The organism is Arthrospira sp. PCC 8006, from assembly GCF_046480465.1.
Taxonomy (GTDB): Bacteria; Cyanobacteriota; Cyanobacteriia; order Cyanobacteriales; family Microcoleaceae; genus Limnospira; species Limnospira platensis.
Genome location: NZ_PKGG01000018.1, coordinates 1 through 43,004 on the forward strand (window position 1 = coordinate 1; position 43,004 = coordinate 43,004).

Genomic DNA, 43,004 nt, shown 5'->3' on the forward strand with positions numbered 1-43,004 from the left:
AGGGTKKTAAAAAAAGCGGTKTCTCCGATACCTATACCGATAATGCCACTGAGGGGAAGCAAGCCGAATACCCAGGGGGAAAATTCGGGCAATTCACCCCCCGACTGGAGGGTGATGGTGAGCAATAATAGACCGATCGCAATTCCGCCTTWAATCAGATTCAAACCCAAGGGAGGAATTTGGGTGCCGACATTAGCATAAATCACTGATGCGATCGCCCAAAATAACGCCGCCACTAGAGCCGAAATTTCCCCCGGAAATTGGGTAAATATCATCCTTCCCCGGTAATCGATAATCCTTCCACCCAAACCCGAGGAGAAACGCCGCCATCTGTGAGTTTAACTTCTGATTCCACACAGACAATAGACTTGAGTAGTTGTTTAATATCTCCAGCCACCGTAGCGGACTCAATACTAATGCGATCGCCTCCTTTAATCATCCAACCATCAAAGGGTAAAGAAAACGAGCCTTGTAGAGACTGTACTCCCGAATGGAGGGCGTGCAACTCATCAATCCAGATCACATTATCAGCCGTATCAATGTTGTAAGATCCGCCATTTTCAGCACTTCCCGGAGCCACACAAAAGAAATTCGGACTCACCGACACTTTCGCCCCCATATTACCATTCCCAGTAGGTTGAGCATTCAGGCGGCGGGCGGTAATCGAACTATGGAGAAAGTTAGTCAATACACCCTCCTTAATTAGCGGCACTTCTCCCGTCGGTGTTCCCTCACTATCAAAGGTAGTCGCTGCGATATTTTTATGATGCAATTCGTAATCACTAACCGATAACATCGGAGAAGCGATCGCCGTCCCAATTGATTCCACAGTAGACAAACTCTGGCGGTCTAACACACTCTGGGCATTAAAAATATTAGAAAACGCCGCCAACATACTCAGAAAAGCCTCTGGGGAAAACATCACTAGATAGCGCCCCGATGTCATCTTTTCATAATTCAGATGACTGATAGTTTTCGCCGTGGTTTCCTGTAAGCATCCCTCAATATCCAACTGTTCCAAACTGCGACCCAAACGGTAAGCACCCGCACTGCGAGGCTTTTTACCATCTTCTTCTGTTTTGCTATATAGATAAATCGAGGCATAAGAAAGATGTTCTTGTCGTAAAGCCCCCTCACTGTTCACATAAAACCGGACTAAATCCCGTTGTGACAACCCATTATAGGGAACTCCCACAATTGCCGGATGGCTATTTAATAACTTTTGTTCCGCCTCCAGTAAAGTTTCTAACAGGGTATCCATAGGGGCAGCTTCCGCAGTGCGATCGCCCATTTCTTGTATCGGAGAAGTAGCCAAAGGACTAAAATCGGGGATATGTTCTTTCGCCCCAAAGTTACTAGCTTCCGATGCCGTTTGCAAAGCCAACTCCAAACCCTTGGGAGTCGTGTCATTAGTAGAAGTCACCCCCAAAGAGCGATCGCCATTCCACACCCTCACCATAATACTAGAACGATGGGAGGCTTTCACCTGTTTAGGAACCCCTTGATTAACTTGAGCGCTACTCGATTCTACCGTCGCACCAAACACATCAAATTTTTTGATTCCCAATTTACTCGCCGAATCTTTAACTTGGCTAATCAAACTGTCAGTATTCATCATCTATCTAATTAATCGCTGCTTTGTTGTAATTACTGTTTCACCAAAGAACTCAGAGTTAAATTCCCAGAACCTTATCAAGGCGGGTTAACGGAAGATCGAAAAATTGATCACACCCGAAAACCCGACCCCGCCATTTATCTTCCTCCCACAGTAATACCATCAACCTTAATATGAGGTTGTCCGACCGTCACATAGACGCTACCGCTGACCGAACCGCAGAACCCCGCCGCCAGTCCGATATCCTGGGAAGACATAGAAATATTGTTCATAATTTCCGTAGCGTAACCGATTAAAGTTGCACCTTTGAGAGGCTTAGTAAGTTTACCATTTTCGATGAGATAAGCCTCCTCCACCGCAAAGTTAAACTTTCCGGTATCGCCGACACTACCGCCACCCATTTTTTTACAGTACAAACCGCGATCGACTGATGCAAATAGGTCATCAACAGAATACTCACCCGGCGCAATATAAGTATTACGCATCCGGCTGGCTGGTGAATATGTGTAGTTTTGGCGGCGACCGCTTCCGGTTCTAGGATTTCCTGTGCGTCTTTCCCCAGCGCGATCGCACAGAAAATTTTTCAGGATACCATTTTCAATTAATAGAGTACGCTGGGCAGGCATTCCCTCATCATCCATATCGATAGTGCCAAATGCCTGCTCCGACAGACCCTCATCCCAAGCCGTCAGATTTTCGTGGGCAATTTTCTCACCCTTCTTATCAGCAAAAGGAGTTGTTTTTGTTTCAATAGCGGTAGTTTCCAGTAAATGCCCACAGGCTTCGTGGAAAATCACCCCACCGAAGCGGTTAGCCATCACCACCGGATAATAGCCAGACTCCACATAATCCGCATAAAGCATTTTACCCGCAGATTCTGCCATATCTTCCGCATCAGTTTCATAGTCCCAACTTCGCAACCCATCCGGGCGACTGGTACTACCGCCACGTTTACTGATCGAACAGCGATGTTCGCCATCTGCACATAGGATAAACGAAACCTGAGATTGAGTCAATCGCACATCCCGGGCAAAAGTGCCATCACTAGCGGCCACCAGAACCTCTTGCCAATCTCGGAAATAGGACGCGCGCCGAGATTGAACATGGTTAGCCTTTTTGAGTAGTTGGGCGTTAGCTGCCAACAGGATATCCCCCATCTCTTGCATGGAACTACATTCAGCCAGCCAGCCTTCTTTGCCCTTAGAGGTCGCGTAATCCCGCAATAGTTCCAAATTGACCGAAGGAACGAATCCCACCGCTCCAGGAAGCTGTAAACCCATGATAGACAAGGCTTTTTCTAGGGCTGTACGCAAGCCGCTAAAGGATAAATCATTGGTACTCACATAACAATCTGCATTCCCCTTAAAGACCCGAATACCCGCCCCTAAAGATAGACTGGGGGAAACCCCCGTAATGCCGTCATCTTCAGCCAAGCAACTGATCACATTATTGCGCTCTAGGAAAAATTCTACCAGGTCAGCCCCAGCAGCGCGTCCCAAGCCTAGGAGGGTAGACAGGGGTGCTTCCCAACTGTCATCAAAGCGGTCTAATAGGGGGGAGTAGGTCAGGTTAGGGAGTTCTTTGGTTAGGAGTAATGTACTGTTCTGCATGAATGATGGTTTTGAGTTATCTATCTGTCTTATTATTAACCATTCTAGTTGTGACTGGTGAGTTGTGGCTTCTGGGTTGCACTTAATGGGAGGGGCTTGTTAAGCTATTGGTTAGCAGCGCCTCGCTAAGTTATTGTCAACTTGATCAGGAATTGGGCTGAGTCTAGCCAGCCTTCAATAGCCTGATGGTCTGATTATGGCTTTGGCCTGCTTTGGTATCCATAAATTCCCCTATCACTGTACCTTTGTAAACGGAGGAGATGGTTCTGTGTCAACCCAAACCGTAGAAAAGACTTCTACAAATCGAAAGTTAGCGCCACGCTATCGGGTTCTGCTCCATAATGATGACCATAACCCCATGGAGTATGTGGTGCAGGTACTTATGAGTACCGTTCCCGGCCTGACTCAACCCCAAGCTGTTAGTATTATGATGGAGGCTCACACTAATGGGTTGGCTTTGGTGATTACCTGCGCCCTCGAACACGCTGAGTTTTATTGTGAAACTTTAAAAAATCATGGCTTGACCAGTACCATAGAGCCTGACGAATAGTGGTAGACTGCTCTGATGGAGCATGATTTCAACTGCAACGCGCGATCGCTTGTTTAATTGTTTAATCTATCTAACCTAGTCCGCCGCCCTGTCCCGGTTCGGTTGGGGCTGTTTGTGATTCTATTGCTGCTAATTTGGCTTCCCCTGGCTATTCCCATTTATTGGCTAGGGGGCGACCCCAATTGGGTGAGTATCATTACCTTAGTTTTGCTATATTGCCAGTTTTTGATTTTACTGCAATGGTGGGGAAAATCCGTTTATGGTCAGCCTCGTTATTTGCGGGTTTGTGGTCTGGAAATTAGTCGCCGCAGCGGTGAGGGTTTGTTAATTGGTTTAGGCTGGGGTTGGGTTGGGGTTCTGGGAATATTTGCGATCGCCACTTGGTTGGGCTGGCTAAGGTGGGAACCTTTCCCCGCTAATTTCCCGCTCATTCTCATGGAGAGTTTATTGGTATCTTTGGGGATAGGCTTTGCTGAGGAATTGTTGTTTAGAGGTTGGTTACTAGAGGAACTACGGCGGGATTATTCCCCGGTAAAATCTCTGTGGGTGAGTAGTGTTATATTCGCCCTACTCCACTTTATCAAACCTTGGGAAGAAATTGTGCGAACCTGGTTACAATTTCCCGGTTTATTGCTATTAGGGATAATTTTAGTTTGGGCAAAAGATGCCACTCGCACCCCTAATAATCCTCACGGTTCTTTGGGATTAGCTATCGGCTTACACGGCGGTTTAGTTGGTGCTTATTATATCATAAATGTGGGGGAATTAACCACTAATTTAGGAACAGTTCCCCCCTGGTTAACTGGCATTGATGGCAACCCCTTAGCCGGCTTATTAGGGTTACTGGGTTTAGGGGCGATCGCCATCATTATCCGACAGCTTAACTCACCTTCTACCAAGCCGGATCACAATAGAGATTAATAGTCATTTTTTCCTTTCCCGCTGGTACCGAACTAATACAAGAGCAGATAATTTCTCCATCATCTAATTCCACCTCGCAGGCGTGACACGAACCCATTAAACACCCCGTCGGGATTGAAACTCCCGCCCGATTAGCCACTTCTAATATAGGTTCTCCTGGTTCAGCTTCCACAGTCACCTTATCAGGCAAAAATTCAATTTTCATAGTCGCTCTCCATTATGATTTAACAGTTGTTAATTAATCAGATATTGACTAATTTCCCGTAATATGAACCACCAGTTCTCGATAGGAGCCACGGCGGCGATGTTCCCACAGATATAGCCCTTGCCAAGTTCCTAATACTAGCCGTCCTTGGGAGATGGGGATTTGTTCAGATGTATTAGTTAAAACACTACGAATATGGGCAGGCATATCGTCGGGTCCTTCCGCGCTGTGGATGTAGTAATCTCCTTCTGGCACTAATTTAGATAGGAAATTTTCCAGGTCTTCTAACACATCAGGATCTGCATTTTCCTGGATAATGAGACTAGCAGAAGTATGGCGGATAAAAACCGTACAAAGACCCGTTTGGATCTGAGATTTTTCCACAGCTTCCTGAATATAACGGGTAATTTTAGCCAGAGATTTCCCCTGGGTCTTAATTTTCAGAAAGTGTTGATACTGATTCATCAAATCCTCTCCATATTGACATCCTCCCCAGTCTAAAGGGGCGGGGATTCCTAGTAAGTAAGGGTTCCTACGGGCGACTATTTCCAGCAGGTTATTTGTGAACCCGTCCCTACAATTCACGGACGGACCAATGGAGCTTTCCGCCCCAAAACCCGCAACACAAACAGCAAGTTTAGCCAAATGTCCCCCGGTGGAAAACTTGAATTTTCCGCCTTAATTTTCGCCTTGTGGCTGGGGAGACGATCTAGTGTCCCAGTTTAACCTCGACTATGTTAATCTTGAACTTATGTTACAGCCTATAGCTAGATTATATCGTGGCATCACTATCAATCAAGCCGAAAAGGTCGCTCAGAGGGGAATTATCAGGTTATTCTTGGCATTTACCGCCTCTGACCCACCCTACAGGGCTACCTACTATGGATCAACCCTAACCGCTAAAGAGTGCGTCAGTCAATGTTTCTTCCAACTCCACCCAACCCCCGATCCGTTAGTCCTTACCCTTAGTGTTAGCGCCATGATTAGTATGGTCGCCAGTTTAACCTTAGTGAAATGGCGAAAACCCGAAAGCCCCGAAAGAAGAGACACTATCAAGCGATCGCCGTCTTTCCTACAGCAGATGGGTTGTATTGTAATTGTACTATCTTTAGAGGGCAAGATTGTCGAGTGGAATCATGCCGCCGAGGAAATTTCCGGCTATCGACGCGAAGAAGTCATAGATCGCAATTATTGGATGCTATGTTTACCAGAATCAGTGCGTGATGGGATTAAATTCCGCTATCTCGAAGCGATCGCCACGCAACAGCCAGTTCATGTGCATCATATCCTATTGGGTAGTGACCGACGACAACAGCAAGTTCATTTCAAAATAGTTCCTTGGCGTAATTATTGCGGGGATATTTTAGGTGCGATCGTCACCGGGGAAGCCGTAGCCTGTAGTCCAGATGGTTCATGTCAGGAAGAATTAGAATGTGAACGACTACAAAAATTGATATCCTACCTTCCCCTACCCATCGCCATGTTTGATCCAGAAATGCGATACCTGGCTTATTCAGAGGGATGGATTCAGCATTTAAAGCCCCAGATGTACTCATTAATTGGTTTAAGTCATTATGATGTATTTCCTGACTGCAAAAATGACTGGAAGTTAGCCCATCAAAAAGCCTTGCGCGGCGAAAAAGTGTCGGCTTTAGAGGATTCCTGGATTCGTGAGGATGGTTCTCTGATTTATCATGGTTGGACTGTGGGACCTTGGTATCGTAATTCTGGAGAAGTTGGCGGAATCATTTTAGTGATTATCCCCTTAAATAATCTAGTCGAAACTCGCAACGCTGCTTTAGATGCCGTTCAATTCAAGTCTCGATTTTTAGCGCAAATGAGTCATGAAATTCGCACCCCCATGAGTGGAGTTTTGGGGATGGTTGAATTATTAATGCAAACTCATCTCACACCCCAACAAAAAGATTACACCCCAACCATTTATCGTCGTGCCAAACATCTATTAACCGTCATTAACGAAATTCTGGATTTATCCAAACTAGAAGCCGGAGAAACTCACCTAGAATCCCATGACTTTGATTTACAAGATTGCCTAGAAACCGTTGTGGATCTTTTGTCGGTGAAAGCTGAGGATAAACAACTAGAACTAATTATTTTGTTGGAACCGAATATTCCCAGATATTTAAAAGGTGATGGGATGCGTTTACAACAGGTTCTCATTAACTTGGTAAATAATGCGATTAAATTTACCCAATCCGGTCATATTATTATCAGACTTACTCCCCGATTAATTAATCAAGATCAGATTAATATTTACTTTTCCATAGAAGATACAGGTCTGGGGATTTCTGATGAACTTCAACCCCAATTATTTCAGCCTTTTTCGCCCGCTAGTTCCGCCACCAATCGTCAATATAGTGGCACGGGATTAGGTTTATCAATCTGTCAGCACTTGGTGAATTTAATGGGGGGTGAAATCGGGGTTAATAGTCAAGAAGGAGACGGTTCTATTTTCTGGTTTACTGCCAATTTTTTGCCATCGGAATTGTCAGAAATTACCGCGCCAAAAGAATTAGAAAATCTGAAGTTATTGGTAGTTGATAAAAGTAGTTTAGTTAGGCAGTCAGTTAGCTGCATAACTCAGCCATGGGGTATACAAGTCGATGCAGCAGAGACCGCTAAAATCGCCTTAGATAAATGGCATCATCAACAGGCTGAAGGTTCCCCATATCATCTGATTCTCATGGATTTGGAGTTGCTAGACCGCGATGGTGCTAAATTACTAGGACAGCTTTATAAAACCTCTAGTGATTCCCAAACTCGGTTAATCTTAATGAGTGGTATTAGTCAGCGTAATCGCGCCGAACAGGTTTTAAATTTAGGGAATTTTGTATATCTAGTCAAGCCGATCGCCCCCCTACGATTGCTGCGAAGTTTCGCCAATTCCCTCCAACTTGATATCCCTAATTTAGACGATCGCCTTGAACAATCTTGGGATGATATATTGATGCGATCGTCCTTTCCCAAAACTCCCACACCACCATCTTGTCATCTCCCCACCTTTGAGGATAAGCTGAAGGCTTTTATACCTCTAAAAATTCTCCTAGCTGAGGATGACTTAGTTAATCAGGAAGTGGTTTTGACTCAACTGCAACAATTAGGTTATACCGCTGATGCTGTGTGCGACGGAGAAGCAGTTTTACAACATTTGGAAACACAGCATTATGATTTAATTTTAATGGATTGTCAGATGCCGATTTTAGATGGTTATGAAACTACCGCCAGAATTCGCCGTCGCCAAAACTCCCAACGACCTCCTATTATTATCGCTTTAACTGCTAGTGTAATGCCTTCCGATCGCGATCGCTGTATAGAAGCGGGAATGGATGACTACATCACTAAACCTATTGATTTACAGGCTTTAGTAAACTTGATTAATCGTTGGGTTCCCGTTTGTCTGGAAATCCGAAATCAAACACCCACCAAAGCCCATGATCACCGACTTTTAGATAGTCCGGTTGATTGTCCCGTTGATAGCGATCGCCTCAATAAGTTATTTAAGGGAAAAACCGAGTATAAATATCGTCTCTTAACAACCTTTATTAATCAAGCACAACAACGAATTGACACCATCAATAAAGCGATTAATACCTCAAATTTTGCCGACATTAAACAGCAAGCACACGCCCTCAAAGGGTCTAGCGCCAATTCTGGTGTCTTCCACATTCCCGCCATATCTCAGGAGTTAGAAAACCTCGCCACCCAACAAAACCTCGAAGCCATCCCACCCCTAGTCAAACAGCTTCAGCATCATCTCAACTCGGTGGAAGACTTTGTGGAAACCATGAAAAATCCATAAGCGATCGTCTTCTGCGTCCCACCTGATAATTGATAATTGTAGGGTGCGTCAGACCGATAAAAATAAATAAGAACCGGATAATTCTGAACTGACGCACCTGTGTTAATTAGGTTTTCCTAATCTCAGAATTAAATTTTCACCCCCTGTAGGGTGCGTCAGACCGATAAAAATAAATAAGAACCGGATAATTCTGAACTGACGCACCTGTGTTAATTAGGTTTTCCTAATCTCAGAATTAAATTTTCACCCCTCGAATCGAATCATCTAACAACTCCATAGGATGCTTGAGAGTAACCTGCTTTCCTTGTAATTCCAGATGCTTCTTAATTTGCAAAGAACACCCTGGGTTAGCCGAAGCAATTACAGTCGCCCCAGTATTCAGCAGATTTTGTACCTTTTGCTGTCCTAACTCATCCGCCACTTCTGGCTGTAACATATTATAAACCCCCGCGCTACCGCAACACAAAGCCGCATCGACAGGTTCTCGCAATTTTACCCCAGGAATTTGGGTTAATAACTCCCTCGGTTGAATGCTAATTTTTTGTCCGTGTAACAGGTGACAAGCATCCTGATATACAATAGTTAAATCTTCCCCTTCCACCAAAGGAGATAAATGCGCCGTTAACCCCACTTCCGCTAAAAACTCCTGTACATCGCGGACTTTACCTGCAAATTCTTTCGCCTTGTCTCGATATTCGGGATCATCCCTCATAATGTGACCATATTCTTTTAAAGTATGACCACAACCGGCGGCATTAATAATAATAGCATCAACCCCAGTGTCAGCAAAACTATCAATCATTTGTTTAATCAAAACATGGGATTGTTCAGTTTGTCCTTGGTGTTCAGGAAGTGCGGCACAACAGCCTTGGGATTTAGGGATAATCACCTCGCAACCATTAGCTGTTAATACCCTAGCGGTGGCTTCATTTACCGGGGAGAAAAATAGCCTTTGTACACAACCTAAAATCATCCCGACTCGATAGCGTTTTTCCCCTTGTGCGGGAATGACTGTGGGTAAATTGTCCTGAAAAGCACTAGAGTTAATTTCCGGCAAAATTGATTCCATCGCCGCCAGTCGGGGGGAGATTTTCGGTAATAATCCCGTAGACCGCACGAGGTTTTTAATCCCTAATTTTTGATATAAATACAGGGGAACTAACAGGGGACGCAGACGGTCGGGATAGGGAAATAAGCTGAAAATCAATGTGCGAATTAAGCGATCGCCTAAATTTCGGGGAACATTTCTTTCCACCTGGGGACGGGTGGCGGCGATGAGTCGGTCATATTGAACCCCAGAAGGACAGGTGGTGACGCAGGCTAAACAACCCAAGCAGCTATCAAAATGTTCGCTGGTGGCTTTAGCAAGGGGTGCTTCTCCCTTATTAATAGCATCCATCAGGTAAATTCTACCCCTGGGGGAGTCCATTTCTTTACCTATTACCCGATAACTAGGACAGGTGGCTAAACAAAACCCACAATGAACACAGGTATTAATTAAGTCTGGCGGCGGCGGATTATTCTGGTCAAATCCCGGAAAATTTGCCGAGGGTTCTAGGTGGGGGTTTTGGTCTAAAAAGTTGCTTTCTTTGGCGGGAATTTGATTTAAATTGGTCTCGGAGGACTGATCAAAAGTTTGCATCTTAATGGTATTTATGATTAAACTACGGAGTTAATTCGCCGAACAATCGAGCATTTAAAGACCAGCAATAAATCGCTGATAATTCAGAATATTTTGGGGGTCAAATTGCTGCTTAATCTTAGCCATGAGGTCTAAGGCATTTCCCCTGTATCCCCAAACTTCTATTTGTTGTTTAATGGCTAATGGTGCTTCTAAAACCGACAGGAAACCACCTTGATTATTACACCACTGCCGCAGATTTTGCAACCTATCTGGTTGAGTCTGATCAAATCGGATGAATCCCAACCCACTGCTACCATGAATGACGGCGGGAGTTTGACATTTCGCCAAAGTTGTCGCCGCCTCGGTGGGAGTGATGCCGACTTTACAGATGATGCGATCGCTATGGGAACCTTGCCAAATGTGCTGTTTTAATTGCTGCCAAAAATCCCCGTCATTTTCTCTGATAATAGTTGAGTTTAAATGAAGTTGATTGGCTAATTCTACCAAGCGATCGCTTTGTAGTTCGACACTTTCCCGGATACTTTGAAATCTGACAGCCAAACCCATCGATTCTACCCCAGACAGGCGATCGACTAATTGCGGCGACATTAAATCCATAGCCACCGGAGTCAAAGCCGAGGCTAAGATAGTTTTAAAACCAGTAGCGATCGCATCTGAATCTCCTGTTAACACGACAGTATTTGATGCTTCTAAACAGGGATATAAACGCAGGGTAACTTGAGTAATAATGCCCAAAGTTCCGACGGAACCCGTTAGCAACTTCATCAAGTCATAACCCGCCACATTTTTAACTACCCGACCCCCAGCTTTAGCAATTTTACCATCAGACCGGACAAAAGAAATTCCCAGCAGCAGATCGCGGATACCCCGATATCGATGACGCAGAGAACCACTATCTCCAGTAGCAATAATTCCGCCAATAGTAGCATCATCCTGATAGCAGGGGTCAAAAGCTAGGAATTGTCCCTGTTTAGCCAGAATTTGCTGAAGTTCCCCATATCCCATTCCCGCTTCTACCGTTACCGTTAGGTCTCCCACTGCGTGTTCAACTAAGCGATTCATGTTCTGGGTACTAATAGCAATAGAGGGGTTTTTGACCGGGTTTCCCCAGGTAATTTTGCTACCTTTCCCAAAGGGTAAAATTCCTAACTGGTGCTGTGCCGCATAGGCGGTTATTGCAGCTAATTCCTCCTGAGTGGGGGGATACAGAACGCATTGAATAGCTGAACCGGGGGCGATCGCAGCTTCGAGGTTAGCACGGACAGATTGATCTAGGTCGTCCCAAGTACATAGGTTACTGTTGGCGGCGACGGTGGCTATTTCCTCTAAGTTCAGAGGTTTTGATGTCTGGGATAATTCCTGACTAGCTATAGACATCGCACAGATTTAGTGATTTTACACTTCACTATAGCAGTTTTAGGAAAATCTGCCCCTCTCCCCTCTCCCCTCTCCCTACCCCTCGACTACAGAGAGAGGTGGGCTTTTTTTGATATGATAATTGTCAAATCATCCTAAGACTGCGGAGGGACTGGGGAGCGATCGCCCTTACATGATATATAGCAGATTTCCGCTCTGTCCAGCACAGTCTAAAACCCCTCTTCCTTTTTGGGTGAGGGGTTTGGGGTGAGTGGCTGTAGCCTAGGTTAATCCGAAAGGCTATATGAATAAATATTAAGCACTGTTAAATTTTTATTAAATTTTAGCCCCAGCCAAAGCATCAACTAGGCTTTAGGGAGTCCATTTGCTGGAAATTCTAACTGTTATCAAAATAAGATAAGATGGAAATGAATGCTATGTCAGGTCTACTGATTTGGAAGCAGTATCTGGCCATTGACCAGATATATATTGTCTTGGGGTAGATAGGGATCACTGATTATTCAAGCCAAACTTAGGACAATCAGTATTACTGCTAGGGCTTAATAAGTATATATCGGGAGGGATTTTATGATTAAAAATTCTGGATTTTAGGAAGGATTGGAGATGGGATAAAATTAGCTTTAAGTATGAACTTATGAAAACATCAATTCCTCAGCACGGACGTTATGCGATCGCTTCAGGACAATTAGGAGCGAGTTTAGTGGAACCCCTACACAGACTGATTGTTAGCCACCAAGAATGGATGGTAATGCAGTTACTCCAGTGTTTGGGTCAGACGACTAAACCATCAATTATAACTCATTTACGCTCCGTGCAGGGTTTAACTTCCCGCATTTCCCTACTATTAATTGAGATGACTGCAGGTCTCACCCCAGAATATTTAGTTTCTGATATGGAAGAACATTTACAGGCGCTGGGGGGAATAAGTGCGATCGCTCTGTCACCGGAAGCCAATACGGATATCTCCGCCGCCGAAATGGTGGAAACTCTCCAACAATATAGACAATGCTATTTAAATCTGATTAAGTTAGGAGAATTTAGAGTCGAACAGGAACAGCTATTTGCCCAAGTAGTCGGGGATTTCTTTACAGCCTTTGACCGGCAAATTTTCGCCCAAGAAAAACAGCGTAAATATCAGACTATTATTGACCAATATTTTGATGGGAGTCTCCACGAAAATATTAATCATATTAAAGCCAGCGAAATCCAGAGAATTTTTAATGCTATTAATATCCCCATCCTCGTACTTAATCAAGAACATCAAGTTATTTTTGGCAATAGGAAAGCCCATGAAACCTTAGTGGTCAATTCGGAAATACCCTCAGAAATTGACACCTGGCTGAGAAAGCGATCGCCTCAAGCTGCTACTAATCAATCAGAAATAGTCGAAGAAATTGCGATCGCCAAAGATGATATCACCCAATGGTTTTGCCTGAAACTCTACCCAATGGATAGTCAAGACTGGGGGGATTTAAGAGCGATCGCCATCTGTGAAGATATTACCCTGCGTCACCGGAAAGCCGAACGACAGCAGCTACAGCAGCAGCACCTAGAGGAAGTTCAAGCCCTGACCAAAACCGGAAGTTGGTGTTTAAATATGAACACCGGAGAAATGATTATATCGGATCAATTATATCATATTTTAGGGGAAAATCCGCAGAATGTATCAATAAATTTTGAAGATTTTTTGAACCACATTTATATAGATGATCTATATAGTTGGGTGCAAACCTATAGCCAATCTTTATTTACTCAACAGAATTACAGATTGAACTATCGAATTATACAACCAGATAGTTCTATGCACTGGGTGAGCCAACAATCGACTCCAGTGAGCGATCGTCATAATAAAATCACCCATATCACCAGCATTATCCAAGAGATAGACAGTCACCAAATCGCTAACCCTTCCATCACAGCGGAAGCCGCGCTAAGGGAAAGCGAAGCCCGTCTGAGAACCATCATCAGCACCAGCACCAACGGTTTAGTAGTAGTAGACTGTGAAGGGCGCGCCCTATTCATTAACCCCGCCGCCGAGGCTTTATTCGGTCGCCAAGCCAGGGAACTCGAAGGGGAAATGATAGGTATTCCCTTAGTGACTAAAGAATCAACCGAATTAGAAATCTTCAGACATGATGGTAAGCTAAAAATCGTCCGTATGCGAGTAGTAGAAATTTCTTGGGAACAGGAAACAGCCTATCTAGCATCATTAACAGATATTACCGACTTCAAAAAAACCGAAGATCAACTGAAAATGTTTTCCCGCGCTTGCGATCAAAGTCCCGTCTCCATTGTGATTACGGACTCCGAGGGGGATATTCAGTATGTGAACCCCAAATTTGAAGAAATCACCGGATATAAAGCAGCAGAGGTAATGGGTCAAAATCCTCGCATCCTTAAATCTGGCTACACCACAGAACCAGAATATGATGTGTTATGGAAACAGATTACATCAGGTAAGCAGTGGTCTGGGGAGTTTCACAATAAGAGAAAAAACGGAGAACTCTTCTGGGAACACGCTTCTATATGTCCGATGCGAGATGAGGAAGGTTATATTACCCACTTTATCGGAGTTAAAGAAGATATTACTCAACAGAAACATAATGAGGAAATTTTAGCCCATCAAGCCAACTATGATGCTCTCACAGACCTACCGAACCGGACTTTAATTTTTGAAAGACTGCGACAAGCAATTATCCAGGCTCAAGCTAATCATAGTAACGTAGCGGTGATGTTTATTGACCTAGATCACTTTAAAAATATTAACGATACCCTAGGTCATGAATTGGGAGATTTTTTGTTAAAAGAAGCGGGGATGAGATTGAAAGGATGTCTCCGCACAACTGATACAGTAGGGCGACTTGGTGGTGATGAGTTTTTAGTGATTATCCCCAACTTAGATGACCTGATACAGGCTGAGTATATTGCTACTCAGGTCTTAGGTGTATTGGGTGAACCCTTTAATTTGTGCGGTGAAGAAGCATTTATATCAGCCAGTATTGGCATTGCTAGTTATCCCCAAGATGGCAATAATGCCAGTACATTAGTGAGAAATGCAGATACGGGTATGTATGCAGCCAAGCAGGAAGGTCGTAATGTTTTCGCATTTTTTACCCAAAATATGAATGATGAGGCTCAAAGTCGCATTATCATTGAAAATCACCTTCGTCATGCCATAAACAGAGATGAACTATCTGTGGTGTATCAGCCTTTTATTAATCTGGCTACTGCTCAAATTGTTGGGGCTGAGGCTTTGATGCGTTGGTATAATCCGGAACTAGGAAATATTAGACCTGACCAGTTTATTGCTATTGCTGAAGAAAGTCGGTTAATTGTAGATTTGGGAGAGTGGATCTTATCACAAGCCTGTCAAGAGGTGGCTATTTGGCATCAACAGGGAAACAGCGGGTTATGGGTGGCGGTGAATATGTCTCCCCGTCAGTTACGAACTCCTAATCTGGTGAATGTGATTATAGAGGCGATCGCTAATAATGGTCTGAGTAGTGATTGCTTAGAGTTAGAAATAACCGAACGTTCCCTAGTGGCAGAAGTTCCCGGAGTGCAAAGTTTAATTAAACAACTGCATAGCCTGAAAATTCGTTTGGCGATCGATGATTTTGGCACAGGTTATTCCTCCCTCAGTTATCTGAAGCGATTTCCTTTTAGTGTCTTGAAAATTGATAAATCATTTATTTCCGACCTTCCTGATGATCAAGATGCGATCGCCCTAGTCAAAACCATGATTACTATGGCTCATGGGTTAGGCTTAGTCGTGGTAGCAGAAGGCATTGAAACCACCGCCCAACTCGACTTTCTCTGTAATCAAGGATGTGATTATGGTCAGGGATATCTATTTAGTAAACCTCTACCACCCGCCGAATTTAGGGCTTATCTGCAAAAGAACAGTTAACCCCAACGGCGTACACTTCCCTACCTCACCCATTCGCTATCATCTCAAAATATGGTCACTCTAGCCAAGCCTGCTATTTTCGCTAATCCGCAATATACCCACAACCGATGGTTAAAACATCATCCCTGCTAACTCAACAAAATCTCTATCATGTTCCTATTTACACGATAGCCGATACTGCCCGCTATCTTCATATCCCCCTACCTACCCTCAAAACATGGGTCAATGGACGCAGCTACCCCACCCAAAAAGGAGATCAAGACTTCTTACCCCTCATCCAACGCCCTCAACCGAATATTTCCCAACTCTCCTTTACCAACCTAGTTGAAGCTCACGTCCTCAGAGTCATTCGCACCGTTCATAACGTCCCCCTTCGTCAAGTTAGACTCGCCCTCGACTACATAAGCGAACAATTTAAAACAGAACATCCCCTTGTTCAAAAACAATTTAGCACCGATGGGGTTGACATTTTTATCGAACAATTTGAACGGCTAATTAATGCCTCCCGTTCGGGACAATTAGCCATGAAACAGGTCTTAAATAATCTGTTAACTCGCATAGAATGGGATGAACAAGACATCGCCTCCAGACTCTTCCCTATGATCAACGATCATAGCCACAACTTCCGGGATAAAGTCTTAATCATAGATCCTAATATTTCCTTTGGTAAACCTACCATCACCGGAACAGGCATTCCCACCAAAATTGTCACTCAACTTTTTGATGCCGGGGACTCTATCGAGGATATTGCTGATGATTATAACTGCCAACCCTGGCAAATTCAACAAGCGATTTTATTTGAATCTAACTCACAGGCTGCTATCGGTTAATTTTACCATAAATCGTTATCTATTATTCCACTGTCACCGACTTAGCGAGGTTGCGAGGTTGGTCTACATCTAAGCCCCGTCGTGCCGCTATGTGGTAAGCTAACAATTGCAGGGGAATAACTGTGAGAATGGGTGATAATAACTCATCCACTTCCGGCACTGATAATAAATCATCAAAAATCTCGGCTGACTCCCCGCTGGTTTTAGGTGTGACTCCAATTAATCTAGCATCCCTGGCTTTAGCTTCCTGAGCATTAGAAATCACCTTTTCATAAACCATACCAGGCATAGCGATCGCCACTACCGGAACCTTATCATCCAAAAGAGCGATCGGACCGTGTTTCATCTCTCCCGCCGGATATCCTTCCGCGTGAATGTAGCTGATTTCCTTGAGTTTTAAAGCACCCTCCAACGCGATGGGAAAATTAATTCCCCGACCCAAGAAAATAAAATCCTGAGTATCACTAAAATCATGGGAAAGTTCCCCAATATCCTGTTCATGATTGCCCAGAATCAACTCAATTTGAGAAGGAATTTGTCGCAAACCTTTAATAATTTCCTGAATGCGAGGTATTGATAAAGTCTGCCGTCGCCAAGCCAAATCCAAAGCCAACAAATAAAAGGCTATTAATTGAGCCAAAAAAGTTTTAGTAGCCGCCACCCCAATTTCAATACCCGCCCTGGTATCAATCAAATGTGGAACCATTTGACCTAAAGAACTTTCCGGGCGATTAGTAATGCCTAATAAACGGGGAGCAAACGCCGCCCCAGCATTGATTCTGCGTTGCTGTTCCATAGCCAACGCCGCCAAAGTATCAGCAGTTTCTCCCGACTGAGTAACCCCAATAGTCATGGTATTAGGTCGCAGTGGAATGGGGGAATAACGAGCCTCAGAAGCATATTGCACAGTTGTTGGTAAATCCGCCAACTGTTCTAATAGATATTTCCCCACCAAACTAGCGTGCCAACTTGTACCACAAGCCAATATTTGCACCTGTTCCACACCCTCACATAAAGCATTAGGGAGGTTCAAATTAATCGGAGAATCACCACTATTAACACTGGGAGATTTGGAGGTTTTGCTAGGCTCAGGAACCTGCCAATCATCATGAATATAGGCATTGAGACAGTCTCGCACCACCCCTGGTTGTTCGTGGATTTCTTTGAGCATAAAATGCTTAAAGACTTGCTTTTCTACCAGAGTCGGACTCCAGTTAAGAATACGGGGCTTTTTATTAAGACGTTTACCCTCAAAACTGTAAACCTCAACCCCCAAAGGAGTCAACCGAGCCATTTCGCCGTTATCTAAACTGAGAACAGCTTGGGTATAGGGAACTAAAGCGGGAGTATCAGAAGCGCAGAAAAATTCTCCTTKTCCTAAGCCAATAGAAAGGGGTGCTTGTTGGCGGGCGACAATTAACTCATTGGGATAGTCTGCACATAAAACAGCGATCGCAAAAGCCCCATCCAAACGCTTAACCGCGAGACGCACCGCCTCAAAAAAAACCGAAGGGGAACCCGTTTCCGGCTTAGATAGATGTGATAAAAACTCAGAAATCAGATGAGGAATTACCTCCGTATCCGTATCAGATTTAAACTCATATCCCTTTCCCTTCAACTCTTCCCGCAGTTCCCGATAATTTTCAATAATGCCATTTTGAACCACCGCCACCCGTCCATGGGGGTCTAATTGTGGGTGAGCGTTATATTCTTCTGGTTTCCCATGGGTAGCCCAGCGGGTGTGACCAATACCAATTTGGGCAGGCATTTCCACCTGACTTAACTTATCGCGTAGATTATAGAGTTTACCCTTAGCCCGAATATAATTAATTTTACCTTCCCAGACCGTAGCGAGTCCAGCCGAGTCATAACCCCGATACTCCAGTTTTTCCAGCCCAGACATGAGAACATCTGTAGCGGTTTGAGTGCCGATATAACCAACAATTCCACACATTAGTATTTGGTACTCCTCAAACTTAGATCAATGGGGTTCCGGGTAATTATAGCATAATTGTTGGAGAACCCGTAGGTTGGGTGAAGCGTCAGCGGAACCCAACAAGGAACTGTTGGGTTGCACCCAACCTACTCATTGAACTACTCATTGAACCCGTAGGTTGGGTGAAGCGTCAGCGGAACCCAACAAGGAACTGTTGGGTTGCACCCAACCTACTCATTGAACTACTCATTGAACCCGTAGGTTGGGTGAAGCGTCAGCGGAACCCAACAAGGAACTGTTGGGTTGCACCCAACCTACTTATTGAACTACTCATTGAACCCGTAGGTTGGGTGAAGCGTCAGCGGAACCCAACAAGGAACTGTTGGGTTGCACCCAACCTACTTATTGAACTACTCATTGAACCCGTAGGTTGGGTAAAGCGTCAGCGGAACCCAACAAGGAACTGTTGGGTTGCACCCAACCTACTTATTGAACCCGTAGGTTGGGTGAAGCGTCAGCGGAACCCAACAAGGAACTGTTGGGTTGCACCCAACCTACTTATTGAACCCGTAGGTTGGGTGAAGCGTCAGCAGAACCCAACAAGGAACTGTTGGGTTGCACCCAACCTACTTATTGAACCCGTAGGTTGGGTGAAGCGTCAGCGGAACCCAACAAGGAACTGTTGGGTTGCACCCAACCTACTTATTGAACTACTCATTGAACCCGTAGGTTGGGTAAAGCGTCAGCGGAACCCAACAAGGAACTGTTGGGTTGCACCCAACCTACTTATTGAACCCGTAGGTTGGGTAAAGCGTCAGCGGAACCCAACAAGGAACTGTTGGGTTGCACCCAACCTACTTATTGAACCCGTAGGTTGGGTAAAGCGTCAGCGGAACCCAACAAGGAACTGTTGGGTTGCACCCAACCTACTTATTGAACCCGTAGGTTGGGTGAAGCGTCAGCGGAACCCAACAAGGAACTGTTGGGTTGCACCCAACCTACTTATTGAACCCGTAGGTTGGGTGAAGCGTCAGCGGAACCCAACAAGGAACTGTTGGGTTGCACCCAACCTACTTATTGAACCCGTAGGTTGGGTGAAGCGTCAGCGGAACCCAACAAGGAACTGTTGGGTTGGGTGAAGCCCCAGCGGAACCCAACAAGGAACCCGTACTAAATAAAATTCATTCCCGGTTATTCCCGTCCGACATTCTCATCAAATACAATGTCGGTTTCTGCACCCCAATTAATATCGTAAATACCCTGACGAACATACTTTAAAAAACTCGAATATTGCCAATCCTTTGGGGCTTTTACCAAACCATGCTTAACGGGGTTATAATGAATGTATTCAACATGATTAATAAAATCGGTTTCATCCACAATGCAATGTTCCCAAAAACGACGTTGCCAAATGGCTTTCTCTTTTTTCTGTTGTTGGGATGCCGAAATTTGACCGTGATATTGGCGATCGCATTTTCTGCTAAAATAGTTTTTCAGCAAACGCCACCGATTAGAAAAATCGCGATCGCCTTCTGGTAAAGTCCATAAGCAGTGTATATGGTTCGGTAATATAACGCAGGCATTTATATCGAAAGGATATTCCGCCATCACTTCTCGGAAAGCCTGTCTTAACAATAAGATATTTTCCGGAAAGCACAAAAACTTTCGCCTCTTGTCTGTTACGACCGTAAAAAAGTATGTGCCACCTTCTATTTTAGCTCTTCGATATTCCATAATTTCAGTTGGTGTCTGAATAGCTTAACCGACCCGTTGGGTTCTACTCTCGTTCAACCTAAATACAAACCCCTATTTTGGGGTTGCGTTTCACTCCACCCAACCTACAACTGCCTTTGTTGGGTTTCGCTGCCCTACACCCAACCTACAACTGCCTTTGTTGGGTTTCGCTGCCCTACACCCAACCTACAACTGCCTTTGTTGGGTTTCGCTGCCCTACACCCAACCTACACCTCCACCGGACAGACTTCTTGTTGGGTTTCGCTGCCCTACACCCAACCTACACCTCCACCGGACAGACTTCTTGTTGGGTTTCGCTGCCCTACACCCAACCTACACCTCCACCGGACAGACTTCTTGTTGGGTTTCGCTGCCCTACACCCAACCTACACCTCCACCGGACAGACTTCTTGTTGGGTTTCGCTGCCCTACACCCAACCTACACCTCCACCGGACAGACTTCTTGTTGGGTTTCGCTGCCCTACACCCAACCTACACCTCCACCGGACAGACTTCTTGTTGGGTTTCGCTGCGCTACACCCAACCTACATCTAAAAAGTGAAGTTTTGTATATGTTTATATCGAATTTAGTATATTAGTCGGGCATTTATCCCCCCCCCTCAATTGTGAGAAGGATGGGGTATTCTGCCCGACATTTATGATGAATCCGTGAAACGGTGCGGAGGCAGTTTGAACCCCAAAAGGATTTGGGTAACTGCCATTGGAACAACTTTAGTAAGCCAGACCCATACTGCGGGTAGTTTCAGCACCGAGGTAAACCCGAACGCTGAGGAAGTCAGTAGGACAAGCAGTCTCACACCGCTTACAACCGATGCAGTCTTCGGTACGGGGAGAGGAAGCAATTTGACCAGCTTTACAGCCATCCCAGGGTACCATTTCTAGCACATCCAAGGGACAAGCGCGAACACACTGGGTGCAACCAATACAGGTATCGTAAATTTTGACGGAATGAGACATTGAATAAGTTCTCCCAAAGATATCAGGTTTGCCGCGTATCTACATATAGATGCAGATTAAACGGTTTGCTCAAAGCAGGATTATCGTATATCTTCGATCACTTTAGCTTAGTGTTTGCCTTTCAGGATACACAAGGCGACAAAACTTTAAACTCTGTAATATTTTGCGGACCTAATAGGGAAGGGGGAAGTTGGTTAATTTCTCGCTACCACCGGAGAAACTACCCCTCACCACACCTATCGTTAGGGGGAGGCAGAATTATCAATTGTCAACTGTTCATGATCTTCTCTAATACGGGGGTGGTGGAGACAATGTGGTTGTCTAAACCGAGGGCTTTGGGGCTGATACCTAGGGCTAGGGCAATGATTTGGGGAAGGTGGAGGACGGGTAAATTGAACGCGCGCCCTAGATATTTAGCGATTTCCGGTTGGCGTGAGTCTAGGTTAAGATGACACAGAGGACAGGGTGTTACCATACAATCAGCCCCAGCAGCGATCGCCTCTTCGATATGATTACCAGCCATTTGGAAAGATTCATTGGTAGCATAACTAGAAATCGGCCAACCACAGCACTGAGTCCGTCCCCGATAATAAATCGGTGTAGCCCCCAGCGCCCGAAACACATTTTCCATAGACTCGGGTTGATGAGGATCATCATAAATCAATTGATGTTGGGCGCGTAAGAGATAGCAGCCATAGAAAGCGGCACATTTTAAACCGGATAACTTCTTAGTCACCCGGCGCTCAATTTCGGCTAAACCATAATCAGCCACCAAAGCCCATAATAAGTGTTTAACCTCGGTTGCGCCTTTGTAGGGGGTGCAGCTTTCTTTTTGCAGAAGTTGGTTAACTTTTTCGAGATAAGCCGGATCATTATTCTGATAGTCTTTGAGGCGTTCATCAACCCGACCAATCACGCCCTGACAGGTGCTACAGTGAGTCAGTAGAGGTAAGTTCAGCTCCTCGGCTAGGGCAATATTTCGGGCGTTAACAGTATCCTCCAGTAGTTGAGAATCTTCTTTAAAAGTCCCAGAACCGCAACAGGAGGCTTTTTTTAGCTCGACTAATTCAATTCCCAGGGCTTGGGTGAGGACTTGGGTTGAGTCATAGAGTTCCCGACAAGCCCCTTGAGCGACACAACCGGGAAAATAGGCATATCTGAGTGTGACGGAAGATGACATAGCAATATTTTTATGAAATGACTGCGGGCTAATCACCCACTGTTAATCTATCATCTACCCTAGGGAGCGATCGCAGACCTAAAGAAACCATAAAGGTTGCCTCAGCCCCAGGAGCAGAATCTACCACAAAATTAGAAAATGATGATCGCGGGGATTACGCTTTCCGATAATATGGAATACGCGGCATCCTATAGAGGAAACATTCCATGAGTTCAGATACATTTGAAACAGTTAAGAAAATTGTCGCCGAACAACTAGAAGTTGATTCGGCACAGGTAACACCAGAAGCGAATTTTGTCAATGACTTGGGCGCAGACTCGTTAGATACAGTAGAACTGGTAATGGCATTGGAAGAGGAATTCGATATCGAGATCCCGGACGAAGAAGCCGAAAAAATTACCACAGTCCAAGACGCGGTGAGTTTTATTAATAGTAAGGTAACAGCCTCCGCCTAGGAGGATTTGCCTGTGTTCTGCATTCTGGGTGGTTAACTTCTGATAGAAAAGTCATGACTGATATGAACCGCAAGCGCGTTGTTGTTACAGGTCTCGGAGCAATTACTCCCATTGGTAATACGATTACTGAGTATTGGGAGGGGTTGTTAGCTGGGCGAAATGGAATCGGCCCGATCACTTTATTCGATGCGTCACGCCATGATTGTCGCATTGCTGGAGAGGTGAAAGGATTTGATCCCTGTGACTACATTTCGCGCAAAGAAGCCAAGCGCATGGATCGGTTTGCTCAATTTGCAGTGGCGGCGAGTAAACAGGCGATCGCTGATGCGGAATTAGTAATTGATGACCTGAATGCAGACCAGGTGGGAATCATGATTGGTACAGGCATTGGGGGACTCAAAGTTCTTGAGGATCAGCAGGAAGTTTATTTAACTCGTGGCCCAGACCGATGCAGCCCGTTTATGATTCCCATGATGATCGCTAACATGGCGGCTGGACTCACTGCTATACATACGGGCGCTAAAGGACCTAATAGCTGCCCCGTAACGGCCTGTGCAGCCGGGTCTAATGCGGTGGGAGATGCTTTTAGACTAATTCAACGAGGATACGCTCAGGCGATGATATGTGGCGGTACAGAAGCGGCTGTAACTCCCCTGTCGGTGGCAGGGTTTGCGGCGGCACGAGCCCTGTCTACTCGCAATGATGACCCACTCCATGCCTGTCGTCCTTTTGATGTGGGACGAGATGGCTTTGTTATGGGTGAAGGTACCGGAATACTTGTTTTGGAAGAGTTGGAGTATGCCCTGAGTCGCGGCGCTCGCATTTATGGCGAAATTGTCGGCTATGGTATGACTTGCGACGCTTATCATATGACTTCCCCGGTTCCCGGAGGTGTCGGAGCGGCTAAGGCGATCGCTTTGGCTATGAAAGATGCTGGATTAACTCCTGATCAGATTAGCTATATTAACGCTCACGGAACCAGCACCCCCGCTAATGATCCGACGGAAACTGCAGCCATTAAAACGGCTTTGGGTGAACACGCCTATAAAGTGGCGGTTAGTTCGACTAAATCTATGACCGGACACCTGTTAGGAGGTTCTGGGGGTATTGAAGCAGTGGCGGCGGTATTGGCGATCGCCCATGACCACATTCCCCCTACCATTAACCTGGAAAATCCCGATCCTGAATGTGATTTAGATTATGTTCCTAACCACAGCCGCAGCCAAACTGTGGACGTGGCTTTATCTAACTCCTTCGGTTTTGGGGGTCATAACATCACCCTAGCATTCCGCAAGTTTAACGACAATTAAAAGACTCAAAACCCCCCCAGTGGGGGGGAATGTCTAACTAATTATGCCATCGCTAACTGAAACTGCTGTTTCCACAGTCCCAGAGGTCAGGGTTGGTAAAGTAATCGACTCCACAGCCGGAGTATATCCTAGCCATTGTACCGACAGATTAGCAAACTGTTCGGCACAGCCACTCACACAAAAACGGGTCGGTCGCGGTAGGTCGCCATGGCGTAGTCCTAGTAATTCTAATTCCTGGGCGACTGCTTCCACTAAATGCACTGCTGGATCAACTAATTTCACCGCAGCCGGTAATAGCGATCGCAACACTGGGGCTAAGTGGGGATAGTGGGTGCAACCATAGATGAGCGTATCTATGCGCTGTTGTATCAAAGGGGTTAAATATTCTCGCGCCGCCTCTAATGTACAAGGATCATGAATGCGATTTTGTTCAATCAGCGGAACAAAAGCCGGACAACCAACCTGCCAAACCTGTACAGCCGGGTTGATTTCTTGAATCGCCTGACGATAGGCATTGCTGGCGGCGGTGGCTGGGGTAGCAATTACCCCGATCCGCTCACCTTGGCTGATAGCAGCCCTGGCTCCCGGTAAAATTAAGCCTAAAATCGGTATGTCAAACTCAGACCTAACTACTTCTAAAGCCAAGGCAGAACTGGTGTTACAAGCCATCAGCACCATTTTAACATCCTGAGCCACTGCCCAAGTAATAATTTCGCGGACAAATTGCACAATCTCTTCAGGCGATCGCGTCCCGTAAGGTAGTCGCGCCGTATCCGCAAAATACAAAATCGATTCATTGGGAAGTTGCCGATACAATTCCCTCAAAACCGTTAAACCACCCACACCACTATCGAAAATAGCGATTTTCTGTCCTCGTTTATCCCTTGTCATTGGTTGCCTGGCAATTGTTATGATGTTTGATAGGCTAGATCTGCTGTTGTGGAGCACAACTAAGACATCCGACCTGCCTTAACAGATAAATCTGTTCAACTCAAAAGTACATGATCGGGACTAATACGGCGAACACTGTCGCCAAAATTATCATCCTCATCAAGGGTAGCAACAAAAATACTCCCCATTGCTGTTCACTCCAGCATATTTGTGGTAAGATTATCCCCAGAGTTGGGCGGATGACATCATCAAACTCTGACTTTAGGGATGGGCTATCTTGCCTTCCTTAGGTATACCTGGGAGGAGCCTAGCTCATGACTGGGCTAGGGGTGGGGTGGTTGCTTTCAGTGGGTAGATGTTCGTCAGAAGTTTCTGGAATGACTGCGGGTGTCGGTTCCCAATCGGTCAGGGATGCTATAAAATCTTGTATTCCCTGGAATTCCCGGTAAACTGAGGCGAAGCGAATATAAGCCACTTCACTTATGGGTTTGAGGCGATCGAGTACAAGCTCACTAATTTCTGGGCTGGAAACCTCGCGGGTGGCACGCTGTTGGAGTTCTGCTTCTATGTCTTCGATCATAGTTTCTAGTTCAGAAGAAGCGATGCCAGTTTTTTCGCAGGCACGAACTAAACCCCGTAACAATTTGGAACCATCGAAAGATTCTCGCCGTCCGTCACGCTTAATCACCGTTAAAGGAACCAACTCGATGCGTTCATAAGTGGTAAAACGGTGTTTACAATTGAGACATTCCCGCCGTCGCCGGATGCTTTTCAGTGATTCAGCCCATCGCGATTCTAACACACGGGTACTGGTATGTTGGCAAACGGGACATTGCATAATATACGTCCTTTAAACTCAGATTTTGCCATGGATGCTGATTGATTTACGAAAGCCATATCCAATCGGGTTCTAAGAAGCATACCCCTTACAACCCAATTGGAATCAGAAAATCCTATGCTGTTGGCGGGTTATTTACCAATGCGGGGGGGTTCCCGGAAGGCAATGGCAAAGAACAACACGCCGAGAGCCAGCGTCAAAACTAATATGTATGCAACACTTTCCATGTCAATGTTTCCTCATATCCCGGGTTAACTACCAGTCTATCAGTCTTGATGCCACTCTGAAAAACCTGCCCTAACTTAATCCCCCATTTATGAAGTCCAGGAGAATAGGGAGGGGTGCGATGTTTTTTCGGAGCTTCACCAAAAAAAGGACAGGTCGGATATATTCAGCTTAGGCGATCGCCAACCATTGAGGAAAGCTGCCACAAGTTTTGATATACCCATGAACCTGTCCTGACAACTACTCAACAACTGTGATTAGAAGTCTGCTTAGACGGTCTTTTGAACACGAGTTGTTTGGTCTCCAACTTTCTGGAAGTTACCCCACTCAACTTGTTCTTCTAGGTCAGCTTCCACCCCAGCAAATACATCTCGGAAGATGGTGCGGGAACCGTGCCAAATATGACCAAAGAAGAAAAGCAGAGCAAAGCAAGCGTGACCGAAAGTAAACCAGCCACGGGTACTGGTACGAAATACCCCATCAGAGCCGAGAGTTTCCCGGTCAAAGGCAAATGGTTCACCCTGTTGAGCAAAGCGGGCATATTTCTTCACAGAGGCGGGATCGGTGAAGGTTTTACCATTGAGTTCACCACCATATAAAGAAACAGTCACCCCAGTTTGCTCAAAGCTGTAGCGAGACTCCGCGCGACGGAAAGGAATGTCAGCGCGAATTACGCCATCAGCATCAGTCAGAATGACGGGGAAGGTTTCAAAGAAGTTAGGAAGACGACGAACAGTTAATTCGCGACCTTCTGCATCAGTGAATACTGGGTGTCCGAGCCAACCTTGAGCAATACCATCGCCCTTGTTCATCGGACCGACGCGGAACAAACCGCCTTTAGCGGGACTGTTACCAACATAGTCATAAAATGCCAGTTTTTCAGGAATCTTAGACCATGCTTCTGAGGGGCTGTCACCCTGAGCAATACTGCTTTGTACCCGGCGCTGAATTTCCTGTTGGAAATATCCCTGATCCCACTGATAGCGGGTAGGTCCAAACAGTTCAATCGGAGTTGCAGCTGAACCATACCACATAGTTCCAGCTACCACAAAAGCCGCAAAGAATACCGCCGCGATACTACTAGATAGTACAGTTTCGATATTTCCCATACGCAGGGCTTTGTATAGGCGCTGAGGTGGTCTGACGGACAGGTGGAATAGTCCGGCAATAATGCCAACAATTCCGGCCGCAATATGGTGAGCCGCAATACCGCCAGCATTGAAGGGGTTAAATCCTTCAGGCCCCCAGGAAGGAGCGACAGGTTGTATACTTCCCGTCAATCCATAGGGGTCAGAAACCCACATTCCCGGTCCGAATAGTCCCGTGAGGTGGAAGGCTCCGAAGCCAAAACAAAGCAAACCAGATAGGAATAAATGAATTCCGAACATTTTGGGTAGGTCTAGGGCTGGTTCACCAGTCCGAGGATCGGTAAACAGTTCCAGATCCCAGTAAACCCAGTGCCAAACTGCTGCCAGGAATAATAGACCTGACAAGATGATATGGGTAGCGGCTACCCCTTCAAAAGACCAAATTCCGGGATTATCGGCTACTTCACCAGTTAGACTCCAGCCACCCCAGGATTGAGTTACACCCAAACGAGCCATAAAAGGCATGACAAACATACCTTGACGCCACATGGGATTGAGAACTGGGTCTGATGGGTCAAAAACTGCCAATTCGTACAGGGCCATAGAGCCCGCCCAACCTGCGACAAGAGCAGTGTGCATTAGGTGTACAGAAATCAGCCGTCCTGGATCGTTCAGAACTACTGTATGTACGCGGTACCAGGGTAGTCCCATTGACTACGCTCCTCCTATAATCAATGAATGTGAATTACAGACGTTTAAATGAGAGATTACAAACCAGGTCTGCTATTTGAACCGCGATCGCCTTCACTAGGATCAACCAGTATCAGGTCTGACCGTCGGCTCAGACAGACACTCTGCCCTAATCAGGCTTCCGATGTCCTCCCATGAGCCATGAGATTCTTCGTTGTTTGTCTGTTTTTTGATTTTAACGCTCGGTTTTGGCGTTTGCAGTTGGTGTCCTAACCTTTGGATTTATTCTACCAACACTTGTTACCGCAATCCATCCCCTACTTCTATGAAAAACTAGAAGCTGAGAATTTTCGCAGATTTTGTTAAAGAATTGTATAGATTATTAGAACCAATTGCAAGCAAAACCCAATATCTCTACACTGAGGGGGCGGCTTTCCTAAAAAAGACCGCCCTGGACTCGGCACTCGGTTGATGCTGTTCCCAGACGATCGAGAACCTGGTCAGCGGTAATTAGACGGGTGAGAACTACTTGACCGATACCTGTTGATGGGTGTTCTGTCCATTGCGGTTTGACTTCTAGCATCAGAACTTCATCTTCAACTCGGTACAGCCACATCTTTTCGGTGTCTGTATCGTTGGACACACATATATCTAGTTTTTGCAGATCAGGAAGTCGCCGCTGGGTGGCCACATCCCACAAGCCCCCAATACCCCAAATCCGTCCAATTGTCCACCCTTCTGAGAGAAAGAAGTMTTTCACCGAGTATCTTTACATAAACAATTGATTGGCAATCTTCCATTGTATATCTAATGGCGAAAATTGTCAAGGAAATGATGGGCAGAAGCTGAGAACAGGCTCAACTACTAGATGAGAATAACACTTCTAATAGGCGATCGCATACTTTTGACCAAGTAAATCTAGCCCTGACAAATTCGCAGCCCGCCGATTTATTCTGAGTCCTTAAATTCGGGTTTTTCAAGGCATTTTCCATTAATTCAACTAAATGATTAAAGTCAGGTTCCAAGTAAAACTTAGTATCACCTTCGGAATCTTGAAAACATTTAAGCTGACTATTAATATAAAAGCTAAAATCCTCTCTGGTAAACTCATCTGTGGGGCCTCCTTTGGTGCAGATAACCGGAGTTCCACAGGCTACGGCTTCCAAAACTGGGAGATTAAACCCTTCCGCCGAATAAGGAGAAACATATAAATCAGCCGCTTTGTAGAGTCGGGCGATTTCGGTGGCGGATAAATTATCGCCTAGATAACTAATCCGGGGTTTAATTAAATCAATTTGGGCATCATTTAAGACTTGCTTACTAGCGGCTTTAATGGATTCCTTGGACTTAAAAATGGCATCTCTACCTTTTAAAACTAACCGCGCTTCTGGATAACTCTGAGCTATTTCTGCAAAGGCTTTTAAAAGCCTAGCGACTCCTTGACGTTCATTCCACATAATCCCAATATTGAGAATCACAAAATAATCACTCCATCCCAACTCTCGGCGGAGACTATGGCGGTCTTCTTCATTGAGGGGATAATGCACCTTGGGGTCAAATCCCAAAGGTACGATCGCCAGGCGTTCAGGAACCGCGCCACTATTCAAAAAACCTTGGCGAGACCATTCGGAAGCGGTGATAATAATACTATCAGAATTTAAATGAGCTTCCCGAAAAGAATTAACCCCCATTCCTCGCACAATAGTTTGGGGCAAAATTCCCCACTCTGTACAACCAAAAACAAAGGTTTTCTTACTGTCAGAAGATGCCAAGTTAAACGGACAATACATCCTCAAAGTTGCATCGGCTTTCAGGTGTTCTGGGGGTGTAGGGAGACTGCCCAAAATCGCCTCTTCATCAGGGGTAAATAAACCCCAGCTAGGCTTCCAATCTTCGGTAACATAGGGCATATCTCGATGGAATAGTTGCAGGGGCGATCGCTGATGAAGTTCTAGAAGTTGATGGCTATTAATCAAAGCATAAGAATGGGGCAACCATCGCCAACCTTCGACTACCAGCTTATGGGGGTGAGAAGTGATGTTAGCGCCGCCGATATTAGACCCCCGCGCCGCCGCTGGTTTGGGGGAGGGGTTGAGAACTTCTAAAATCCGGTCAACGGTATGTTTCCAGGTGAACCTTTGGGCGACAAACTGGGGGACTAACTCCCGCGCCATAGTTCCCATTTGCGGCTGTTCAATAGCCTGTTGCATTAGAGTAACTAAATGTTCCCAATTGGGGTGTAGCAAAAACCGAGTTTTATAGTCAATCACAAAAGTTCGGAATTGGCTAGAAATAGCCCAGCCAAAATCAGGATGAGTCCATTCTTGGGCGGGACTACCTTCAGTATAAATGACGGGAAGACCAGAAGCGATCGCTTCTAAAATGGGTAAATTTAACCCCGGTGCGACATCAGGGGATACATAAACATCAGCCGCCTGATACAATTTCGCCACCGACTCCAAAGGTAAATTATCGCCAATGTAGGCTAACCTAGGCTGTACTCGTCTAGCTTCCGCATCAGTTAAAATAGCTTGACTGCTTTCGAGGAGTAATTTTTCCCCATTTGGGGTGCAGCCTTTCAATATCAGTCTAGCATGGGGGTAAACTTCCACCACCGCCGCAAAGGCTTTGAGGAGGGGTCGAATACCATCAGTATTTTCCAGGTTGCTAACATGGATAAACACAAAATAATAGTCCCAGTCCAGAGATTTACGCAATTGCTGTCTGTCTGGGGAGGTTAACGGGTGGAAAATTTCCCTGTCAACTCCAGGGGGGATAACAGCCACCTGGTGAGGTGGAATACCCCCGCGCAGTAATCCATCCTTACACCACATTGTCGGGGTAATTAGGGTAATATTAGGGGCTAATGACACATTTTCGGGACTAATATTGAGGAGGGTTCCCCATTGTGGGGCGGTCAAAATCCCAGTTTTTTGGCTATCAGTGGGGGTCAAATCAGCTTCTGGGGAAATCCTTAAACTGATATCTGCTGAGTTACTATCCCCAGGGAGGTCGGCGGTAGGAATTGACAATTGACCCAGCAAGCGATCGATAATTGGGTTAGAATCACGACTAGCTGAGGAATTGGCTTGATAGGAAACCTGTAAATGCGATCGCCTCAAAAGTTCTTTCAGGATAAAATAAGTAGCGATCGCATAATAATTAGGTGCAAACGGCCATCCTTCCAGGTGAAATCTCATAGAGCCAAATAGGTTCTCAAATATAATAGTGCTAGTAGATACTATATCGATCATGAATCTATCGTCAAAAGTTCCCGGATTTAGGGCGACTCAAGAATAATCACCCAGACAGTGCCGATCTAGTTCAGAAATCTACTAAAATCAAAACACTGTCAACCCCTTATCTGTGATTAACTCACACAATTAACCGCTAAGATGAGCGAACAAAACCCTCCCAGACAGGAAAGACATATCACCCTGTCAGTTTCCAATGTTCCCTTGATTATTGGTTCTGTTTTACTATTAGTTTTATTATGGCAACTTCAGGGATTAATTATCCTGATCATGATTTCAGTAGTATTAGCAGCCTCCATCATTCCCTTAGTTAACTGGGCGCAATCCCTGAAAATGCCCCGCTGGTTAGCCGTGATTGTAGTATATTTAACCCTAATTGGTGGCATTACCGGATTAGGTTTAATCATCGGTCCGAGTGTCGTTGATCAAATTAACCTGTTAGTGCGCCAGTTGCCAATTTTCGCCGAACGCAGCCTCGATCTAGTCAGTAATATCGCCAGCAGTCTGGGGGAAGATATCCCCGCCTTAATCGATCGCCTAGTAGATACCCAATCCCTGACCAACTGGGTCATCCGCTCATCTCAGCAATTAATTCTCAGATCCTACGGAATCACCAGAGGTATTGTCGGAGGGGTATTTAGTCTGATTCTATCACTATTCGTCTCCGGCTATATGGTAGCAGATAGCAAAACTCTGGTCAAAAGTTTTGTACAATTGTTCCCATACCCGTGGAACGATCGCCTAGCCGCCCAAGCTGTGCCCGTAGGTCGTCGCATCGGCAGTTATATTAGAGGCAGATTAATTGTATCTGCCATATTAGGGGTGAGCATTACTACCTGTTTAGGATTTTTAGGGCTAAAAGACTATGCTCTAGGTTTGGGTGCGATCGCCGGGTTTACCAATTTAATCCCCTTCCTAGGTCCAATTTTAGGAGCAATTCCCGCCCTCGTGGTAGCCCTAGCCAAAGGTGGATTTTTATTTTTTTGGGTGTTACTACTGTATGTAATCGTGCAGAACCTGGAAACCTACGTTCTCGATCCCTTATTGGTGGGGTCTTCAGTAGGTGTACACCCCCTATATCAGCTTTTATCAGTGTTAGCAGGGGTGCAGCTTTTAGGGCTAATTGGGGCGTTGATAGTTCCCCCTTGGTGTGCGGGAATTGCAGCCTTAGTGGAAAACTTGTATTTGGAACCCAAACGCCTAGCCGAACAACAACTAGCTTACCCCCATGGAACTGTCTCCGACCATCCCTCTGGGGTAATCTTAGATTCAAATTTAGACTCTCCTTGATTTCTCACCTAGCATCAGCATAAGTCCCCATTTTTGAATTATGAACCATGATCCACCCTCTGCTTCAACAACAACTCCAAGAAATCGGCTTTCAAATGGACACGCCGCCATCAGACCCCAAGGCTTGGCGGGAGTTTTTAAAAAAGGTTAGTTCCAGTTATCGCGCCGCCGATCAACAACGGGATTTGGCGGCGCAAACTCTGACATTTTCTTCGGAGGAAATGATCGAAAAATATGAACGCCAACGCCAACAGTCAGAAGCGCGGTTAGAAGCAGAACGCGATCGCCTCCAGGCGGTAATTGGTTCCCTCGGTGCGGGATTATGTATATTAGATGCTCAGGGAAATCTCCTATCGATGAATCCCAAAGCCGAACAACTTTTGGGCTGGTCCGAGTCCGAACTCGCCGGTCAAGATTTGTTTAAATTGATTGCTCCCCATTTACAACAATTTCCCCAGCAATTTCCATCTCACCTAAGTCAGAAATGTTCCCCGTCCCCGGAAAACCTGTTAGCACCTCCTAAATCTAAGCAAGATTATTTAGCCTGTCGTGATGGTCAATTTTTACCAGTTTCCTACATTCTCAACCCGATTATAGAAAATGATGCTTGGGTGGGAACCGTTTTAGTATTTTTTGATATTAGCGATCGCCAACAAGCCGAACAAGAAGCCGCCCGTTCTTTGTCCATGTTACAAGCCACTTTTGACTCAACGGACGCGGGAATTTTAGCCCTGGATCGCTACGGTCAAGTTTGCCATTTTAATCAAAAGTTTGTGCAAATGTGGGAGGTACCCGAATCATTCCTTAACCCTCATCAAAATCGCTCAACTTTAGCTTTTGTGATGCGACAATTGAAAAACCCCCCCCAGTTTCTGAAAACTATCATGCAACTGTCCGCCCAACCCTACATCCCTACCTATGATGTGGTAGAATTTAAGGATGGGAGGATTTTTGAGGTGTATTCTCACCCTTCTAAAGTCGGAAATAAACTGGTGGGTAGGGTTTGGAGTTTCCGGGATATTACCGAACGAAAAAGAGTCGAAAAAGCCCTGCAAAATCGGGTAGAATTTGAACAGCTCATCACGAATCTATCCACCTATTTTATTAGTCTAAATACCGAGGAAGTTGATGCGGGTATTCAAGAATCCTTACAAAAAATCAGCAATTTTATCGGAGTAGATAGAAGCTATATTTATCTATTTTCTGACCCAGAACATCAAAGCCAATCTATCTACGACTGGCGCTCTACTTTGATGTCTATTAAAGCCGAAAATAACCTGGTATCTGAGTCATCCGACAATGAACCCTTAGACCTGGTTTCGGTGGTTAAAAATCAAGTCAAGGTCACATCAAATCAACTTAATCCCCAGGTGATTCCTGGGATTATTTCATGGCTGAAAAAATATGAGGTTGTCCATATTAAATCAGCTAATTTATCTGCGGAAATTATTAAGGATCTGCAATCCCTAGAAAAATTCCATCAAGATACCGGATTGGTCGGTTATGAACATCCAGAATATATACAGCATCAACTGCAATTTCTGACGATTATTCCTCTGGTCTGTCGGAAATCTTTAGTGGGTTTTTTGCGCTTTGATAGCCTCAGTTCTTTGGATACCTTATCTTCCGATACTATTAGCCTCCTGAAAATGGTGGGAGAAATGTTTTCTAACACTATCGAAAGGCGACGCACGGAAGAAGTGCTACGACAAACAGAGGCTAAATATCGCAGTATCTTTGAAAACGCGGCTGAGGGTATCTGTCAAACTACCCCAGACGGTCGCTATATTAGCGCTAACCCGGCTTTAGCTAGAATTTTGGGGTATGACTCCCCGGAAGATTTAATCGCCAATTTGACCGATGTTAGCACCCAGCTTTATGTTAAACCTACCCGACGGGCGGAATTTGTAGCAGCGATCGCCAAAAGTTCAGTTATATCAGGCTTTGAATCTCAAGTATATCGGCAAGATGGGACAACTATCTGGATTTCGGAAAATGCCAGAGCCGTTTTTGACGCTATGGGGGAACTGGTTTGTTATGAAGGAACTGTCGAAGATATCACCGAAGGAAAAAGGGCAGCAGAAGCCTTAGAACGCGCCAAGGAAGCCGCCGAAACTGCTAACCGGGCAAAAAGTACATTTTTGGCTAATATGAGCCATGAATTGCGTACTCCCCTCAATGCCATTATCGGCTATAGCGAGATTTTATCGGAGGAAGCCGAAGAACTAGGATATGAAGATATTGTCCCCGACCTAGAACGGATCTATACTGCGGGCAAAAATCTACTGACTCTGATTAATGATATCCTAGATATCTCTAAAATTGAAGCGGGGCGGATGGACCTGTTTGTAGAGGCTTTTGATGTTTCGGGTCTCCTAGAAAGTGTTATGGGTACGGCTCAACCGCTGATGTCAAAAAATAATAACACCCTCACCGTCGATTGTCCTGACAATATCGGGATTATGTATGCTGATGTGACTAAGGTTAGACAGATTTTACTGAATTTGCTCAGTAATGCTGCGAAATTTACAACTGATGGGAAAATTAAGATAGAGGTCTCTCGTGTATCCTCCCTCCCCTATAGCCAAGAGTCGGGTTCGGTCGTAGAATTTAAAGTTCATGATACGGGAATCGGTATGAGTGCCGAACAACAAGAACAACTGTTTCAGCCATTTACCCAGGGGGATGCCTCGACGACTCGACGCTATGGGGGAACTGGTTTGGGACTGGCTATTAGCGATCGCTTCTGTCAAATGATGGGAGGTAATATTCAAGTACAGAGTACACTGGGAGAAGGGTCAACCTTTAAGGTGGTCATCCCTACCCGAGTCAAGGTGAAAACCTCAGAGGCGATCGCTACAACCCAAGATCCAGAAGAGTATTCAGCAGTTGATGCTTATACTGAAGGCTGTTTGAGCGAGAATTAACTGGGTAGTTTCCTGGCTTTTTCAGAAAAGATAACTGGTAAAACCCTCAACCTTAAAATTAGATCATGGCTAAGATTCTATTGGTAGAAGATAATGAAATGAATCGCGATATGCTCAAAAGGCGCTTGAGTCGGAAGGGTTATGATGTCTTAATTGCTGAAGATGGGGCGGAAGGGGTCAATCTAGCCCAAACACAAGCACCGGATTTGATTTTAATGGATATGAGTCTCCCCATTAAAGATGGATGGCAGGCGACCCGCGAAATTAAGGCAGATACTAAAACTAAGGAAATTCCAGTGATTGCCCTCACAGCCCATGCTATGGCTGGCGATCGCGAAAAATGCCTGGCTGCTGGCTGTGATGATTATGACACTAAACCAGTGGAATTCCCCCGCTTACTTGAGAAAATTGAGACTCACCTGAAAAATAAGGCGACTTCGTGATATCCATCTGTCAGTTCTAAGTTTAGATGAATGGTAACCCGGATCTTGTATTGATCGTTGATGATAATGAAATCAATCGTGACCTGTTGGCTCGACGTTTACAAAAACAAGGTTACGATGTGCTGGTGGCTTCTAATGGCTTTGAAGCCTTGAAAATTATGCGATCGACACCCCTGGATCTGGTATTGTTGGATATTATGATGCCACAGATGAACGGCTATCAGGTGCTGGAGTCCCTCAAGGCAGATCTCCAATTGCGCCATATTCCTGTGATTATGATTTCGGCGGTTAATGATATTGATAGCATTGTTCGGTGTATTGAACTCGGTGCAGAGGATTATCTATCTAAACCTTTTAATCATGTTCTACTGCGGGCTAGAATTAATGCTTGTTTAGAAAAAAAACGCCTGCGAGACCAAGAACAAGCCTATCTGCAAAAGTTGGCGGCGGAACAACAAAAGTCGGAACGGTTATTGCTCAATATCCTTCCTGCACCGATCGCACAACGGTTAAAACAGGGAGAAAGTACCATCGCTGATAGTTTCGCTGATGTGACTGTATTATTTGCTGATATTGTCAATTTTACTAAACTCTCGGCTAATCTCTCCCCGGCTGAATTGGTGGAAATTCTTAATCAAATTTTTTCGGCTTTTGACCAGTTGGCTGAAAATTACGGACTCGAAAAGATTAAAACTATCGGTGATGCTTATATGGTGGTGGGGGGACTCCCTACCCCAAGACCAGACCATGCCGAGGCGATCGCTGATATGGCTTTGGAAATGCAAAAGATTGTGGTAAATTTTACCCTCAAACCAGGGGAAACTCTGACTATGAGAATGGGTATCAATACGGGTCCGGTAGAGGCGGGGGTGATTGGAACTCGCAAATTTGCTTATGATTTGTGGGGGGATACTGTCAACACTGCTAACCGCATGGAGTCTCATGGGTTGGCGGGGAAAATTCAAGTGACTGAAACTACCTATCAACGTCTTCGCCATGGTTATGAGTTTGAACCCAGAGGTCTCATTGACGTGAAAGGAAAGGGGGAAATGAATACCTATTTTCTGATTATGAAAAAGCCTTGACAGGTGAGCGTTGATGATTAACAGTTGATAGATGACGGTTTATTAATCTTTTGGTCTCGGACAGGACTTACCATGTTGACTACCCCTGAATTACTCGATTTTTCTAAGTGGCTGGGTATCGCTACCCTGGCTTTCGCGGCATTAACTGTTTTGGCTTTTGTGCTAAATTGGGGCTTTCGTTTTCGCCTAGTGGGGATAACTGCTTTTACCGGAGTCCTCGCTGGCGGCGTTTTCGCTTTGGGGTTGGGATTATTTCAGCGGGTTGAAATTCCTGGAGCCGTCCGCTATACTAGGGTGTTTGATGATGGCGCTCGTCAAATTGTGATTGCTGTGGCTCCAGATATTACTGAGACTCAACTAGAGGCGACTCTCCAACAGGCTGCTAGTGACCTGTATTCACCCGGTCGCGGCGGCGCAGGACAAATGCCTTTAGTTATCCGCGCTAGAACTATTGTTCACCCTCAACCTGGGGTTTCGGAACCGATTTTTTTGGGACGGGTCCAACGGGTATCTGGTTTTGATAATCAAGGAGATGTGGCGATCGCTATTAATCAAGAAAGTCTCAATCACCTTCAAACAGTCCGCGAAGCTACTAACTAATTACCCCCCCCAATTCCCCCCCCAATTCCTCGTCTATCTACATGGTGGGGGGAAAGAAACCGGGTTTCTTTGAGAAATCAGTTTTATAGGAGGGCTGATAGCCTCGGATGTAAATTTAAACAATTGAGAATGCTGGTTTTGATGGGTCTTTTTTCATCCCAGAAAATCAGTGAATTATAAAAAGCGATCGCCTCAGCAGAAGTGAGTATTTGAAATACTGCGATCGCCTCCGCTTCAGTGTCGAAGCTCAAAAAATAAACCGTATCATCAAATAAAACAGGTTTTCCCTTCAGGGGACTTATCAATTGAAACTCTAGTTTTTTGTAAAGCCCACAAATCGCGATTTTCCAAGGTTTAAAGGTATAGTCTCCCACCCCAAAAATAGCAAAACGAGGATGATTTTGATAAATTTTGCTTTGGCGACCATCTAAATTCGCCGCATTCTGTTCAAGATAATTCCAAGTTTGGGGCGCATGGTGTTTAATTAAAGCCGTGTCTTCACCCAGAGATTTTTGAGTAACCAGGACATATTTATCAGTTTGGCTAATCTTCCCATTAGCAATATCTGAACCTTTCAAAAGCGGAAAAATATAATCATCCTCCAGGTTAACTTTTTCTCCCCAACCATTCACCAGATCATTATTAACTTGACGAAGTTCCATAATTTTGGCACAATCATGTTTAATTCCCGATCGCCATTTAATCAAGGGCTGAGTTTCGGAATAAAGAAAACTCAGTTTTTGAAAAGTGACCATATCCGCAATCAGCCGATTATGAGAGAAACCAATCCTCTGGAAATCTGCACTTTCCAGACTGGGGAAAATATCACAAAAATAGCGTTTTAATTTACCCGAAAATTCACAGAATACAAAACAGGATTCAACCGCCGCATTAAAATACTTTTTAGCATCAATTCTATAGGTGGAAAATTGACATACATTTTTTTGGCGATCGTGCAAATAGTATAAAATTTTTCTAGCCACAGAAGTTTTACAAACCATCCCCAGATAGCTATGTTCATAATTCTGCAACCATTCAATAATTTGAATAAGCATCCATTCCGATAGGTCAAAATTGCTTTTTCCAGTTAAAGCATCTAATCCTTTATATCCGAGAAAGTTGCTTTTTTGCGGCAAATTATTACCCGATATTAAGCCCTGTTGTGAATTGGTAATCCAAGGCAAATTACCGATAACCAAGATTTCCCTCGGCTGTTCCAAGTTGGACAATAACGGGAAATTTAAAAAATCTCCATGGTACAAAATAACTCGCTGATCATGTTTAATAATTGGATTATTTTTAGCTGCTTTAATATAATCAGGGTTAATCTCTAATCCGACAATTTTTGCAGCCGACTTAAACTGTTGAATCGATGCCACAATGAAATTACCGACACCACAGGTTGGTTCCACAATCAAATCTGGATTAACCCCTAAACTTGACAATTTTTGGCAAATTCGTTCCGCTAACTCTATAGGGGTTTGAAAATCTCCATATTCTATTGTTAATTTGTTTTTGATAACGGACATGGCTACTCATAACGATAAACGGTAATTATACCATCTTCTTGACCTGCACGTTCAATCACTCTTCTATACTGTAATCTCCATTGTAAAGCATTGGAAATTGTCAAAAACCCAAGTTCAGGAGGATTAGCCATGATTTCTTCGGCAATATTTATGGCTTCAATTTCATCAACGGGGAGATTTCTATCCCACATAAACGCAATTAAATCATCAACATTTCCTTCATTGTGCAAAATTTCACGAATCCCGCGAGTCATTTGAAAATCGGCTGTTTTCTCTGATTGCACATAGATCACATTCAGAATCTTTAGATTAGCAGTTTGATTGTCATGATGATCTAGTTTGTCGTAAACAAACACTAATAGAGAATATCCTAAACCAAAAATTTTTTGTCTAGCTGACTTGAAAGGACAGGATGACTGAGGCTGTTTGATACTCGTCACTTTCATATCAACTTGAAGTTCCGGGAAATCAATACCAATGGCTGAATTTCCTTCTCTAAAATCATAATTATTTTTGAGGTAGTGTCTAAATTTTTGCTCTAAGTAAGTCCCTACCTTTTTACCATCTGTAATTCCATAAAGTGAAGGTTCTAGATGTTGAGATTCTAAGATTGAAAATCTTTCGGCTTCAGAACACAGAGTTTTTATGGTTAAGGTTTGCATAGCGGATAACACTGATCACAGTAAAACAGGGTAATATAGTTAAGGGCGAAGAGTCTCCGGGAGGGAACAGCACACCCGGAAACCGTAACTGCTGTCTGCCGGGTCAATACAGTCGCGGTAGGCACAACGACAGTAACCCGGAAAGCTGTACCACGAACCGCCCCGCACCACCCTTTTGTCTCTGCATTCCAAAAGGTTAACTAAATTTTCAACATAGATATGCAGACCATTCCACACTCGACCATTCGAGGGGGCACCGCCAATATAGTGGCGTGTTGGAAATTACTGACGGGGGTGGTTCCCCTATGGCAGTTGTAATTAGCGAGGTCAGGTCATAACCGCATACGGTACAGGTTTCGACCTCGTTTTCTGTGTATTTGGTTTCACAGATTGGACATTTAGCCATAATTCCCAAACCTGATTTACAGCTAACTAATTATACAACAGATTGATCACCCTCGGCAATCTAAAGAAATCGGGTTTCTAGCATGGGTGATATTAAAGAAAAATATGCAGGTCAAAATAGACGATCGCTAAATAGGAAACTAGCCACATAAATAGGCTAATTTTAATGCTGTTATCTTCGATTAAAATGCGATCGGGTTCTTCTCCGGCTGCTAAAACTGTGACGATCCGTTTGTAGTGCATTACTGCATAATAGACAATGGGAACGGTGATGACTAAGGAAGTGTTTTTACCGGAACTGATGGTAAATAGAGAATAACACATGATGGTCATGGTGGCTGTACTGTTAATCAAAGAGTCGAGATAGGGTAGGGTATAATGGCATAAAACCGGGCGCTGTTGATTCTTTTGACCGCGTTGATAAAATAGTTGGATATATGACTGTTTTGGGGTGGGATACAGGGAGTCTGGGGATAATTCTTCTAGGGATTCGATGGGGTTTTGTTTGTGGAGGAGAGAGAGGAGTTCCGATCGCCTTTTGGCGAAACCTTGAAATAGGGTTAAAAAGAAGGTACAAAGGGTAATCCAAGCGGTGGGGGTGTCTCCGACGGCGTAAATTCCGGCGAGGAGACGGAGGACGAAACCGAAGGCGATACAATTGACATCAAAAAGGGGAATATTTTTGAGTTTTAGGGAATAGGCGACATTGTTAATTGCATACAATAAGAGACAGGAAAAGGTGGGGATTCCCAGATGGTAAGAACCGATGAGAGAAAGGGTGATTAAAAAGATGCCGATCGCTCTGGCGGTTGTCAATTTTACCCGTCCGCTGGGGAGGGGACGAAATCGCTTTTTGGGATGTTGGCGATCGCGATCGATGTCTTGAATGTCGTTGAAAATATAGACGGCTGATGCCATCATGGAAAACAGGACGACCATTAAAATGCCGTTGGCGATCGCATTTATTTCTCCTAACCGACCCCCAAAAATTACCCCCGCCAAACAGAACAGATTTTTAGTCCACTGGTGGGGACGCAGTAGCTTGATTATATCCCCAATTCCCCCCGATTTGTCTGGGGAAACTTCCGCAGAATTGGGATTAGATACTCTAGCAGATTCCGGTTTAATTTTCATAGGAAATTTAGGTTTAATTACACCCCTTGATTCAGCCGGATATGATAATTATAACAGTTAAGACAACTGTTTGAGCAACCAAAGGATTTTTTCTTTAACTGGTTTACGGTGCGCGGAACCTGCTTTTTCTGCCTGAATTTTATCATAGTTTTGCTCGAACCAATCGTAACTTTCCTGGAACATTTCATCATTAGAGTATTGGGGTTGCCAGCCCAAATTTAACAGGGGTTGAACATCGAAATAAAACTCTTTATGATAGGTGAGATAATGCCAGGGTGCGAGGGGGCTTAAACCGACAATATCTAATAGTCTCAAGGTGCTAATTGTCAAGGTAGTGGGGAGACTTTTTACCTGAGAATCAGTGGCGGCATAGCTAATTAAATGTTCCAAACCTTCCCGCAGAGTGCCAAAGCGATCGCTTCCGACATTATAAATTCCCGGTTTCCCTAAATCCAAGGCTAATAGGTAAGCGTCCATTAAATCCAGAGCATGAATAAACTGGAATTTGATATTTCCATCCCCGATAACGTAGACATTTCGCCCTTCTTTAATCCACTCAAATAGAATCTGAAAAATGCCTAACCTTCCCTCGCCCAAAATAGTCCGAGGGCGGATGACAATTAAGGGTAAACCTTGGCGATCGCAAACTTGACGGACTGCTAATTCTCCCGCCAATTTTGCGCGTCCGTAAATTTCCACCGGCTGGGGTTGAGTTTGGTTAGTAATGGGACATTGAGGGTCGCCAAATAAGGCACTAGAACTCATGTGAATAAAACTGCTCACCCCGGCTTGAGCGGCTTCCTCAGCAGCGATACGACTCCCTTCGACATTCACCTCCCAAAACTTCTTTCCCGACTTGGTAAGGGGGACTAAAGCCACATTATGATGAACGATATCAACGCCTTTCATGGCGGCGGCGACACCTTGGCGATCGCGAATATCGCAGTTAATATATTCAATATCCTGGGGGCGAGTGGGATCTTCCCAAATATCAAGTATTTTGACTTCTTCTCCCCGTTGCGACAACCGACGGGCGATCAGATTTCCTAAAAAGCCAGAACCCCCTGTTACCAGATGCTTCATGGACTACCGCTAACCTTCCAAATAATGACTCTGCCAGCATCGTAAACCAATGTCGCCAATTCGTAAAGGAATTGGAACACAAACCTTTTGAGGACAACTACTAATGTTGGTAATCTGAAGTTGCACCAAATCCTCAAAATTTGCTAAAATAACAGATTAAGATATAGTCAAAGTTATTTCTACAAGGATTAATATGAAATTAATCATCAAAAATTTTGGGCCGATTAAAAACAATATTCAAGCCATTGATTTGTCAAAAAAGTTTTTAGTTTTTGTAGGATACAATAATAGCGGCAAAAGTTATGTTTCTCAATTATTATGGACTATTTTTAACCAACGAATAATCAACGATTTTGCTCAAAATAATTTAGACATTATTGAAGATAATATTCTGGAAAACACCAAATACTTTGAAGTTAATCAGGAATTAATTGATAAAATAATCATAAGCTATAGTTACTTTTTAAGGGATGCATTAAAAAGGCACACTTTTAAAGATTTACAAGCATCCAAATTATTTGATAATATATCACTTGACTTTGAAGCAAGTATTGATGAAATAAAGCGAGGAGGTTTACAAGCAAGTTTTACCATCAAAGCCAGTGATGATAATAAGATTGATTCTAATTATTTAGAGATAAAAAAAGAAAATGACTCTTTACGATTCCAAATTGAGGAAAAAAAGATTCCTGAAGATTTTTTTGATTTTGTGCCTCGCACAATTGTTGATAGATATTTAATTACAGGCAAAAAAAGCATATTAATTAAAAGTATAATTTTAATT

34 protein-coding genes are annotated in these 43,004 nt (G+C 44.5%); 13 read left to right on the forward strand and 21 right to left on the reverse strand.

Features of this window, described 5'->3' with window-relative positions:
- The 3 genes from B9T16_RS05015 to B9T16_RS05025 all read right to left on the reverse strand — a co-directional run.
- On the reverse strand, window positions 1–275 hold a 275-nt coding region (locus B9T16_RS05015), incomplete at its 3' end, for an EamA family transporter (protein WP_410244226.1).
- Entirely contained in the window at window positions 272–1,618 is a 1,347-nt protein-coding gene (locus B9T16_RS05020; protein ID WP_014277444.1) for a TldD/PmbA family protein, read from the reverse strand. The genes B9T16_RS05020 and B9T16_RS05015, both read right to left, overlap by 4 nt.
- A gap of 134 nt (window positions 1,619–1,752) precedes the next feature.
- The gene (locus tag B9T16_RS05025) at window positions 1,753–3,225 is read right to left on the reverse strand and encodes a TldD/PmbA family protein (RefSeq protein ID WP_006619676.1); all 1,473 of its coding nucleotides are present in this window, start codon (window positions 3,223–3,225) and stop codon (window positions 1,753–1,755) included.
- A 268-nt stretch (window positions 3,226–3,493) separates the two neighbouring features.
- Here B9T16_RS05025 and clpS point away from each other — a divergent pair, with 268 nt between their 5' ends.
- Both clpS and B9T16_RS05035 read left to right on the forward strand, forming a co-directional pair.
- Window positions 3,494–3,775: an ATP-dependent Clp protease adapter ClpS gene (gene clpS / locus B9T16_RS05030; protein ID WP_006619677.1), complete on the forward strand. Its 282-nt coding sequence runs from the start codon at window positions 3,494–3,496 to the stop codon at window positions 3,773–3,775.
- Window positions 3,776–3,832: 57 nt separating this feature from the next.
- Window positions 3,833–4,696 (forward strand): CPBP family intramembrane glutamic endopeptidase, encoded by an 864-nt coding sequence (locus B9T16_RS05035; RefSeq protein ID WP_035735353.1) that lies wholly within the window; start codon window positions 3,833–3,835, stop codon window positions 4,694–4,696.
- On the opposite strand, the gene B9T16_RS05040 is transcribed toward B9T16_RS05035, so the two are convergent.
- Window positions 4,668–4,901 (reverse strand): 2Fe-2S iron-sulfur cluster-binding protein, encoded by a 234-nt coding sequence (locus tag B9T16_RS05040; protein WP_006619679.1) that lies wholly within the window; start codon window positions 4,899–4,901, stop codon window positions 4,668–4,670. The two genes, B9T16_RS05035 and B9T16_RS05040, sit on opposite strands and share 29 nt — an antisense overlap.
- A 48-nt stretch (window positions 4,902–4,949) precedes the next feature.
- Entirely contained in the window at window positions 4,950–5,366 is a 417-nt protein-coding gene (locus B9T16_RS05045) for a secondary thiamine-phosphate synthase enzyme YjbQ (protein WP_006619680.1), read from the reverse strand.
- Between the two features lie 247 nt (window positions 5,367–5,613).
- On the opposite strand from B9T16_RS05045, the gene B9T16_RS05050 reads away from it, so the two are divergent.
- Window positions 5,614–8,721 carry a response regulator gene (locus tag B9T16_RS05050; RefSeq protein WP_006619681.1) on the forward strand — a complete coding sequence of 1,036 codons (3,108 nt, stop codon included), beginning with the start codon at window positions 5,614–5,616 and terminating at the stop codon, window positions 8,719–8,721.
- Window positions 8,722–8,956: 235 nt separating this feature from the next.
- Here B9T16_RS05050 and B9T16_RS05055 read toward each other — a convergent pair whose 3' ends face one another.
- Both B9T16_RS05055 and B9T16_RS05060 read right to left on the reverse strand, forming a co-directional pair.
- Window positions 8,957–10,363, reverse strand: coding sequence for a (Fe-S)-binding protein (locus B9T16_RS05055; protein ID WP_006619682.1), 1,407 nt, complete (start codon window positions 10,361–10,363; stop codon window positions 8,957–8,959).
- Between the two features lie 54 nt (window positions 10,364–10,417).
- Window positions 10,418–11,743 (reverse strand): FAD-binding oxidoreductase, encoded by a 1,326-nt coding sequence (locus tag B9T16_RS05060; RefSeq protein WP_410244227.1) that lies wholly within the window; start codon window positions 11,741–11,743, stop codon window positions 10,418–10,420.
- A gap of 634 nt (window positions 11,744–12,377) precedes the next feature.
- Between B9T16_RS05060 and B9T16_RS05065 the strand changes: the two genes are divergently transcribed.
- Complete coding sequence (locus B9T16_RS05065) at window positions 12,378–15,653, forward strand: EAL domain-containing protein (protein WP_410244228.1); 3,276 nt, start codon at window positions 12,378–12,380, stop codon at window positions 15,651–15,653.
- A 107-nt stretch (window positions 15,654–15,760) separates the two neighbouring features.
- Window positions 15,761–16,483, forward strand: a complete 723-nt coding sequence (locus tag B9T16_RS05070; protein ID WP_317269157.1) for a DUF433 domain-containing protein — start codon at window positions 15,761–15,763, stop codon at window positions 16,481–16,483.
- A 22-nt stretch (window positions 16,484–16,505) separates the two neighbouring features.
- On the opposite strand, the gene glmS is transcribed toward B9T16_RS05070, so the two are convergent.
- The 4 genes from glmS to B9T16_RS05090 form a co-directional block, all read right to left on the reverse strand.
- Entirely contained in the window at window positions 16,506–18,437 is a 1,932-nt protein-coding gene (gene glmS, locus B9T16_RS05075) for a glutamine--fructose-6-phosphate transaminase (isomerizing) (RefSeq protein WP_410244229.1), read from the reverse strand.
- 1,173 nt (window positions 18,438–19,610) lie between these two features.
- Window positions 19,611–20,153 carry an REP-associated tyrosine transposase gene (locus B9T16_RS05080; RefSeq protein ID WP_006615819.1) on the reverse strand — a complete coding sequence of 181 codons (543 nt, stop codon included), beginning with the start codon at window positions 20,151–20,153 and terminating at the stop codon, window positions 19,611–19,613.
- A gap of 732 nt (window positions 20,154–20,885) precedes the next feature.
- Entirely contained in the window at window positions 20,886–21,131 is a 246-nt protein-coding gene (psaC, locus tag B9T16_RS05085) for a photosystem I iron-sulfur center protein PsaC (RefSeq protein WP_006616272.1), read from the reverse strand.
- Window positions 21,132–21,399: 268 nt separating this feature from the next.
- A complete protein-coding gene (locus tag B9T16_RS05090) occupies window positions 21,400–22,311 on the reverse strand; it encodes a CoB--CoM heterodisulfide reductase iron-sulfur subunit B family protein (RefSeq protein ID WP_410244230.1) in 912 nt (303 codons plus the stop codon).
- A gap of 206 nt (window positions 22,312–22,517) precedes the next feature.
- Here B9T16_RS05090 and acpP point away from each other — a divergent pair, with 206 nt between their 5' ends.
- Both acpP and fabF read left to right on the forward strand, forming a co-directional pair.
- Window positions 22,518–22,766 (forward strand): acyl carrier protein, encoded by a 249-nt coding sequence (gene acpP, locus B9T16_RS05095; RefSeq protein ID WP_006616274.1) that lies wholly within the window; start codon window positions 22,518–22,520, stop codon window positions 22,764–22,766.
- 53 nt (window positions 22,767–22,819) lie between these two features.
- Window positions 22,820–24,076, forward strand: coding sequence for a beta-ketoacyl-ACP synthase II (gene fabF, locus B9T16_RS05100; protein WP_014277471.1), 1,257 nt, complete (start codon window positions 22,820–22,822; stop codon window positions 24,074–24,076).
- Between the two features lie 33 nt (window positions 24,077–24,109).
- Here fabF and murI read toward each other — a convergent pair whose 3' ends face one another.
- From murI to B9T16_RS05130, 6 genes are all read right to left on the reverse strand, one after another.
- On the reverse strand, window positions 24,110–24,967 hold the full coding sequence (gene murI, locus B9T16_RS05105; RefSeq protein ID WP_006619119.1) for a glutamate racemase: 858 nt from the start codon (window positions 24,965–24,967) through the stop codon (window positions 24,110–24,112).
- 307 nt (window positions 24,968–25,274) lie between these two features.
- Window positions 25,275–25,805 carry a transcriptional regulator NrdR gene (gene nrdR / locus B9T16_RS05110; protein ID WP_410244231.1) on the reverse strand — a complete coding sequence of 177 codons (531 nt, stop codon included), beginning with the start codon at window positions 25,803–25,805 and terminating at the stop codon, window positions 25,275–25,277.
- Window positions 25,806–25,936: 131 nt separating this feature from the next.
- Complete coding sequence (locus B9T16_RS05115; RefSeq protein ID WP_006619121.1) at window positions 25,937–26,032, reverse strand: photosystem II reaction center protein T; 96 nt, start codon at window positions 26,030–26,032, stop codon at window positions 25,937–25,939.
- Between the two features lie 267 nt (window positions 26,033–26,299).
- Window positions 26,300–27,829, reverse strand: coding sequence for a photosystem II chlorophyll-binding protein CP47 (gene psbB / locus B9T16_RS05120; RefSeq protein WP_006619122.1), 1,530 nt, complete (start codon window positions 27,827–27,829; stop codon window positions 26,300–26,302).
- Window positions 27,830–28,244: 415 nt separating this feature from the next.
- Window positions 28,245–28,568, reverse strand: a complete 324-nt coding sequence (locus B9T16_RS05125) for a hypothetical protein (protein WP_410244232.1) — start codon at window positions 28,566–28,568, stop codon at window positions 28,245–28,247.
- Between the two features lie 97 nt (window positions 28,569–28,665).
- Entirely contained in the window at window positions 28,666–31,062 is a 2,397-nt protein-coding gene (locus B9T16_RS05130) for a glycosyltransferase (RefSeq protein WP_410244233.1), read from the reverse strand.
- A 141-nt stretch (window positions 31,063–31,203) separates the two neighbouring features.
- On the opposite strand from B9T16_RS05130, the gene B9T16_RS05135 reads away from it, so the two are divergent.
- From B9T16_RS05135 to B9T16_RS05155, 5 genes are all read left to right on the forward strand, one after another.
- Window positions 31,204–32,352 (forward strand): AI-2E family transporter, encoded by a 1,149-nt coding sequence (locus B9T16_RS05135; RefSeq protein WP_410244234.1) that lies wholly within the window; start codon window positions 31,204–31,206, stop codon window positions 32,350–32,352.
- 47 nt (window positions 32,353–32,399) lie between these two features.
- Entirely contained in the window at window positions 32,400–35,279 is a 2,880-nt protein-coding gene (locus tag B9T16_RS05140; RefSeq protein ID WP_410244235.1) for a PAS domain-containing sensor histidine kinase, read from the forward strand.
- Between the two features lie 65 nt (window positions 35,280–35,344).
- Window positions 35,345–35,722 (forward strand): response regulator, encoded by a 378-nt coding sequence (locus B9T16_RS05145; protein ID WP_006619127.1) that lies wholly within the window; start codon window positions 35,345–35,347, stop codon window positions 35,720–35,722.
- A gap of 26 nt (window positions 35,723–35,748) precedes the next feature.
- Complete coding sequence (locus B9T16_RS05150; RefSeq protein WP_410244236.1) at window positions 35,749–36,807, forward strand: adenylate/guanylate cyclase domain-containing protein; 1,059 nt, start codon at window positions 35,749–35,751, stop codon at window positions 36,805–36,807.
- A 72-nt stretch (window positions 36,808–36,879) separates the two neighbouring features.
- Complete coding sequence (locus tag B9T16_RS05155) at window positions 36,880–37,407, forward strand: Ycf51 family protein (RefSeq protein ID WP_410244242.1); 528 nt, start codon at window positions 36,880–36,882, stop codon at window positions 37,405–37,407.
- 83 nt (window positions 37,408–37,490) lie between these two features.
- On the opposite strand, the gene B9T16_RS05160 is transcribed toward B9T16_RS05155, so the two are convergent.
- The 4 genes from B9T16_RS05160 to B9T16_RS05175 form a co-directional block, all read right to left on the reverse strand.
- Window positions 37,491–38,936 (reverse strand): N-6 DNA methylase, encoded by a 1,446-nt coding sequence (locus tag B9T16_RS05160; protein ID WP_410244237.1) that lies wholly within the window; start codon window positions 38,934–38,936, stop codon window positions 37,491–37,493.
- Between the two features lie 2 nt (window positions 38,937–38,938).
- On the reverse strand, window positions 38,939–39,598 hold the full coding sequence (locus tag B9T16_RS05165; RefSeq protein WP_410244238.1) for a restriction endonuclease: 660 nt from the start codon (window positions 39,596–39,598) through the stop codon (window positions 38,939–38,941).
- A gap of 498 nt (window positions 39,599–40,096) precedes the next feature.
- Window positions 40,097–41,137, reverse strand: a complete 1,041-nt coding sequence (locus tag B9T16_RS05170; RefSeq protein WP_410244239.1) for a UbiA prenyltransferase family protein — start codon at window positions 41,135–41,137, stop codon at window positions 40,097–40,099.
- A 57-nt stretch (window positions 41,138–41,194) separates the two neighbouring features.
- Entirely contained in the window at window positions 41,195–42,220 is a 1,026-nt protein-coding gene (locus tag B9T16_RS05175) for an NAD-dependent epimerase/dehydratase family protein (RefSeq protein WP_410244240.1), read from the reverse strand.
- Window positions 42,221–42,413: 193 nt separating this feature from the next.
- Between B9T16_RS05175 and B9T16_RS05180 the strand changes: the two genes are divergently transcribed.
- A partial coding sequence (locus tag B9T16_RS05180) for an AAA family ATPase (protein ID WP_410244241.1) occupies window positions 42,414–43,004 on the forward strand: 591 nt, incomplete at its 3' end.

Bases quoted from the DNA above. Each gene is read 5' to 3' on its own strand.
- B9T16_RS05170 (WP_410244239.1), bottom strand. From the start codon at position 41,137: ATGAAAATTAAACCGGAATCTGCTAGAGTATCTAATCCCAATTCTGCG.
- B9T16_RS05165 (WP_410244238.1), bottom strand. From the start codon at position 39,598: ATGCAAACCTTAACCATAAAAACTCTGTGTTCTGAAGCCGAAAGATTT.
- B9T16_RS05080 (WP_006615819.1), bottom strand. From the start codon at position 20,153: ATGGAATATCGAAGAGCTAAAATAGAAGGTGGCACATACTTTTTTACG.
- B9T16_RS05130 (WP_410244233.1), bottom strand. From the start codon at position 31,062: ATGATCGATATAGTATCTACTAGCACTATTATATTTGAGAACCTATTT.
- B9T16_RS05160 (WP_410244237.1), bottom strand. From the start codon at position 38,936: ATGTCCGTTATCAAAAACAAATTAACAATAGAATATGGAGATTTTCAA.
- acpP (WP_006616274.1), top strand. From the start codon at position 22,518: ATGAGTTCAGATACATTTGAAACAGTTAAGAAAATTGTCGCCGAACAA.
- fabF (WP_014277471.1), top strand. From the start codon at position 22,820: ATGACTGATATGAACCGCAAGCGCGTTGTTGTTACAGGTCTCGGAGCA.
- B9T16_RS05145 (WP_006619127.1), top strand. From the start codon at position 35,345: ATGGCTAAGATTCTATTGGTAGAAGATAATGAAATGAATCGCGATATG.
- B9T16_RS05070 (WP_317269157.1), top strand. From the start codon at position 15,761: ATGGTTAAAACATCATCCCTGCTAACTCAACAAAATCTCTATCATGTT.
- nrdR (WP_410244231.1), bottom strand. From the start codon at position 25,805: ATGCAATGTCCCGTTTGCCAACATACCAGTACCCGTGTGTTAGAATCG.
- B9T16_RS05060 (WP_410244227.1), bottom strand. From the start codon at position 11,743: ATGTCTATAGCTAGTCAGGAATTATCCCAGACATCAAAACCTCTGAAC.
- B9T16_RS05090 (WP_410244230.1), bottom strand. From the start codon at position 22,311: ATGTCATCTTCCGTCACACTCAGATATGCCTATTTTCCCGGTTGTGTC.
- B9T16_RS05150 (WP_410244236.1), top strand. From the start codon at position 35,749: ATGAATGGTAACCCGGATCTTGTATTGATCGTTGATGATAATGAAATC.
- B9T16_RS05175 (WP_410244240.1), bottom strand. From the start codon at position 42,220: ATGAAGCATCTGGTAACAGGGGGTTCTGGCTTTTTAGGAAATCTGATC.
- B9T16_RS05155 (WP_410244242.1), top strand. From the start codon at position 36,880: ATGTTGACTACCCCTGAATTACTCGATTTTTCTAAGTGGCTGGGTATC.
- B9T16_RS05055 (WP_006619682.1), bottom strand. From the start codon at position 10,363: ATGCAAACTTTTGATCAGTCCTCCGAGACCAATTTAAATCAAATTCCC.
- B9T16_RS05115 (WP_006619121.1), bottom strand. From the start codon at position 26,032: ATGGAAAGTGTTGCATACATATTAGTTTTGACGCTGGCTCTCGGCGTG.
- B9T16_RS05025 (WP_006619676.1), bottom strand. From the start codon at position 3,225: ATGCAGAACAGTACATTACTCCTAACCAAAGAACTCCCTAACCTGACC.
- B9T16_RS05020 (WP_014277444.1), bottom strand. From the start codon at position 1,618: ATGATGAATACTGACAGTTTGATTAGCCAAGTTAAAGATTCGGCGAGT.
- psaC (WP_006616272.1), bottom strand. From the start codon at position 21,131: ATGTCTCATTCCGTCAAAATTTACGATACCTGTATTGGTTGCACCCAG.
- murI (WP_006619119.1), bottom strand. From the start codon at position 24,967: ATGACAAGGGATAAACGAGGACAGAAAATCGCTATTTTCGATAGTGGT.
- B9T16_RS05040 (WP_006619679.1), bottom strand. From the start codon at position 4,901: ATGAAAATTGAATTTTTGCCTGATAAGGTGACTGTGGAAGCTGAACCA.
- B9T16_RS05140 (WP_410244235.1), top strand. From the start codon at position 32,400: ATGATCCACCCTCTGCTTCAACAACAACTCCAAGAAATCGGCTTTCAA.
- psbB (WP_006619122.1), bottom strand. From the start codon at position 27,829: ATGGGACTACCCTGGTACCGCGTACATACAGTAGTTCTGAACGATCCA.
- B9T16_RS05065 (WP_410244228.1), top strand. From the start codon at position 12,378: ATGAAAACATCAATTCCTCAGCACGGACGTTATGCGATCGCTTCAGGA.
- B9T16_RS05045 (WP_006619680.1), bottom strand. From the start codon at position 5,366: ATGAATCAGTATCAACACTTTCTGAAAATTAAGACCCAGGGGAAATCT.
- B9T16_RS05135 (WP_410244234.1), top strand. From the start codon at position 31,204: ATGAGCGAACAAAACCCTCCCAGACAGGAAAGACATATCACCCTGTCA.